The sequence below is a fragment of the Pedobacter aquae genome (assembly GCF_008195825.1).
Taxonomy (GTDB): Bacteria; Bacteroidota; Bacteroidia; order Sphingobacteriales; family Sphingobacteriaceae; genus Pseudopedobacter; species Pseudopedobacter aquae.
The window spans coordinates 1-57,260 of sequence record NZ_CP043329.1; the positions used below are offsets into that span (position 1 = coordinate 1).

Here is a 57,260-nt window from a genome sequence, read left to right on the forward strand (position 1 = left end):
ATGGAAAAAACGTGTACCCATGTTTGGGAAAACTGTCTTCAAATCATAAAGGATAATATCCCGAGCCAGAGTTTTAAGACCTGGTTTGAGCCTATAACCCCACTAAGATTAGAAGGAAGTATTCTTACTATTCAGGTACCTAGTTTGTTCTTTTATGAATGGCTGGAAGAACATTATGTAGGTCTTTTAAGAAAGACAATTAAAAACCAGTTGGGCGACTCTGGCAGATTAGAATACAATATTGTTGTAGAAAAATCTTCGTCTCAGAAGCCTTACACTACAAATATTCCTTCAAGTGGTAACGGGGCAGAAGGTAAAAACCAGTCTATCCCTATGCCTGTTGCTTTAAATAAGGATATCAAAAATCCTTTCGTAATCCCCGGATTAAAAAAGCTTCAGGTAGACCCTCAGTTAAATCCAAATTATACTTTTGAGAATTTCATTGAAGGAGATTGTAACCGTTTGGCTCGCTCTGCAGGTTATGCCGTGGCAGCAAAGCCAGGAGGTACCTCATTTAATCCTTTAATGATTTACGGAGGCGTAGGTTTAGGTAAAACTCACCTTGCACAAGCCATTGGTAATGAAATCAAAAGAAACATGCCAGATAAATTGGTTATTTATGTTTCTTGCGAGAAATTTTGCCAGCAGTTTGTAGACTCATTAAAAAACAATACCATTAATGATTTTGTGAATTTCTATCAAGCAATGGATGTCATCATCATGGATGATATACACAACTTTGCCGGAAAAGATAAAACACAAGATATTTTCTTCCATATCTTCAATCACTTACACCAATCTGGTAAGCAATTAATCATCACTTCAGACAAAGCCCCTAAAGATTTAGCCGGTTTAGAAGAAAGATTGCTTTCAAGATTTAAGTGGGGTTTATCAGCAGATCTTTCTGTTCCTGATATTGAAACCCGTATGGCTATCCTGAAAAAGAAAATGTATCAAGATGGTATAGAGCTTCCAAATGATGTTATCGAGTACGTTGCCCACAACATAGACAATAACGTTCGTGAGTTAGAAGGGGCAATGGTTTCTTTACTGGCGCAATCAACCTTAAATAAGAAAGAGATAGATATTTCGTTAGCTAAACAAATGCTAAAGAATTTTATCAAAAATACCAGCAAAGAAATATCAATGGAGTATATCCAAAAACTGGTTTGCGAATATTTTGAAGTTCCGGTAGAGATGGTGAAATCAAAAACCAGAAAAAGAGAAATCGTTCAAGCTCGTCAAATTTCTATGTACTTGGCAAAAAGCCATACCAAAACATCATTAAAATCAATCGGAGCATTCTTTGGCGGTAGAGACCATTCAACCGTCATTTACGCTTGCCAAACCGTAGAAGACTTAATAGATACCGATAAGAAATTTAAAGCTTACGTTCACGATATTCAGAAAAAGCTTAAAATGAGCTAACTTAAATTTTCTGAAGAAATCCCGTTAGGTACGCACTTAACGGGATTTTTTGTTTCATTTTTCTGAAAAGGTAATGTATTGCAGCTTCGGTAAAAACAGTCGGGTGGTAAAACCATCCCTTCGGGACTGTATGCAATACTCCGTTGCTCCCATCCCGTTTATTTTACGCAGGCTTGTGCTGCTAGGTGTAAATTCTAAACTATAGTTTTTAATTTAACTAATCTTCTAATTTCAGCCCTCAAACTTCCGTTTAACAACTTAACTCAATACCCCCATCTTCAAAAAAGCATACATCAATCCCGTAACATGTAAAGCTTGCGGGATTTCATTATTCAAAAGCATTTGTTTTACTTCATCAATACTATAAAATTCAATATCAATATCTTCATGTTCATCTAAATCCTGTTCCTGTACTTTTTTACCCCCTTTAGCCAAATAGCAATAAGTAACATTGTTAGAAGTAGCTGGGTTTGGGTAAATGGTAGAAACTAGTTCTAAATCTTCAAACAAATAGCCTGTTTCTTCCAAAAGTTCTCTTTTAGCAGCATCAGCAGGGTTCTCATCCCCATCTATAACCCCACCCGGAATTTCTAACGAAATAATATCACCACTATGGCGATATTGCTTCACCATAATAACCTTTTCATCCTCAGTAATAGCCACAACATTAACCCAATTAGGGTATTCTAAAACATAATATTCTTTAGCTATTCTGCCATCAGGTAGTTTGCATTCATCAACCCTTAAAGTTGCCCAAGGGCGCTTAACAATATATTCAGAAGAGCAAGTCTCCCATTTTTCTATACTCATGCTATAAAAATAAAAAATCCCGAATTATTTCAGGATTCTATAAAACAATTTGTGCTAATATGTTTTGGCACCTAACCACCTAACCACCTAACCACCTAACCACCTAACCACCTAACCACCTAACCACCTAACCACCTAACCACCTAACCACCTAACCACCTAACCACTACCAACTACCACTACTTCCGCCTCCACCAAAACTTCCACCACCAAATCCACCGAAGCCGCCGCCTCCGCCACCAAATCCACCTGATGAGCCACCGCCCCAACCGCTATTTCCTCCTCTACCCATACCAGCCAACATAGACCACCAAACTAAATCAGCAGCACCTCTTCCTCCAATCACGCTTCTTCCGCCATTTCCTCCGCCACCTTTACTCACGCCTAAAATAATAATGACTATAATAACCAATATCACCAAGCCTATAGGGAAACCACGTCCTTTACCTTTTATCGGTTTATCATTTTTATACTCACCTTTAGTGTAAGCAATAATAGCATTTGTTGCAGCATCTAAGCCCTCAAAATAGCGTTCTTGCTTAAAATTAGGTTTAATTTCATTTTCAATAATCCTCTTAGTTATAGCATCTGGCAAAGCGCCTTCCATGCCATAACCAGTTTGTATAGTTATTTTTCTATCTCCTAAAGAAGCTAATAAAACAACCCCAGTGTTTTTTTCTTTGCCACCAACACCCCAAGCTCTGCCCAATTGGTAAGCATAATCATTAACCTCATATCCATCTAAAGATTTTATTATAACCACCGTTACCTGTATAGATGTAGAGTCATCAAAGGCAACAAGTTTTTGTTCTAAATGGTTAATTTGTTCTGGTGATAAGGTACCTGTATAGTCATTTACCAAAGTACTAGGCTGCGCTGGAAAATTTTGAGTAAATCCCGAAAAAGTAAAAAGAGTAATCAGAATTAATAAAAGTATTTTTTCATTTTTTACGGGTTATTTCAAGAAAACAATATCATCAGATAGCTCATTTGTGTCATTATCAGCATATGGAAAAAACTTTTTCAGTTGTTTACCTGCTTCAATAATCCCAACACTTAAACCTTCGGCAATATCTCCATTTTTAAATTGTTCAAGCATTAACTCTTTAGTGCTATCCCAAAAATTGTTAGGCACTAAGCTATTAATTCCGCTATCGCCAATAATGGCAAATTTATGATCCTCTATAGCTAAATAAATAAGTACTCCATTTTTAAGTCTAGTCTTATCCATTTCTAGATCAAAAAAACAGGCAATAGCTCTTTCATAAGCATCTATAGCACAATTTTTTTCTAAGCAAACCCTTATTTCTCCAGAGGTTGCTTTCTCTGCCCATTCTATAGAATGCTTAATTTTTTCTTGGTCCTTATCAGATAACTGTGGCATTTTAAACCAATTAGATGTATGTGAATATAAAACGTGAGTTTCTATTTAGAAACTCACGCCAATTTATTTTGAAGCTTAGAACTTTACTTCTGGTGCTTTATCAGCACCAGCTTCTGCTGCAAAGCTTCCTTTTGCTGTAAAACCAAACATACCAGCAAAAATATTATTAGGGAAAGTCCTAATATTGGTGTTGTATTCTTGTACAGCTTGGTTAAAATCTCTTCTGGCAACAGTAATTCTGTTTTCTGTCCCTTCAAGCTGTGCCTGTAACTCTAAAAAGTTTTGGTTAGCTTTTAATTCAGGGTATTGCTCAGAAACAACCATTAATCTTCCTAGTGCTTGAGATAACTGTCCTTGTGAAGCTTGAAACTTCTGTAAAGTTTCTGGTGTTAATTTAGTAGGGTCAATTTGTACAGAAGTAGCTTTTGCTCTAGCTTCAATCACTTGCGTAAGTGTTTCTTTTTCAAAATTAGAAACTCCTTTTACTGTATTTACCAAATTAGGTATTAAGTCTGCTCTTCTTTGGTACTGGTTTTCAACCTCACCCCATTGCGCTTTAACTTTTTCATCTAATTTAACAGAACTATTGTAACCGCAAGAACTTAATGATGTTGCAATAACAACTGCAAGAAATCCATAAAGTAATTTTTTCATTTTTCGTTTTTTTAATTTTTTTTCAATTTAATGTTTAGATTTCAATTTTCATACCTTTGTTACAATTTGGGATAAATACCCGACAAAATAGCATGAAAAAGGAAATAGAAATTGTTGTCCTTCCGGATGATATTGATAATCAAGACAAAATTTTATCTCTGATTTTAAATCAGGCTTCTTTAAAAAAAGCCGATTTAAGCCATTTTAATATCAGAAAGCGCTCTATAGATGCTCGTGGAAAGCAAGTAGTATTTCGTTTAAAAGTAGAGCTATACATTAAAGAAACACCTTCTTTAACCATCCAAAATATAAAGTATCAAAATGTCAGTAACGCTAAACCTGTAATTGTGGTAGGTGCTGGTCCTGCTGGTTTATTCGCTGCATTAAGATTAATCGAACTCGGCTTAAAACCAATTGTTTTAGAAAGAGGAAAAGACGTTAAACAAAGACGTAGAGATCTCGCAGATATCAACAAACAAGGTTTAGTAAACCCCGATTCTAATTATTGTTATGGCGAAGGTGGAGCTGGAACTTATTCTGATGGTAAATTATATACGCGTTCTAACAAAAGAGGCGATGTTAATAAGATGTTGCAAATTTTTGTCGATCATGGCGCAACAAACGATATTTTGATAGATGCAAGACCGCATATCGGGACAAATAAGTTACCTCAAATTATAGTATCTATCAGAGAAACCATACTAAATAATGGAGGCGAAATTCATTTTAATACCAAACTAACAGATTTAGATTATAAAGGCGGGAAAATCAGAAAAGTATCTACCAATCATGGTGAAATCACTACCGATTCCCTTGTTCTAGCAACCGGGCATTCTGCCAGAGATATTTACTACCTACTTAGAGAAAAAGGTATTTTAGTGGAAGCCAAGCCTTTTGCTTTGGGAGTTCGTATAGAGCACCCTCAGCAAATCATAGATAGCTTGCAATACCACTGCGATATCAGACATCCTAATTTACCTCCTTCTTATTATAGTTTAGTAGAACAGATTGAAAATCGTGGTGTATTTTCTTTTTGTATGTGCCCAGGTGGTATTATTGCGCCTTGCGCTACTGATCATGAAGAAATTGTTGTTAACGGTTGGAGCCCTTCTAAAAGGAACAATCCTTTTGCAAATTCAGGCACCGTAGTACAAATCAATATAGAGGATGTAAAAGGTGCCGCTGACGATCCTTTCAAAATGCTTAATTTTCAATCAGAAATAGAAAAACTAGCATTTAAAATAGGAGGAGGAGATCTTAAAGCACCAGCACAAAGAATGGTTGATTTTGTTGAAAGGAAGATTTCTAATACTTTACCAGATAATTCATACCTACCAGGGCTAACGTCTTCAAGTTTAGACGATGTTTTACCACCAATGGTCGCCAATAGATTAAGAAAGGCACTTCCTGTTTTTGGGGGTAAAATGTTCAATAGAGATAAGAACGTAGGATATTATACTAACGAAGCAGTTTTAGTAGGGGTAGAGTCAAGAACATCATCTCCAGTAAGAATTCCAAGAGATAAGGAAACTTTACAGCATCCCCAGGTTAAAGGTCTTTTCCCTTGTGCCGAGGGTGCTGGTTATGCGGGTGGTATAATTTCTGCTGCAATAGATGGTCAGGCTTGCGCCGATGCAGTATTCAATTTCTTAAAATAATCAACATGAAAAAGACTTTAATCGTAGGTGCTACACCTAATCCTTCAAGATATGCCTACTTGGCCGCTAATAAATTGGTTGCTCATGGCCACGAAATTATAAACGTGGGCATCAAAAGTGGCGAAGTAGCCGGTCAGCCCATAGAAAAGCCCGAAAAAATTCATACTGATATCGATACAATTACAATGTATGTAGGTGCTGCAAATCAACCTGATTTATACGATTACATATTAAAAACAAATCCGAAACGTATTATTTTTAATCCTGGTTCAGAAAATCCCGAGCTGGAAGAGCTCGCTTTAGAGAAAGGAATTGCTACAGAAGAAGCTTGTACTTTAGTATTATTAAGTACTAACGCTTATTAATTTCTATAAGGGATATAGCTTTTTTAAACTTTTTCTATAAGATATACAGTGAGTTATGATTAAGGGATAAAAAAGGGTATAAAGTATTTGTGAGAGAAGAAAAAGATATGCACCTTTGCAGCCCGCAAGGGGGGAAAGGTTGACATAAGTTAGAGGGAATAATGAGAGAGAGAAAGAAAAGAAGGGGTTAAAAATTATTTTCAAAAACATTTGGATATTAGGAGTTGGATAATTACCTTTGCAGCCCCGAAAGGGGAAAGAGTTACAGCGATTGTAATTTTAAGACAAGACAAAATAGAAATACTAAGTAGATAAGTAATTATCGAAATAGGAATAAAAGTTGATCCGAGATGGTGAGGCGCAAAAGTTCTTTAAAAAGATATCATATAACGTAGCGACACTGAGAGATCAGTAACCTAGAGACGGAAGAAAACAAATATTAACGAAAGTTAGTATCAAACTACATTATACAATGGAGAGTTTGATCCTGGCTCAGGATGAACGCTAGCGGCAGGCCTAATACATGCAAGTCGAACGGGATTGGGGAGCTTGCTCCTCATGAGAGTGGCGAACGGGTGCGTAACGCGTATGCAACCTACCTTCATCAGGGGGATAGCCCGGAGAAATTCGGATTAACACCGCATAAAAACATAGTACGGCATCGTACAATGTTCAAATATTCATAGGATGAGGATGGGCATGCGTGTCATTAGCTAGTTGGTAAGGTAACGGCTTACCAAGGCGACGATGACTAGGGGATCTGAGAGGATGACCCCCACACTGGTACTGAGACACGGACCAGACTCCTACGGGAGGCAGCAGTAAGGAATATTGGTCAATGGAGGCAACTCTGAACCAGCCATGCCGCGTGCAGGAAGACGGCCCTATGGGTTGTAAACTGCTTTTATACGGGAATAAACCTTGATTCGTGAATCGAGCTGAATGTACCGTAAGAATAAGGATCGGCTAACTCCGTGCCAGCAGCCGCGGTAATACGGAGGATCCAAGCGTTATCCGGATTTATTGGGTTTAAAGGGAGCGTAGGCGGCCATTTAAGTCAGAGGTGAAAACTTGCAGCTCAACTGTAAGCTTGCCTTTGATACTGAGTGGCTTGAATAAACTTGAGGTAGGCGGAATGTGACAAGTAGCGGTGAAATGCATAGATATGTCACAGAACACCAATTGCGAAGGCAGCTTACTAAGGTTTAATTGACGCTGAGGCTCGAAAGCGTGGGGATCAAACAGGATTAGATACCCTGGTAGTCCACGCCCTAAACGATGATAACTCGATGTTGGCGATATACAGTCAGCGTCCAAGCGAAAGCGTTAAGTTATCCACCTGGGGAGTACGCCCGCAAGGGTGAAACTCAAAGGAATTGACGGGGGCCCGCACAAGCGGAGGAGCATGTGGTTTAATTCGATGATACGCGAGGAACCTTACCCGGGCTTGAAAGTTAGTGAATGAATCAGAGATGATTCAGTGGTTTACCACACGAAACTAGGTGCTGCATGGCTGTCGTCAGCTCGTGCCGTGAGGTGTTGGGTTAAGTCCCGCAACGAGCGCAACCCCTATGTTTAGTTGCCAGCACATAATGGTGGGGACTCTAAACAGACTGCCTGTGCAAACAGAGAGGAAGGATGGGACGACGTCAAGTCATCATGGCCCTTACGTCCGGGGCTACACACGTGCTACAATGGATGGTACAGAGGGCAGCTACTTAGCGATAAGATGCCAATCTCAAAAAGCCATTCACAGTTCGGATCGGGGTCTGCAACTCGACCCCGTGAAGTTGGATTCGCTAGTAATCGCGTATCAGCAATGACGCGGTGAATACGTTCCCGGGCCTTGTACACACCGCCCGTCAAGCCATGGAAGTTGGGGGTGCCTAAAGTCCGTAACCGTAAGGAGCGGCCTAGGGTAAAACCGATAACTGGGGCTAAGTCGTAACAAGGTAGCCGTACCGGAAGGTGCGGCTGGAATACCTCCTTTCTAGAGAAGTCGAAAGGTTTTTAAGTTGTTACGTTATATGTATATTTTTTTATAAAAGGAAATGAACCTGAAGAGATGAGAATCGGTGGTTCTACCGATGAGGTAAGGGGATAGAAAGTCTCGTAGCTCAGTTGGTTAGAGCACTACACTGATAATGTAGGGGTCAGCAGTTCAAATCTGCTCGAGACTACAAGAGAGAAGTTAAAGAGTTAAGATAAGAGTCTATGTAATAGACTTTAAATAACTGTAAAGACGATAACTCAAAAAACATCTTTAAAGGGGGATTAGCTCAGCTGGCTAGAGCACCTGCCTTGCACGCAGGGGGTCAACGGTTCGAATCCGTTATTCTCCACGTTTAAGTAAAAGTAGCATACGCAATGTAAACTACAGCTTAAAAAAGTTCTTTGACATATTGGAAGAAGTTATTGAAAGAGAAGACAACAGGTAGAGACATCTACGCTTGTATGTAATCATACAAGAAAAAGAAAGTAAATAAGAGCACACGGGGGATGCCTAGGCTCTCAGAGGCGATGAAGGACGTGATAAGCTGCGATAAGCTTCGGGTATTGGCACATACGAATTAATCCGAAGATTTCCGAATGGGGCAACCTAACTAGTTGAAGACTAGTTGCAATAGCGCAAACCTGCCGAACTGAAACATCTAAGTAAGCAGAGGAAGAGAAAATAATAATGATTTCCTGAGTAGTGGCGAGCGAAAGGGAAAGAGCCCAAACCAGTTATGTTACGGCATAACTGGGGTTGTAGGACCACAACATGAAGATTAGCATGAAGTCGAACAGGATGGGAAGCCTGGCCATAGCGCATGATAGCTGCGTAGACGTAAGTAATAATTAGATAGTGGAATCCTGAGTACCGCGAGGTCGGAGACGCCTTGTGGGAAACTGCCAGCACCATCTGGTAAGGCTAAATACTCCTGAGAGACCGATAGTGAACTAGTACCGTGAGGGAAAGGTGAAAAGAACCGCGAATAGCGGAGTGAAATAGAACCTGAAACCGTGTGCTTACAAGCGGTCGGAGCAGACAAGTTCTGTGACGGCGTGCCTTTTGCATAATGAGCCTACGAGTTACTCCTCTCTGGCAAGGTTAAGTGGTTAAGCCACGGAGCCGAAGCGAAAGCGAGTCTGAATAGGGCGTACAGTCAGAGGGGGTAGACGCGAAACCTTGTGATCTACCCATGGACAGGTTGAAGGTGCCGTAACAGGTACTGGAGGACCGAACCGATAAACGTTGAAAAGTTTCCGGATGATCTGTGGGTAGGGGTGAAAGGCTAATCAAACTGGGAAATAGCTCGTACTCCCCGAAATGTTTTTAGGAACAGCGTGGTGGTAAAGTTTAACAGAGGTAGAGCTACTGATTGGGTGCGGGGGAGTCAAATCCTACCAAATCCAGACAAACTCCGAATGCTGATTAAATATACACTGCAGTGAGGCGCGGGGTGCTAAGGTCACGCGCCGAGAGGGAAAGAACCCAGACCATCAGCTAAGGTCCCCAAGTATATACTAAGTTGAACTAACGAGGTCCGATTGCATAGACAGCTAGGATGTTGGCTTGGAAGCAGCCATTCATTTAAAGAGTGCGTAACAGCTCACTAGTCGAGCGATCGGGCATGGATAATAAACGGGCATTAAGTATATCACCGAAGCTATGGGATTGAAATATATCGGTAGGGGAGCATTCTATATGCAGCGAAGATATCTGGTAATGGGTGTTGGAGCGTATAGAAAAGCAAATGTAGGCATAAGTAACGATAAGGCGGGAGAGAAACCCGCCCACCGAAAGACTAAGGTTTCCTGATCAACGCTAATCGGATCAGGGTTAGTCGGGACCTAAGGCGCATCCGAAGGGAGAAAGCCGATGGACAATGGGTTAATAATCCCATACTTTTTATAACTGCGATGAGGTGACGGAGTAGTGACACTGCCGCGAACTGACGGAATAGTTCGTTGAAAGGCGTAGGTATAGGACTGGTAGGCAAATCCGCCGGTCTTGCTGAACCCCAATAGTACTGAGAGCCTTCGGGCAATTAGATAGAGCAGGTAATCAGACTTCCAAGAAAACCCTCTAAGCATCAGGTTATAAAAACCCGTACCGTAAACCGACACAGGTAGTCGAGAAGAGAATTCTAAGGTGCTCGAGTGAATCATGGCTAAGGAACTCGGCAAAATGGCCCTGTAACTTCGGGAGAAGGGGCGCCTCTAGCAATAGAGGCCGCAGTGAAAAGGCCCAGGCGACTGTTTAACAAAAACACATGGCTTTGCAAAATCGAAAGATGAGGTATAAGGCCTGACACCTGCCCGGTGCTGGAAGGTTAAGAGGGGATGTCATTCAGCAATGGAGAAGCATTGAATCGAAGCCCCAGTAAACGGCGGCCGTAACTATAACGGTCCTAAGGTAGCGAAATTCCTTGTCGGGTAAGTTCCGACCTGCACGAATGGTGTAACGATCTGGGCGCTGTCTCAGCCATGAGCTCGGTGAAATTGTGGTCCCGGTGAAGACGCCGGGTACCCGCAACGGGACGGAAAGACCCCATGAACCTTCACTACAATTTAACATTGACATTGGGTACAGGATGTGTAGGATAGGTGGGAGGCTGTGATCTGGGTTCGCTAGGATTCAGTTAGCCAACGTTGAAATACCACCCTTTCTGTATTCGGTGTCTAATCCGACTGAGTCGGAGACATTGTTTGATGGGTAGTTTGACTGGGGTGGTCGCCTCCAAAAGGGTAACGGAGGCTTTCAAAGGTATGCTCAGTACGCTTGGTAACCGTACGTGGAGTGCAATAGCAAAAGCATGCTTGACTGTGAGGCCAACAAGCCGATCAGGGTCGAAAGACGGATATAGTGATCCGGTGGTTCTGCATGGAAGGGCCATCGCTCAAAGGATAAAAGGTACTCTGGGGATAACAGGCTGATCTCCCCCAAGAGCTCATATCGACGGGGAGGTTTGGCACCTCGATGTCGGCTCGTCACATCCTGGGGCTGGAGAAGGTCCCAAGGGTTCGGCTGTTCGCCGATTAAAGTGGCACGCGAGCTGGGTTCAGAACGTCGCGAGACAGTTCGGTCCCTATCTGTTGTGGGCGTTGGAAATTTGAGTGGGGCTGACCTTAGTACGAGAGGACCGGGTTGGACTGACCTCTAGTGAATCTGTTGTTCCGCCAGGGGCATTGCAGAGTAGCTACGTCGGGAATAGATAAGCGCTGAAAGCATCTAAGTGCGAAACTAGCCACAAGATGAGATTTCCATTGAGGATCGTGGAAGATGACCACGTTGATAGGCTATAGATGTAAAGGTGGTAACATCAAAGTCGAGTAGTACTAATTATCCGATACTTTCCAGAAACAGATAGATAAAAATCAAACTGTTGTTTTCTCGAACAATATCTTCTTTCAATAATATGTCATTGTTGTATGTTTTGAGTTATAAGTAATAGGTTAAAAGTTGATAAACTGATAACTAGCAACTATTAACTGAGAAACGAATCAACATAAAGATATTCAGGTGTCTATATCGATGGTGTCCACCTCTTCCCATTCCGAACAGAGAAGTTAAGCCCATCAGAGCCAATGGTACTGCAGTAAAATGTGGGAGAGTAGGTCGATGCCGACTTTTATTAATCAATAAACTAAAAAGCTCTTGATAGAAATGTCAAGAGCTTTTTGCTTTTATTGAGGATTGTAAATCCTAATATCTTGCTTTAGTAGAGATAGCTATCTAAATGAAAATGATGCCTCCAAACATCTTCGATTGCTAATCCTAATATAATAATGCTTCTTCTTTAAGCTTAGCATAATATATTCTTATAATTTGATATCATAAGATTTATTCCCTATGATGATGCTGGTTAAGTTACTTATAACATCTGTCACTATTTTAGTATAAAACAAAAAAACCAGCACTTTTTAGGATGCTGGTTTTAATTCATAAGTGGATATTAGTATGTTATTTATGGATTATAAAATCCAGGTGAATTTATATTCTAATGATGGAGCTTTCATTCTATCTGCGATTCTTAGAAGTCTATCAGGTAATCTTATTAGGTAATCTCTAGCTTTTTCTCCGGCTTCGTTTAAGTCTGTAGCATCTTCAATTTTCCAGTCAACAATTAGCTCTTTTAAAATATCAACATAATCAAGAGCTGTGTAAACTCCTAATCGTTGTGCAGCATCAGTAAAATGACCAAATGTTTGTCCCATTTTAACACCTATCTCTCTTAAAAAATGTGCAGGCATAACAATTTTCTTTCTCATCATATCTTCAAAAGCAATCATTACTTCACTAGCGTCTACTTCAAATGCTTTGCTGATAAATGCTTTGTAAGCTTTAGCGTGTCTTGCTTCATCCGAGGCTATAACTCCACACATTTTAGATAACAACTTATCTCCAGCTACTTTAGCTAAGCTTGCTACTCTTCTATGGGATACGTTAGTAGCCATCTCTTGAAAAGATGTATAGATAAAGTTTCTATATGGGTCATTTCCGGTTCCTATATCAAAGCCGTCTTGGATTAAGTATTGAGTAGAGGCTTCCATCATTCTCATGTTAACACGACCTGATAAATAGAGGTATTTATTTAGTAGATCTCCGTGTCTATTTTCTTCTGCTGTCCAAGCTCTTACCCATTTCATCCAACCGCCTTGTTCATTTCTAGAGACATCATCAACCATAGTTAACCATGATTCATATGTTGGTAATGCTTCTTCAGTGATTGTATCACCAATTAAAACAGCTAATAAATCGTAAGAAATTTCTTTAGTATTGCGTTGTAGTTCTTTAACTTCTTCAAAAAAAGTCTCTTTGCTAGAGTCTGGTAAAAAGTCTGCAGGTTGCCACATCTCTTCAACAGGCTTCAAATATTCAGACATTTCATTTAGCATGAAAGGTTCTAAATATGTCATTACTTCTTTTCTTGATCCTACTGGTAATTCTAACATAAAAAAATATTGATATTATATTCAAATATAAGCATCTAGCATTAGATAATATGTAAGAAGTTTAATTTATTAAAGTAATGACTTGATTACATGAATAGGTAAAATCTGATTTTAAAAAAAAGGCCACTATTTCTAGCAGCCTTTAAGTATACAAAAAGAGGAAGAATTAAGCTCCCATATTTTTTCTGATGATATTTAATGCACCACCTGCTTTAAACCATTCTATTTGTTGTTCATTATAAGTATGGTTTACTTCAAATGTATCTTTAGTATCATTAGCATGATTTAATACTATTTGAAGAGATTTTCCAGGTGCGAATTCATTTAATCCGATGATATCAATTAAATCATCTTCTTGAACTTTATCATAATCAGCAGGGTTAGCAAACGTTAAAGCTAGCATACCTTGTTTTTTAAGGTTAGTTTCATGAATACGAGCAAAGGATTTCACCAATATAGCTCTCACTCCTAGGTGACGTGGTTCCATAGCTGCGTGTTCTCTTGAAGAACCTTCACCATAGTTTTCATCGCCAACTACTATAGAGCCAATGCCAGCAGCTTTGTAAGCTCTTTGTGTAGCTGGAACAGGACCATATTCACCTGTTAAGTGATTTTTTACTGTATCAGCTTTATCATTAAAGAAGTTGATAGCGCCAATAAGCATATTATTAGAAATATTATCTAAGTGACCACGGAATTTTAACCAAGGACCAGCCATTGAAATATGATCTGTTGTACATTTTCCTTTAGCTTTAATTAAGAGTTTTAAGCCTTTGATATCTGTACCTTCCCATGCTTTGAAAGGATCTAATAATTGTAGTCTTGATGATTTTGGATCTACAAGTACTTCAACTTTACTTCCGTCTTCTGCTGGAGCTTGATAGCCTGCGTCTTCAACTGCAAATCCTTTAGCTGGTAATTCCCATCCTTTAGGTTCATCAAGTTTAACTTGCTCACCTTTTTCGTTTGTTAAAGTATCAGTTAAAGGGTTAAAAGTTAAATCACCAGCAATTGCTAACGCAGTAACCATTTCTGGAGAGGCAACAAAAGCATGGGTATTTGGGTTACCATCAGCTCTTTTTGCAAAGTTACGGTTGAAAGAAGTGATGATAGAGTTCTTTTCTTGTTTTTCTGCGCCATGACGAGCCCATTGACCAATGCATGGACCACAAGCATTTGCTAAAACAACACCACCCATTTTACCGAATGTATCTAAGAAGCCATCACGGTCTACCGTGTATCTTACTTGTTCTGAACCTGGAGTGATTGTATATTCTGATTTAGCAATTAAGTTTTTATCAATAGCTTGTTGAGCAAGAGAGGCTGCTCTTGAAATATCTTCGTAAGAAGAGTTTGTACAAGAGCCAATTAAACCAACGTCTAATTTAGCTGGCCATCCGTTTTCTTTAACGGCTGCTGCGAATTTAGAAATAGGCCAAGCCAAATCAGGAGTGAAAGGACCATTGATATGTGGTTCTAATTCTGATAAATTGATTTCAATTACTTGATCAAAATATTGCTCAGGATTATTATAAACTTCGTCATCACCAGTTAAATGTTCTTTAACTGCATTTGCTAAATCAGCGATATCAGCTCTAGCTGTATTTCTTAAATAAGCTTCTGATTTTTCATCATAACCAAAAATTGAAGTTGTTGCACCAATTTCTGCACCCATGTTACAGATAGTGCCTTTACCAGTTGCAGATAAAGAACGAGCGCCTTCTCCAAAATATTCAACGATATAACCTGTACCACCTTTAACTGTTAAAATGCCCGCTACTTTAAGAATAACGTCTTTAGCAGAAGTCCAGCCTGATAGTTTTCCAGTTAATTTAATGCCAATTAGTTTAGGGAATTTAAGCTCCCAAGCTAAACCAGCCATTACGTCACAAGCATCGGCACCACCAACACCAATAGCAACCATTCCTAAACCACCAGCATTAGGTGTATGAGAATCTGTACCAATCATCATTCCGCCTGGGAAAGCATAGTTTTCTAAAACTACTTGGTGAATGATACCAGCACCTGGTTTCCAAAATCCTAAACCATATTTATTAGAAACAGAAGAAAGGAAATCGTAAACTTCTTTATTTTGGATATTAGCAGTTGCTAAATCTTTATCGGCACCAACTTCTGCTTGTATTAAGTGGTCACAATGAACGGTTGAAGGAACCGCAACTTGTGGTCTGCCTGCTTGCATAAATTGCAATAATGCCATTTGTGCGGTAGCATCTTGCATAGCCACACGGTCAGGTGCAAAATCAACGTAATCTGTACCTCTTTTGAAGGCTTTGCTAGCGTTTCCGTCCCAAAGGTGAGCGTAAAGAATTTTCTCTGTTAAAGTTAAAGGTTTGCCTACAACTTTACGGGCAGCATCAACTTTGCTTCCGTAATTGCTATAAACCTTTTTGATCATGTCTAAATCAAATGCCATGGTATTGAATTGATTATAAGTTTAATATACGTTTCTATGTTGGGCGGCTAATTTACAAAAAAAAGCACTCTAGAATGCCATTTATGTGTACTTTTATTATTTATATAGAGTCTAAATAGGGTAAAAGGTTAATTATTTAGTGGATTTAGTAAAATCCTGAAAAATAGATAGTGAAATCCTGAAAAATTAATGGATTAGATGAAATTCATAACCCTTTGATTGCCAAAATTCCAATGCCTTTGGTAGGGTATATTTAAGACGATCAAAAGCTTTTAAACTATCATGAAAAACCACAATGGAGCCGTTAGTAGCGTGTTTACAAACGTTTTTTAAACATTTTTCTGAAGATAGTTGCGTGTCAAAATCACCGCTTAAGACATCCCACATGATAATTTTTTGATTTTTGATTTTTGATTCTAGATTTTTGATTTGAGATTTTTTAATTCTCCCGTAAGGAGGTCTGAATAAATTTGTTTGAGTTAATTCCTGACATTTTAAAATATTATGGAGATAGATTTCGTTATCTGATTTCCAGCCGTTGAGATGGTTGTAAGTGTGATTTCCGATAGCATGTCCATCAGCTTTAAGCTGAAAAAATATATCCTCGTGTTTAGCTATATTGTCTCCAATACAGAAGAAAGTAGCCTTCGCATTAAACTTTTTTAAAATTTCTAGTACAAATGGTGTAACAATAGGTATAGGTCCGTCGTCAAACGTGAGATAAATGATTTTTTTATCTCTGGATTTATTCCAAATTAGATTTTGAGGATAGAACTTTTTTAATAACCAAGGTGTTTTTACCAGATACATTGCTTAAGATTGTTAAGTAATTGCAAGCAAAGATGAAAATATAAATATGAAATATATCAATCAGATCTCTGTTCATTCGAAAAACTTATTCATGTTAGCTTTAACATTGACTATAGGTTATCATAATTTGAATGCGCAAGAGTCGCCACAGAAAGTAGACTTAAAGGCTGTTTTGGAATCAGCCTTAGCCAATAATCTTCAAATTAAACAAGCACAATTTCAAGAAGCTGTAACAGACGAAAATTTTAAACAAAGTAGGTATCAATTGTTGCCTAATTTAAATGGAAGCATGTCTGGTAATAAACAATATGGTTTGTTTTTTGACCAAACTGCTGGTACGCTAATTAACGGAAGTACAAACGCTGCAAATGCTAGTTTATCATCTAATTTATTAGTTTTCAATGGATTTAGGCTGCAAAATCAAATAAGACAAAATAAAAGTTTGTTAATGGCCGATAAAAGTAATGTAGAAAAGATAAAGAACGATTTAACACTAACCGTAATTAATACCTATTTACAAACGCTTACCAATAAAGATTTAATTACCGCATCACAACAACAAGTGGATTTATCTAGAGCACAGTTGAATGTTGAGCAGCGTAATTTTGATGTTGGTAATAAGACTTTAGCAGACTTGTCTCAGGCCAAGGCACAATTAGCTACTAACGAGCTAAATTTGACCAATGCCCAAAATGCTTATGATTTATCATTATTAGATTTAAAGCAATTGATGGAGATTAATCCGGAAACTCAAATAGAGCTTGTTGTTCCAACGCTTCCTGAGCTTACAAGTGTAACAAAGAATTATACAGGTAAAGAAGTATTTGATATAGCTTTAAATAATTATCCTGATATAAAATTGGCTAAATATAATTCAGAAGCTTTTAAATACGGGGTAAAGGCTGCAAAAGGAGGTTTATATCCTTCTTTAGGAATAGGGGGACAATTATTTAATAGCTATTCTAGTAATGCTATTGATTTTACAACAAGAAGAAAATTGGGTTTTTCTGATCAAATAGACCGAAATTTTTTACAGGTAATTGGTTTGAATCTCCAAATTCCGATTTTTGATAATTACAGAAATAGGTCATCATTAAACATCGCTAAAATTAGATATCAAGATGCTTTAGTAACAGAGCAGTTGGCAAAGAATAACTTAAATAAAATTATCAATCAGGCAGTTTTGGATTTACGTTCTGCCGAGAAAAGGTATGCTTCTACACAATCTAGCTTAACTTCATCTCAGGATGCATTTGAAGTTATTAAGAAAAGATATGATGTTGGTTTAGCAAACGCCATAGAATTAAATACATCTCAAACTAATTACAATAGAGCTCAGTTTGATTTTATACAAGCAAAATACGACTTACTTTTTAGAGCAAAAGTTATCGACTTTTATTTAGGAAATCCTATCAACTTATAATATAAATAGAAATGAATAAAAAATTAATAAATATATTAATTGCTTTAGGCGTAGTAGCTATTGCATTGATTGTAAGTAAGAAAATGGGCTGGATAGGCAAGCCTAAAACAGTACAAGTAGCCGTAGCAAAAGTAGAAGTTAAAGACGTTATTGAGACAGTTTCTGCAAGTGGAAAAATACAGCCAGAGGTAGAAGTAAAGCTTAGTCCGGAAGTTTCAGGCGAAATTGTTGAGTTAAATGTTAAAGAAGGTGATATTGTAAAGAAAGGACAGCTTTTATGTAAGATAAGGCCTGATATTTTAGCTTCTGGATATGAACGTACAGTAGCTTCTTACAATGCACAAAAAGCTACAGTTGCTAGTGCCCAACAGCAAATTGTACAAGCACAGGCTAATTTCAAAAACATAGAAGCCAGATACAAAAGAAATCAAACACTTTATAAAGAAAAAGTAATATCGGCGGCGGAGTATGATGCCGTACAAGCGGAATATTTAACAGCAAAGTCTAATCTTGAAACAGCTAAACAAAATCTTATTGGAGCAAAATTTGGCTTAGAGCAATCAGGCGCTGTTGTAAAAGAAGCTAGTGATAACTTAGCCCGTACCAATATTTATGCGCCTGTAGATGGTGTGGTTTCTAAACTTTCTGTAGAAAGAGGAGAGCGTGTTGTTGGAACTGCACAGATGACAGGTACAGAGATTATGACCATAGCTAACTTAAACAGTATGGAAGTTAATGTTGATGTAAACGAGAACGACATTAATAGACTAAGCTTAGGCGATACAGCTGTTATAGAAGTAGATGCCTTTTTGGATAAAAAATTTAAAGGTATTGTAACAGAAATTGCAAGTTCTGCAAATGTGGTAGGAGAAACAGCAGACCAAGTAACTAATTTCAAAGTTAAGATTAGAATTCTTAAAGAATCTTATCAGAATTTAGATCAACAAAATGCAGATGTTTCGCCGTTTAGGCCAGGCTTGTCTGCAACGGTAGATATCCAAACGGAAAAAACTAGAGGCTTAGTTATTCCTATACAAAGCGTAACCATTAGGCAAGAAGAAAATAAAGAAGAGAAGAAGGAAGATGTACCTAATAATAACGATGAGAAAAAGGAAAAAAATAAAGAAAAGCCAAAGGAATATGTTTTTATAGTAGAGAAGGGTTTGGCTAAACAAGTGGCTGTTAAAACGAGTATTCAGGATGACCAAAACATTATTGTTTTGTCTGGCTTAAAAGCTGGTCAGCAAGTTATTAGCGCACCTTATTCTGCTATTTCTAAGACATTGAAAGATAAGACAGAAGTTGAGGTAGTTGATAAATCTAAGCTTTTTAATGCCGAAAAGAAGTAGTAACAAATAAATGACTTGCTATAAGCGATGATTTGATTATCGAGGAAAATCTGTAATTTGTCCCGTTCTGAATTAAAGAGCGGGACATTTTTTATTTATAAACTATTTATTCAGCCATGCAGGATAAGTTAAACAGAATAGCAGTTATAGGTGGCGGTAGTTGGGCAACAGCAATAGTGAAGATGCTGAGCGACAATTTATTGGAAAAAGAAATCTATTGGTGGATGAGAAGTGAAGATGCTGCCCAGCATATTCGTAAATACAAGCATAATCCTAACTATTTATCATCTGTAGAAATTAAAGTTGATGCAGATCATATCTATACCGATATAAGAAAAGCTATTGCAAATGCACAAATCTTGTTGCTAAATGTGCCTGCTGCATTTCTAAAAGACGCTTTCGCTGATTTAACTCTGGAAGATTTAAAAGGGAAGAAAATTATATCGGCAATAAAAGGTATTGTTCCTGATGAAAATCAGATTATAGCTGAATTTATTCATCACAAATATGAAATTCCTTTTCAGGATATTGTTGTGATTAGCGGCCCTTGCCATGCAGAAGAAGTTGCTTTAGAGAAATTGTCTTACTTAACTATTGCTTCTCCGGATATGCAATTGGCAGAATTGTTTGCTTCACAAATTAGTAATAGATATATTAAAACCATTGTATCTGATGATATTTATGGTACAGAATACGCAGCTGTATTAAAAAATATTTATGCCGTAGCTAGTGGTATTTGCCATGGAATAGGTTACGGAGATAATTTCCAAGCGGTATTAATTTCTAATGCTATAAGGGAAATAGGAAGATTTGTGGCCGCTATTCATCCTATTAATAGAGACATTAAAGAATCTGCCTATTTAGGAGATTTGATGGTAACAGCTTATTCTCAATTTAGTAGAAATAGAACTTTTGGTAATATGATAGGGAAAGGCTATACCGTAAAATCTGCTCAGCTAGAAATGAATATGATAGCGGAAGGTTATTATGCGGTTAACTCTATTCATCAAATTAATAAAATCTATAAAGTAAATATGCCTATTGCAAGAGCTGTTTATGCTATTCTCTATGAAAAACATTCGCCTCAAATAGAAATGAAATTATTAACAGAGGTTTTAACTTGAGTTTAGGAGTTTAAGTTGAAAGTATAAAGTGAAAAGTCGAAAGACTAAAAAAATGGCTTTATAAGTTGTTTTATCTGTGAAATGCCACAAATTATTTTTTTAGAAAGTTATTTGCCAAATCTTTTGTGGTTTTAGCCGATTATCTTAGTTTTGCGATACAAAAAATTGACCATGAGTGTACTTGTAAATAAAGATTCGAAAGTTATTGTTCAAGGTTTTACCGGAAATGAGGGTACTTACCATGCTACCCAAATGATTGAGTACGGAACTAACGTTGTTGGAGGTGTAACACCAGGAAAAGGTGGACAAACTCATTTAGATAAACCAGTATTTAACACTGTTAAAGAAGCGGTAGAAAAAGCTGGTGCAGATGTTTCTATCATTTTCGTACCGCCTGCATTTGCGGCAGATGCTATTATGGAAGCTGCTGAAGCTGGAATTAAAGTTATCGTTTGTATTACTGAAGGTATTCCTACTAAGGATATGATTCAGGTTAAAGAATATATTGCAGATAAAGATTGCCGTTTAATTGGCCCTAACTGTCCGGGTATCATCACTGCTGATGAAGCTAAGATTGGTATTATGCCAGGTTTCATTTTCAGAAAAGGTAATGTTGGCGTGGTTTCTAAATCAGGTACTTTAACTTACGAGGCAGTAGACCAAGTAGTAAAAGCGGGTTTAGGTATTACAACTGCAATAGGTATAGGTGGTGATCCTATTATTGGTACACCAACCAAAGAAGCTGTTGAGTTATTAATGAACGATCCAGATACTCACGGAATCATCATGATTGGTGAAATTGGTGGTGGTATGGAAGCAGAAGCGGCTCGTTGGATTAAAGAATTTGGTACAAAACCAGTAGTTGGTTTTATAGCTGGTCAAACAGCGCCTCCGGGACGTAGAATGGGCCATGCTGGTGCTATTGTTGGTGGTGCAGAAGATACTGCTGCTGCTAAAATGAAAATCATGAGGGAGTGCGGTATCAGAGTAGTAGAGTCTCCTGCTGGTATTGGTGCTGCTATGGCAGAAGAATTAGCAAAACTTGCATAAACAATAATAATCTAAAATAAACTTTAAAGGCTGGAATCTCATTCTGGCCTTTTTTGTTTAGATGTTTTATGTTTTTATGATAAACTTTCGTTAATACCAATTGTTACAATTGATATGAGTTACAATAAATTAACACCCGAAGAAGAATATATTATTTTGCATAAAGGTACCGAGATGCCTTTTACAGGAGCCTATACTAACTTAAAAGATGCCGGAACTTATATTTGCAAAAGATGTAACGCATCTTTATATAAATCTGAGGATAAATTTGAATCTCATTGCGGTTGGCCAAGCTTTGACGATGAAATACCCGGAGCAGTTAAAAGAGTAATAGATAGAGATGGTAGAAGGGTAGAAATTGTTTGTGCAAATTGCGATGGACATTTGGGTCACGTTTTTGAAGGAGAGCGTTTTACAGCAAAAAATACACGCCATTGTGTAAATTCCCTAAGTATGATTTTTGTACCTAAAGAGGGTTAGATTTTTATTTTAGCACTAATTCTTTTATCTTCGGATAATTTCTAATTATCTGTTAATCAATAAGTATGAAAGTTTTACTCCTTTTAAGTGCGTTTTTACTGATAAATTTCAGCAATTCTTTTAGTAATGATAAAGAGAAAAATCTCATACAAAAGCAGGTAAGAGCTACCTATTATGCTAGTAAATTTGTTGGTAGAAAAACCAGTAGCGGGCAAGTTTACACTCATGATAAATTTACTGCGGCACACAAAACCCTACCTTTTGGTACCGAGGTTACAGTTGTAAATCCCAGAAATGGAAAATCTGTTGTAGTTGTTGTAAATGATAGAGGACCTTTTGGTAAAGGCTTAGCTATTGATTTATCACAATCTGCCGCAAGAGAGATTGGAATTATAGGGCAGGGAATAGCTACTGTTGAAATTTCATACTCCTTACCAGAGGCAGAATAGAAATCTATAAAAAATGAGATTATTAAAATTTGTATGCTTTTCTAGTGTACTAGGGTTGTTATATGCCTGTTCTCCAAAAGTTTCACAACAAGGTAAAGCATCATATTATGCTGATAAATTTGATGGAAGAAAAACCGCAAGCGGTGAAATATTTAGAAATCATAAATTAACAGCTGCTCATAAAACACTTCCTTTTGGTACAAAGGTTAAAGTAACCAATCTTAATAATGGTAAAACTGTTAAGGTAAGGGTAAATGATAGAGGGCCATTTGTAGCCGGCCGCATTATCGATTTATCTAAAAAGGCAGCAAAAAAGATAGATATAGATAAAGAAGGAGTTGCCAAAGTGAAAATTACCTACAAGAAATAAAATCGCTTATTTTTCTATTCCACTAGAGTTAAATTGCAAATCGTATAGGTTTTTGTAATAACCATTTAGCCTGAGTAATTCTTGGTGAGTACCCATTTCTTTAATCTCACCATGGTCTAAAACAATAATTCTATCAGCGTTTTGTATGGTTGATAATCGATGCGCAATCACAATAGAAGTTCTTCCTAGCATCAGTTTTTCTATAGCTTGTTGAATTAAAATTTCTGTTTCGGTATCTACAGAAGAAGTGGCTTCGTCTAAAACTAAAATCTTTGGGTCGTAAACTAAGGCTCTAATAAATGAAATTAACTGTGCCTGCCCAGAAGATAAAGTAGCGCCTCTTTCTTGCACCTGATAATCATAACCTCCGGGTAAACGCATAATAAAATCATGAGCACCAACATCTTTTGCTGCTGCTATAATTTTTTGTCTACTGATAGCCGGATTTTTTAGGGTGATGTTATTTGCAATGGTATCAGAAAATAAAAACACATCTTGCAATACTGTAGCTATTTGATTTCTTAAGAATGTAAGCTCAAAATCTTTGATGTTAATGCCATCTATCTTAACACTTCCTTTACTTATTTCATAAAATCTATTTAAGATATTAATGGTAGAAGATTTTCCAGCTCCTGTTGCACCTACTAGCGCTAAAGTTTCTCCTTCTTTAACCCCGAAAGAAATGTTCTTTAATATCCAATCTTCATCCTTAATGGTAGCTTGACTTTGTTGATAAGAAAACCAAACATTTTTAAACTCAATTTCTCCTTTTAAGCTTTGTGGCGATAGTTTACCCTCGTTAACGGTTTGCTCTTGGGTATCTAAAACTTTAAAAATTCTATCGGCACCAACCATACCCATTTGTAAAGTGTTAAACTTATCTGCCAGTTCTCTGATAGGCCTAAACAACATGTTAACATACATGATGAAGGCTACTACAACTCCGGCAGAAATTTCATTATTAAGAATACTTTTAGAGCCATACCAAACCAATAAGCCAATAGAAAGGGCAGAAATAATCTCTACTACCGGAAAAAATATGGAATAATACCAGTTAGAACGGATATGAGCATCGCGGTGAACCGCATTGATTGCTTTAAATTTTTTATATTCTTGGTCTTCTCTAGCAAAATATCTGATGATACTGATACCGCTAATGTGTTCTTGTAAGAAAGTATTGAGTTGTGCTACCTGAGTTCTAACATCCTGAAAAGCAGATTTTATAGCTTCTTTGAAGATATAAGTTGCTAGCATCAATAACGGCATCGGAATTAAAACTATCAAAGTAAGTTTCCAATCGGTATATAACATCACCCCGATAATGGTTACCAGCTGTAAAATGTCTCCAATAATAACAATTAAACCTTCAGAAAAAATATCGGCAATGGTTTCTAAATCAGATACAGTACGGGTTATGAGTTGCCCTAGTGGAGTTTTATCAAAATATTTTAATCTGAGTTGGGTTATATGGTTAAAAACATCTTTCCTTAAATCTTTAATTACCGATTGCCCTAGCGTATTGGTTAAAAAAGTATGGTAATATTGAATAATGGTTTGTATAATTAATAAAGCAACCAAAATCATGGTCATGTTTATCAATCCTGATTTATTATCGAAAAGAATAAAATCGTCAACAGTTTTTTGAATAAGGAGAGGCCTTAACGGAGCAACAATGGCCAAACTAAGTGTTAGAAAAATAGCTAAATAAAAAAGTCTTTTATATGGGTTTGTGTATTTAAAAAGCCTTCTTAATAAGCTCCAGTCGTAAGTTTTTCCGGTTACCTCTGCCATTATTTTTCTTCTTCTACTGCCCTCATGATGTATGGATAATTAACCTCGGTTAAGAAAAGCCCGCAGGCAGGAACAGAAGCACCAGCGGCAGATCTGTTCTTACTCTCTATAACCTCACGCATATAGTCGGGCGAGAATTTCCCTCTTCCAATATCAGTTAAAGTGCCTACAATAGCTCTTACCATGTTTCTTAAAAATCTATTTGCTGTAATATGGAAGATAATCCCATCCGCAGTTACTTCCCATTCTGCTCTTGAAACTAAGCAGTTATTAGTAAAATTATCGGCATTTGACTTGCAAAATGCACCAAAATCTTCATATTCTAAAAGATATGCCGCTGCAATATTCATTGCTTTAATATCTAAACTTTCTTTTACAAGCCAGCTGGTGTGAGTTTTAAAAGGATTTTTATTAAAATGAATATGGTATTGATAAGACCTAAACGTTGCATCAAAACGAGCATGCGCATCTGGCGCTACTGGATAGATATGATGAACGGCAATATCATAAGGTAAAAGAGAATTTATACTTCTTAAGAATTTAAGCTCTTGATTTTCTAAATCTATGATGCTACAATCAAAATGTGCGAAAAATTGAGTGGCATGTACACCAGTATCTGTTCTACCGCAGCCTAAAGTTTCTATTTTGCTTTTAAAATAGATACTTAAAGCTTCATCAATTTTTTGCTGAACAGTAATGGCGTTTGGTTGAGTTTGCCAACCATGATAGTTTCCTCCATGGTAGCTCAACTCTAGAAAATATCTATTAACTTGATGCACCTTGCAAATTTAATCTAATTAAGCGTATCATTTTAGTTGAACTGGCAACATTTATGTAATTTCTTTTATAAACAATTTTAATAAGGCCAGATGTTTTTACATTTGCTTAATTATTTATTTTAAAAAAATATCATGATACAAAGAATACAATCTGTTTATTTTTTCTTGGCTTCTTTAGCTCTTGCTGCTTTATTTATGTTTCCAATAGCTACCGTGTTTGAAACCGGTGGAGCAAAAAAAATAAGTGTTACCGGTGTAAGCCAAACTATTGATGGTAATGTAGTGCAAACAGAAAACTTTTTATTGCTAACCATTATTACCGCTTTATTGGCTTTAAATTCATTGGTGTTGATATTTCTTTACAAAAACAGAAAGCAGCAAATGATATTTACTTATATACATGTAGTTGTTGTTATTGCTTATAGCTTTTGGCTATCGCAAACAGTTAAAAATGCTACAATAGCAATATTAGAAATAGGAGATTACGGTATTGGTGCAGGTTTATCATCTATAGCAGTTTTATTTTTGGTGCTAGCAGTAAAGGGAATTAAGAGGGATGATAAGCTAATAAAATCTGCAGATAGATTAAGATAGTTTTTATAGATTATAAAGATTTAAAAAGCTGGCTCATGAATATTGAACCAGCTTTTTTGTTTAAAGATTTTCTGCAACCAAAACAGGTTCAGGACCTTTTGGCTCATGTTCAAGTTTTTCTGAAATAGCGCAATAGCCAGATACTCCTCTGTTAAGCAAGGTATAACCTAATGTTAATTCTGTAGCCGCAATAAATGGATGAGAAAAGATATTTCTTAAGCCTTTAAGGGCGATATAAGTTCCTCCGGCTATAGAAAGTATTCTTTCTGTTTTACTCAAATTTGTATTGATGTTTTCTTTTAATAAAGAATCTTCTAAAGTATTCTTTAATTGTTCTACGGTGTTTATCATATGAAGATGTGTTTTTGTTTAGAAATACAATTATAATGCCTAAGAAGATTTGATACTTGTTGGTTTTTGTATGAAATATGAGTAGGTGTTTAAGTTTTTAAGTGTGTTTTCTTTGTAATCAGCAGTTTATTTTGTTGAGATTAAATATATAGCTATAAATTGTTGATAATTTCATATAAAATTAATGTTTTCTCTTTATATTTAGCATCAACTACTCAAACTCTCAAATTTTAAACAAATGAAAAAAATTTTACTCTTTTTATTGGGGTTATCAAACTCTGTATTGGCCCAAACAACTATATTTTCACAAGATTTTAGTTCTTCTGCTGTGGTAGCAGATTATGTAAGTGCAACGCCTAATAGCGGGCAGTTTAATGCTATTGGTGCTCCTTCTGGAGCTAATAATAACATTAATATTACCAACTCTAAGTTAAATTTTACTAGAGGATCAGCTAGTGGTGGTGGTGGCACTTTTTCAAGAACTACAGATTTTTCTCCAGTTCCTTCCATTATAATTTATAAATTCGATTTAGAGGTTACTAATAATTTATTAGGTATTACTACAGCTGCTGTATTTCAAGTAGGTTCTGGCTTTGGTACAGCAAATGGTGCAGAGGCAAACGCAAGTGTTCATTCTAGAATTGGGATTGGTATTACGGATACTCCAGGAGAATTTAGAGTTAGAAATATAGGAGACTTAGTAAATGGTTCGGTAATTCACACAGGTAGTAAAACTATCACTTGGGTAGTTAATAATTCCTCATCCACTTATACATATGTAGCTCCTAATGGTAGTTCAGAGACAGTTGCTCCTGATACATGGGATTTATTTGTAGGTACATTAAAAGAATTTAATGATAATTCTGCTCAAACAGCATCACAAGTTTTATCCGATTTAAAATTTTCTTTTGTAGACGGGTTAGCAACAATATCTTTAGATAATATCAGTATAGAATCAGTCACTCCCCTCCCCATCCAACTATCCTCTTTCACCGCACAAGCTATTGATAAAACTATTTTATTAAACTGGGAAACTTTATCAGAAACTAACAATGCATTTTTTGAAATTGAAAGATCAATAGATGGAAAAACGTTCACCAAAATTGGTTCAAAGGATGGTTCTGGAACTACTACAGCCTTAACCAAATACCGTTTTGTAGATGAAAATCCTGTGCCAGGTACTAACTATTATAGGTTAAAGCAAATAGATTTTGATGGAAAAAGTGAAACGTCAGCTGTTAAATCAGCAATATCCAATATACCTTTTGCTACTTTAAGTATTTTACAAGGATCTAATTTAGTGACTGCTCAGGTATTATCTCCCGTAAAGGAAAAAGCGAAATTAAGTTTATTTGATGTAGGAGGTAAGGTTTTGGCTCAGCAAGAAATCTTAATAGAAAAAGGTTTGAATCAGTTTGAGTTCAATCAAAACTTAGTTAGCGGGGTGTATTTCTTTAAGCTAACAAGTGCTTCAAGTCATATCAACACTAAATTTGTAAAGCCATAAACGTATGAATTTGCCTGATATGCAAAAGCTATATCAGGCATGTTTTGCTTTTCAGGTATAAATATTGTACCTTTGCACTTTATTTGGCAATGTTGCCATATTTTATAAATTATCATGAACCCATTCAATGAATTGGGGATACGACATGATATTGTTAATGCGATAACTGAGTTAGGTTTTACCAACCCAACTCCAATCCAGGAAAGTGCCATTCCAGTTTTGTTATCAGGCAGCAACGATTTTGTCGGATTAGCCCAAACAGGAACAGGAAAGACAGCCGCATTTGGCCTTCCTTTATTAGAACTGATCGACTACAGTAAAAATCACCCACAAGCACTTATTCTTTGCCCAACACGTGAACTTTGCTTACAAATCAGTAACGATTTAAAAAATTATTCTAAAAACCTTCCTAATGTTAATATAGTTGCAGTTTACGGTGGTGCAAACATCGTAAACCAATTAAGAGACATTAAAAGAGGCGTACAAATTGTGGTGGCAACACCTGGTCGTATGCTAGACATCCTTAACAGAAAAGCTATTGATTTCTCTCAAGTGAAATATGTAGTTTTAGATGAAGCAGATGAGATGTTAAACATGGGTTTTCAGGATGATATTAACGATATCCTTTCTACAACCCCAGACACCAAGAAAACGTGGTTGTTTTCTGCTACTATGCCTAAAGAGGTTAGAGCAATTGCTAATAATTACATGACCAACCCACATGAGTTAACCATGGGGACAAAAAACACTGGTAATGTTAATATTGAGCATGAGTATTACATTGTTAAAGCTAGAGATAAATACGCAGCTTTTAAACGTATTGTAGATTTTAACCCAGAGATTTTTGGTATTGTATTTTGTCGTACTAAAATAGAAACTCAAGAAATTGCAGAATCTTTAGTAAAAGATGGTTACAATGCAGATTCTTTACACGGAGATTTATCTCAACAACAGCGTGATAAAGTAATGAAGCGTTACCGCGATAGAAGTTTGCAATTATTAATTGCTACTGATGTTGCTGCCCGTGGTATTGATGTTAGCGATGTTACACACGTTATCAACTATTCTTTACCTGATGAGATAGAAAACTATACACACAGAAGTGGTAGAACAGGAAGAGCTGGTAAAACAGGTATTTCTATTGCCATTATCAATTCAAAAGAATTATATAAAATACGCCAAATAGAAAAAGTAATTGGTAAGCAATTTACAAAAGCAGAAATTCCAACTGGTTTTGATGTTGTTGAGAAACAATTATTTGGTTTGGTACATAAAGTTCATAATGTAGAAGTTAATGATTCTCAAATAGAACAATACCTTCCTAGGATTATGGACGAGTTTAAGGATTTAACTAAAGAAGACGTTATTAAACGTTTCGCATCTTTAGAGTTTAACAGATTCTTAGATTATTACAAAAATGCTCCAGATTTAAATACTGCTTCAGATGAGCGTGGCGGTAGAGAAAGAGATGGCGGCAGAGCAGGACAAAGTGGATTTACACGTTTGTTTATCAACCTTGGCTCTGTTGATGATTTTACAAGAGGAGATCTTTTAGGTTATATCTGTAATAATGCAGGTATAAGCGGCAAATCTGTTGGTAAAATAGATATGAAAGGTGTTTTCTCTTTCTTTGAAGTAGAAAATGAAATTGCAGAGAAAGTAATTGAAGGCTTCAAAAAAGTAGATTTCCACGGTAGAGATGTACGAATTGAAGTTTCTGGAGAAGGAAAAAGTGAGAGAAGAGGCGGCGGCGGCGGTGGTAGTCGTGGTGGAGACAGAGAGAGAAAAAGCTATGGCGGTGGCGGTAGCAGAAGTGGTGGCGGCGAGCGAAGAGAAAGAAGTGATAGAGGAGGAGAAAGAAGCAGCGGCGGCGGCGGATTTAGAGATTTTTCTGGCAAAAGAAAAGAAGGTGGAAGCGGTAGTGGCGGAGAAAGAAGACCTTCTAGCGGAGAAAGAAAAAGAAGATATTAAGATTAATATTATCACATAAATTTTAAAATTTAATAGTAAAAGGTATTCTTCAACAAGAATGCCTTTTGCTTTTTATAAGGTTTGTATGCTTATCAAAAAAAAAATGATAATTTCACGCCTTTATCTTAATCAAATAAAATGAAGTTATTACAAGGAAAAACCGCATTAATTACCGGTGCGTCTAAAGGAATAGGAAAAAGAATTGCAGAGAAATTTGCAGAGCAAGGTGCAAATGTTGCTTTTACATATTTATCATCAGTAGAAAAAGGCGAAGCTTTAGAAAAAGAATTGCAGCAATATGGTACCCAAATAAAAGGTTACCGTTCTGATGCTTCAAAGTTTGCCGAGGCAGAGCAATTGATTAATGCTATTGTTGCTGATTTTGGTACTATAGATATTGTTGTAAACAATGCGGGTATCACTAAAGATGGTTTATTAATGCGTATGTCTGAAGAAAATTGGGATGATGTATTAGAAGTTAACCTAAAATCAATTTTTAATACCACAAAAGCAGCATCAAAAATTATGATGAAAAACCGTCATGGTGTTTTTATTAATATGAGTTCTGTAGTTGGTGTACAAGGAAATGCTGGTCAGTCTAATTATGCAGCATCTAAAGCTGGTATTATAGGTTTTTCTAAATCAATAGCTAAAGAATTAGGTTCAAGAAATATCAGAACCAATGTTGTGGCTCCGGGTTTTATCAGAACAGAAATGACAGCTGTTTTAGATCCAAAAGTTGTAGAAGGATGGGAAAAAGATATTCCTTTGAAGAGGGCAGGTGAAACAGATGACGTAGCTAATGTTTGTGTTTTCTTAGCTTCAGATATGAGTGCTTACGTAAACGGCCAGGTAATTTCTGTTTGTGGTGGTATGCTGTAGGAAGTTATAAGTATAATGTAAAAAGTTATAAGTTTAAAGTTATAAGTAGAAAATATTAAGCTGTTATAAGCTTTCAGAAAAATCTCTAGCAAGTAGTTAGGGATTTTTTTATTTTAAAATTTGGGCTAAAGTGACTTATGTCACCTAAATCCAAGTGCTATTATTTCATATTTGTTATAAGATTAAAGAAACAGGTTTATGAGAAGTTTATTGCTAAATAATTGGAATGTTATGCGAATCATAAAAATCCTAGCGGGTATTTATATCGCTTATGAAGCTATTACTCGTGAAGAAGTGTTGATAGGTGTTTTAGCAGCAATTTTACTTTATCAAGGACTTTTTAATGTTTCTGCTTGTGGTATTGGCGGGTGTAATGTATCAAATAGAAATAACCATTAAAATTTAGAAATATGAGAAACAATATGGGAGGCTTAGATAGAAGCCTAAGAGTAATTATAGCCTTATTAATTACGTTATTGTACTTTAATGAAATGATAGGCGGAACTTTAGGTATTGTATTATTGGTGTTAGCTATTGTATTTGTTCTGACAAGTTTAGTGAGTTTTTGCCCCTTATACGTACTTTTTAAACTGAATACTTGTAAGCGGGATTAAATTAGATGATGATGGTAGAGAAAGAGAAAAATGATAAAAAGTTATTAAGTTGGTCTAATATTTCAACTACTTTATTGCTTCTTTTTGCTTTAGCGATGGTATTTAGTCCGCAAGTTAAAGGAAAAGTAATAGAAGGCTTAATGAAAGTGGGTTTGTTTCAGCCTGATTTACCTAAGGACAAAGAAATTAAAACTCCTCTAGTTTTAGAAAATGAGGTTGTTTTTATTGATAAAACAGGTAAGGAAGTAAGATTATCTAGTTTAAGAGGTAAAGTAGTGTTCATTAACTTTTGGGCTACTTGGTGTCCGCCTTGTATTGCAGAAATGCCGTCTATCCATCAAATGGCAAAGCAGTTTAAGGAAAATGATAAGCTTGTTGTTTTAACTGTTGATGTTGATCAAGATTTTCCGAAATCGTTAAAGTTTATGCAAAAAAGGAATTTCGATTTACCTGTTTACGCCCTCGCTAGTGCAGTGCCAAGTGCTTATTTAGGAAATAGTATTCCAACAACTATTGTTTTAAGTAAGCAAGGTAAATTGGTGTTCAAGCATGAAGGCGGTGCAGATTATACCAATCAAGAATTTATAGGATTTTTGAATAAGCTAATTAGAGAATAGTGCAAATAAAAAAGCGGAGTAGAAGATTATTTTTACTTCTACTCCGCTTAAAATATTTTATCTCAGCTTATCTTAAAAAGTCTACTTCTGTTTTAATCTTAGCTCTGGTTGATGAGCTAACAGGAACTAGAGGTAAGCGTAAATAATCTTCACAAATGCCTAATTCTTTCATAGCTGCTTTTACGCCACCCGGATTACCTTCTGCAAAACATAATCTGGTAAACTCTAGCAAATCAGAATGACTTTTTCTAGCACCTTTAAAATCATTTTTTAAGCAAGTGCGCACCATTTCAGAGAACTTCAATGGGAAAGCATTCCCAACAACAGAAATAACACCCACGGCACCCAAAGCAATCATAGGGAGCGTTACTGGGTCGTCTCCAGAAATCAAATCAAAACCTTCTGGTTTATGAGCAGCTATTTCATTAAACTGGTCAAAATTACCTGAAGCTTCTTTAATCCCGATTATGTTTTTAACTTCTTTAGCCAATCTTAATGAAGTTTCTGCACTCATATTAGAGCCTGTTCTACCCGGTACGTTATATAATATAATAGGTAATTTAGAAGCTTCTGCAACAGCTTTATAATGCTGAAAGAAACCTTCTTGTATAGGTTTGTTATAATAAGGTGCTACAGAAAGTATAGCTTCATATCCTTTTATAGAAAAATTACTTACCTCGGCTACTACTTCAGCTGTATTATTACCACCAATGCCAGCAACTAAAGGGATTCTTCCGTTTACTTTCTCAGATACAAATTCAAAAACCTGTTTCTTTTCTTCTTTTGTTAATGTAGCAGATTCAGCGGTTGTGCCTAAAACCACTATATACTCAATTTTACCATCTATTAAATGGTTAATGGTTTTTTCTAAGGCGTTAAAATCAATTGTGTAATCAGCATGAAAAGGTGTAATCATGGCTACACCAGTCCCTAAAAATCTACTCATTTTATTTTCTCTAAATAATATCTCAACTCTGTAGAAAAGCCTGCAATGCTTTCCTGTTGTGTTTCTATCATGAAATCAAAAAAAGGTGCTTGCTTAGGGTTATAAGCAGCAACTTTAAAAACCGATTTTGAAACCGCAGCCACATAAACTAGCGGGAAGCATAAATCAGTACAAAGGTTTATTAAAATATCAAATTCATGATTAATGAAATTGCCTATTTTTTCTTTCTTAGGAATATAATTCCAATCAATATCCTCAACAGAAATAAGCTCTATATTGGTTCTTGATTTTAGTTTTAAGCCTTTGTCTAACACAAAACCGAGCAATTTTACCTTTTTATTATCAGTTTGCAAAGTTTTTGCAAAATGTTCTGCTTCAACAATCTGTTCAGCATCTTTTATAGGCACTAAAATACCAATATTTTGTGCATCTTTTAATGATATAGAATGATTGTTACGCTTAAGTTTTTTAAGTTCATGCTTTAATTTTGCAAAACCAGACCTAAGCCTTAAACTATTGAAGAATTGCTTCATCTCTTTCCCTTTTTTTATTCCTCCAACATCTTTAAAAGAGCCGCATCAGTAATGATAGGAATGTTTAATTTATTGGCTTTTTCTAATTTAGAAGGCCCCATATTATCGCCGGCTACCAAGTAATTTAACTTGCCAGAGATACCGCTCAATATTTTACCTCCATTACTTTCAATGATGTCTTTAAGCTCATCTCGACTGTATTGTTCAAACACACCCGATATAACGAAAGTTTGGCCAGCTAATTTTGAACTCTGTAAAATTACTTCCTTTTCTTCAATTTCAAACTGTAAACCTATTTCTTTTAAGCGATTTATTTCTTGTTGATGTTTTTCATCAGCAAAATATTCTAAAATACTTTGTGCTATGCGTTCTCCAATTTCATCTGCTGTAATGAGCTCTTCAAAAGAAGCATTTTGTAAAGCTTGGATATTTTTAAAATGAAAAGCTAATTTTTTAGCAACAGTTTCACCAATATATCTGATTCCTAAGCCGAAAAGCACTTTTTCAAAGGGCACTTGCTTAGAGCGCTCTATACCATCTAGCATGTTATTGACAGATTTTTCTCCAAACCTATCCATACTTTTTAAGGTAGTTTCGTGGTTTTTTAATAAGTATATATCGCTAATATGCCTAATTAAGCCTTTCTGATAAAGCGCTTCTATAGTTTCAGAACCTATTCCATCAATATTCATTGCCTTACGGCTGATGAAATGCTGCATTTTACCTACAATTTGTGGTGGACAACCCTCGTCATTAGGGCAATAATGAACAGCTTCTCCCTCTTTCCTGATGAGCTGTGTGCCGCACTCTGGACAATTTTCTAAATAATTGATTTTTGCAGCATCGGCTTTTCTTTTTTCTAGATTTACGCGTATAACCTTCGGGATAATTTCTCCGCCTTTTTCTACTAAAACAGTATCGTTTTCATGTAAATCAAGTCTTGAAATTTCGTTAGCGTTGTGTAAAGTTGCTCTTTTTACTGTTGTACCCGCCAATAAAACAGGTTTTAAATTAGCTACAGGCGTTACAGCCCCGGTTCTACCAACTTGGTAAGTTACTTTTTCTAAAGTGGTTTCTACTTCTTGAGCTTTATATTTATAACTGATTGCCCAACGTGGAGATTTCGCTGTAAAGCCTAATTCTTGTTGTTGGGCATAGCTATTTACCTTAATAACGATACCATCAATGTCGTAGCTTAAGTGAAATCTTTTAGTCTCCCAGCTTTCTATAAATAGCAAAACATCTTCAATGGTATTGCATAGTTTACTTTCCTCAGAAACATGAAAACCCCAATTTTTTACAGCTTGCAAACTTTCCCAATGCGTTTTAAACGGATTTTGGTCTGCATAAAGGAAATACAAAAAGCAGTCTAGCGGGCGTTTAGCAACTTCGGCAGAATCTTGCATTTTTACAGTTCCAGATGCAAAGTTTCTTGGATTTGCATAAGCTTGTTCGCCCTGTTCTATACGTTCTTGGTTAAGTTTTTCAAAAGCAGCTTTATGCATGAAAACCTCACCACGTATCTCAAAATGTTCTGGAACATTTTGATGAGGGACACTCAGCGGGATACTTCTTAATGTTTTGATATTTGCGGTTACATCATCGCCCTTGGTGCCATCTCCACGGGTAACGGCTTTTAGTAATTTTCCGTTTTCATAAGTTAAACTGATAGATAAACCATCAAATTTTAACTCGCAAACGTATTGAAAATTATCGCCTATGGCTTTTTTAATTCTTTGATCAAAATCTATTAAATCTTGTGCATTATAGGTATTGCCTAAGGAAAGCATGGGCCATTTATGAACAACGGTTTTGAAGCTTTTAGTAATTTCTCCGCCAACTTTTAAAGTAGGAGAATCAGGGTGTACAAGTTCTGGATACTGTTTTTCAAGAGCTTCTAATTCTTTTAGCTTGATGTCGAAATCGTAATCAGAAATGCTTGGCATAGCTAACACATAATAATTGTAATTATGCTGTTTTAGCTCTTTTACTAATGCTGCTATTTGCTCTTTTATTTGTACCGTTGACATATTGCGAAGATACTATTTTAGAGAAATATTAGAACAGGCTTCTTTAACAGAAAAGAAGGAGTTTTCTATGATTACATCCCTAATGCAGCTCTTAATTTTGGATAACCATTTTTGCTTACGGGGAGTTTTTGGCCATTTCTAAGTAACACGATATGACTATCTTTTTCGTAGTTTTCTATTTTAGTAATTTGATCTAGCTTTACGATATAGGAGCGATGAATCCTAATAAATTCTTTTTCAGATAGGTTTTTCTCAAAAAAGCTCATGGTTTTATTTTTTAGAAAAGCGCCTTCTGGAGTATGTATGTTCACATAATCATCATCGGCTTCTAAATAGATAATATCATAAACAGGGAGGATTTTAATTTTACTACCTGTTTTAACTACAACACGTTCATTTTGTGCCGGGGTTAAAGAAGCTTCTTCTAAAACAGTTTTAAAATTTTGTGTTAGCTGTTCTGACAAGCATTTTGTTATGGCTTTATTAAAACGCTGTTGATCAAAAGGTTTTAGTAAATAATCTATGGCATTTGCCTCAAAAGCTTTGATGGCATATTCTTCAAAAGCAGTGGTGAAAATAACTTGAGGTTTTTGATCTAGCAGTTCAAGCATCTCAAAGCCAGTAATTTTAGGCATTTGTATGTCTAAGAAAATCAAATCAGGTTCATGTTCTTTGATGGCTTTTAAGCCCTCAAAACCATTATTGCATTCTTCTAAAACAGTAATGTTTGGATCCATTTGTTTAGCTAATAATGCCGAGCCTATAACGAGGAAGGCACCTCCAACAACTTGTTTGTTGTATCTTTTTTTATTGTTTTTTATTTCTTGATTTTCCATGTCTTTAATGATTATGGTTCAAAGATGTGATAGAAACCCTTAAGCACTCATATCTAAATGGGGAAACAGGGTGTTTTCTCGGTAAAAGGCAGTAAAAAATCGGTGAAAATTTTAGGCGTGATATTTCTTTGCTTGCCTTTGGCCAATATAAACCAAAGAAAAACTACAAATAATACAGAAGGCCATTACCCCTATCATAGGAAAGGCTGTACCATCATGTAAAAAACTTACAGCAAAGGATGCTAAAGCACTAAAAAGCATCTGGAAACACCCTAATAAAGCAGATGCTATACCCGCTTTTTTATCAAATGGCGCCATAGATAATGCTGAGGTATTGGGAGAAAAGAAACCTAAAGCCGACATGAATATCCATATCAAAATTAAAGTGCTGTAAACATTTAACAATTGTGCTGCTGATAATATAGCGAGTAATAAAACTGTAGTAAGTTGTACCCTACTTGAGTTTTTTATAATCATCCCTATAGGATATTTCTTAAGTAATTTACTGTTTAATTGGCTGGCACTTATTAAACCAATAGCATTTAATGCAAATAACCAGCCATATTGTTTTTCTGTAAAACCAAAAAGTTCAATAAAAACAAAGGTAGAACCCGCTATATAAGCAAACATAGCTGCTGATGCTATACCGCCAGCAAGAGCGTAGTAAATAAAGCGTGGTTCAGAAAAAGCAAACCAAAAATCTTCTAATACTGCTTTGGGTTTTAAAGACATGGTTTTATCTGCAGGTTTACTTTCTGGCAAATATTTATAGCACATGTAAATGGTGAAGACAGCTAATAGAATTAAAAAAATAAATATAGAGCGCCAGCCTAAACCGCTACTCATATAACCACCTAATGTAGGAGCAAGTATAGGCGATACGCCAATAACCAACATCAATAAAGAAAAAATTCTTGCGTTTTCACTTACCGGGAAAATATCCCTTACCATGGCTCTGGAAATAACCATGCCTGCACAACTTCCTAAAGCCTGAAAAAATCGCATCACAATTAAAGTATCGGCAGTGTTTGCAAAGGCACAAGCAATACAGGTAAGTAGGTATATAAATAGGCCTGTAAAAAGAGGAATTAATCTGCCAAACCTATCTATTAGAGGACCGTAAATAAGTTGGCCTAAAGAAATTCCAATAAAATAGCTGCTTAAAGATAGTTGTATATGCGGTACTGTAGTATTTAAATTATCTGCCATTACCGGGAAAGCCGGTAAATACATATCAATGCTAAACGGACCCACGGCAGATAAAATTCCAAGTGATAAAATGATATAGAACCTGTTTTTTTCTGCCATGGCTGCAAAAATAAAAGAATCAGGCTTAAGCCCGAGTATTATTTCTGCTATAAATATAGTGTCATTTAGATGATTTTAATATTGTGATAAAACCAAGGTTGCTTGGTAAAGGCTGTTAGTAGACCTTCGTTTTGAATGTTTTCTTTAAGTATTTTTTTGAAAGTGATTTTTATCTCAAAAGGCTTTTCAAACAAATTGCTATTAAACTTAATGATGTTTTTATCCTGATAATTAGCAATAATCCTTTGCTCTCCATTATCATGAAAAAATTCGGAGTTATTAAAGCCATCTTTAAAAAGCGGATGCTCGTTTTTCTTATCTACACCAGGGTTATTCATGCAGGCGTATAAAGATAAGTCATCACAAAGCTGTAATACCTTTAACTGGTAATTTAAATAAGTAGATGTTTGTATTTTTAAGCGTTGTATTAAATGTTTTTGCCTTAAAGTTTCTCTTTCATAAAAAGATATACCATACTCGGTTTCAGAATTTGCAAAAAAGCTACTGTAGTGCATGCTGCAAATTAAAGCGGCATAAGAATTTGCTTGGTCTACTTGCTCAATTCCAAGTTTGTAAAAGTGTAGTTTTATGTTCTCAGGATACGCTATAAAATCAAAAGGTTTTTGAAGCTTATCGTTCCAAATTGGCTCAGAGTCTGGAATAATCCAAGCCCTATCATGTTGGTAAATAGCAAATTTTAACGATTCAAAATGTTCTGTAGGTATAAACTCTTTCTTTAAGTTTACAAAAATTCTCCTGAGATAGTAGCATGTTCATGCTGCGTTATAAAAATAAATGAATCTTTCGTTTCCCTCGTAATCATAGATATAATAAAATCCAAAATTACACTTTCTTTAAAATTTAAAAAATTATAATTTGAACAATATTCATGCATTTTAAAAAAATTACAATCAAATAAAAATAAGTTCAAATAAATAGCTATTTTGTTAATGATTTTTTATTTATTTGTTTAAAACTTTGACAAAATGATTATAGGAGTGCCTCGCGAAATTAAAAATAATGAAAATAGAGTAGGTATTACGCCCGCTGGTGTGCATGAATTAGTGAAAAGAGGGCATGAAGTTTTAATAGAAACTCATTCTGGCGCAGCAAGTGGCTTTAGAAATGACGACTATGAAGAAGCTGGCGCTCAAATTATTTTAACAGGAGATGAGGTTTGGGGTAGGGCAGATATGATTGTTAAAGTTAAAGAACCTGAAGAACGCGAGTATAAACTTGCCAGAAAAGATCAATTGATTTTTTGTTTCTTTCATTTTTCTTCACATAGAAAGCTTACATATGCCATGATGGATAGTGGGGCTGTATGTTTAGCTTACGAAACGGTAGAATGTACAGATAAATCTTTACCTATTTTGGTGCCTATGTCTGAAGTTGCTGGCAGAATGGCTATTCAACAAGGTGCAAGATATTTAGAGAAACCAGTAATGGGCAGAGGAGTACTTTTAGGTGGCGTACCGGGTGTAACACCAGGGAAAGTTTTAATTATTGGTGCCGGTGTGGTTGGTGTGCAAGCTGCTAAAATGGCTTCCGGTTTAGGCGCTCATGTAACCATAGTTGATACCAATATAGAGCGATTAAGATATGTGAATGATATTCTACCGCCTCATGTAGTTACCATGTTTAGTAGCGAATATAACATCAGAAAGTTAATCACAAATCATGATTTAATAGTTGGTGCAGTTTTAGTTGCCGGAGCAAAATGCCCTACCGTTATTACCAGAGATATGCTAAAGCTCATGAGGCCAGGAACTGTTATCGTAGATGTGTCTGTAGACCAAGGTGGATGTATTGAGACTTGTAAGCCTACTACTCATGAAAATCCAACATATATTGTTGATGGTATTTTACATTATTGCGTAACCAATATGCCGGGCGCTGTACCTTATACTTCAACCATAGCACTCACTAATAGTACATTCCCTTATATTTTGCAACTTGCAGATAAAGGTTGGAAAAAAGCTTGTTTAGATAATTATGAACTGCTTAAAGGATTAAATATCATTAGCGGAGAAGTAGTTTATCGTGAAGTTGCAGCCACTTTTGATTTACATTATAAACCTGTACATCAATTTCTAGATACCAAAGAAGAGTATTGATAAATCTAGATCAATAACAAATTTCAATATCAGCTGTTAAATATTTAGCTTCGTAAGTTTAGTTAAATATAATATGAGCGTTAAAGTATTTGGTATACCTAACTGTGGGTCTGTAAAAAAAGCAAGAACATGGTTAGAAGAAAATAAGGTTGAAGTAAATTTCCATGATTTTAAAAAGCTTGGTATAGATGAAGAACATCTAACTAAATGGTGTAATGCCTTAGGCTGGGAAAAAGTAGTCAATAAAAAAGGTTTAACTTGGCGTGGATTAGACGAAAAAGTTAAAGAAGCTGTAAAAGACCAACACACTGCCGTACAGCTGATGTTGAATCATACCAGTGTAATCAAAAGACCAGTTATAGAAACTTCCAAAGCCATAATTATTGGTTACGACGAAGCAGAACTTAATAAATTGTTTTCTTAAGGAAGCGTTAAATAATGTTAATAAGTTGTTTTCTAAGGTTTATTAACAGATTTTTGACATTGTAGGATACAAAATGGTTGTTAATTTGTTAATACAATTAAACATAATTTATGAAAGGCTTCTGGTTAATTTTGTTTCTTATAGCACCTGGGTTTTTATGCGCACAAAGCATATTAACCGGTACCGCTTATGATGCCGATACAAGAAGTAAGTTAAAATTGGTTTTTGTTAATAATCTTACCCAAAGAGAAGTAGACCACAGCGGACAAAAAGGTGATTTTAAAGTTAAAGCCGAGATTGGAGATTTAGTTGTTTTCTCTTGCCCAGGCTACCAAAGTGATACCTTAATTGTTGAAAATTTAGAACCTCGTATTGTTTTGTTAAGAACTAGGATGATTGTTTTAAATGAAGTTATTGTATCTGCTCAAGCTAATAAAACCGATGCTCAAATTAGAGCCGCTTATTCTGCTGCTTATTCTGCCGCCAATACTACTATTTTAACCAAAGATGGCGGTTTGAGTTTATATAATGCTTTTAGTAAGCAATCTCAACAAAAAAGAGAATTTCAAAAGTTTATGGATACCGAACTTAATGAACGTTTAATAGATAGACGTTTTAACAGAGAATTGGTAACAGAACTTACTAAAGTGCGGGGGCAACTTCTAGAAGATTTTATGTCTTATTTTAGGCCAACTTATTCAGAGATAAAAGAAATGAGCGATGTAGAATTAAGAACTTATATCATTAAATCTTACAATGAATACATCAAATTACCAGCAGAAATGAGAATATATCCTCCTTTACCAAAAACATCATTTGGGGATTTTTAAACTCTTATTAAAGTTCTTTATGTTGGATGTAAATACTGTGTTACTTGAAAGATAGCTCTTTAATTTCATGCATATTTGATAAACACAAAAAATAGCATGATGAAAAAATTAGTTCTATTTTCCTTCTTTTTAACTTTTAACTTTATATCTGGTACTGTTCTGGCTCAAGATGATATTAGTTATCAAGTACCAGTAAAAGAAATTGCTGATTTACTACTAGCAAAGCCTACACCTTCAGTAAGTATAGATGACCAAGCAAGCTGGTTACTTTTAAGTGATCGTAATTCTTATCCTTCTGTAGAAGAATTAGCTCTTCCTGAGTATAGGATTGCAGGTTTAAGGATTAATCCTAAAAATTATGCTCCAAGTAGGCAAGTTTTTATAAATAATTTCAGTTTAAAAAGCTTAAAATCTCAGCAAATTTTTCAAGTAAAGGGTCTTCCAACTCCAATGTTTGCTTCCAATATTAATTGGAACCCATCAGAAAATAAAATTGCTTTTACCAATACATCTAGTTCTGGTGTAGATCTTTACGTTATTGATATTGCTACTCAAACTGCAAAAAAAATTAATAAGTCTTATCTTAATACAGTTCTTGGGGCAGGTATTATTTGGCTTAATGATCAAACCTTAGTTTACAGAGTAATAACAAAACCAGCTTTGGCTGCACCAGTAAAACCTTTAAAGCCAAAAGGACCTACAATTCAAATTAATTTGGGTAAAACAGCACCTAGTGCAACCTTTCAAGATTTAATAAAATCTCCTTACGATGAAAGTTTATTTGAGTTTTTCGCAACTTCTCAATTGGTTAAAAATACTAATGGTTTAGAAACTAAAATTGGTAAGCCCGCAATTTATAGTAGTGTTTCTTTATCTCCTGACAGAAAATACTTCCTAACCAGTACAATAGAAAAACCCTTTTCTTATTTAGTATCTGCTTATGGTTTTCCTTCAACTGTTAGTATTACAGATTTAGCAGGTAAAACAGTAAAAGTGTTAGCAAATTTACCATCAAGAGAAGGAACTCCATCTGGTTATGATAATTTGCAGGATGTTCCTAGGGGTTTTGATTGGCGTGATGATGAGGCGGCTACAATAATATGGGCTAAGCCTTTAGATGGAGGATTAATTAAAGCTGATGTGCCCTTTCATGATGCAGTTTATTCATTAAGTTCCCCTTTTATCGGTACAGAAAAAGAATTATTTAAAACTGAAACGCGTTTCCGTGGAGTGCAATGGGGAAATTCAGATTTGGCATTGGTTTATGAAGGTTTAAGAAGTAAACAAACTACAAAAGTGAGTTTATATAATCCTACTACAAAAAAAGTTGAATTGTTGTACTCTCGTAATCAAACAGATGCTTATAACGATCCCGGAAATCCAATAACAGCTAAAAATAAATATGGAAGAAATGTTATTATTACTGTAGATAATGGCAAAAAATTATTACTTAACAATACTACAGGGGCTTCGCCAAAAGGCGATATGCCTTTTCTAGCTAAGTTTGATTTAACGACGAAGAAAAATGAGATTATTTGGAGAAGTGCAGAAGGTACTTTTGAATATGTGACTAGTGTGATAAATCCAGAGAAATTAATAATAGTAACTCGTAAAGAGAGTCAGAAGATGGCCCCAAACTATTATCTTAAAAACTTTAGTTCTCCAGAGAATGATATTGTATTAACAGATTTTAAGAATCCATATCCATCTTTAGAAGGTGTTAAAAAGGAAAAAATATCTTACAAAAGAGCAGATGGGATAGATTTAACTGGAGATTTGTATCTGCCTAAAGGATATGATAAAGTTAAGGATGGACCTCTACCTACTATAATTTGGGCATATCCACGCGAATTTAATTCTGCTGCAGATGCAGCTCAGATTAGAGGTTCTGAAAATAGGTTTACTACCATTAGTTGGGCTTCACCCATATTTTGGGCTACAAGAGGTTACGCAGTTTTAGATAATGCAGAAATGCCAATTGTTGCCAAAGGCGATCAAAAACCTAACGATACTTTTGTCCAACAACTTACATTAAATGCAGAGGCTGCAATTAATAAATTAGTTGATTTAGGTGTGGGCGATAGAAATAGAATGGCAGTTGGAGGGCATAGCTATGGCGCTTTTATGACAGCAAATTTATTGGCTCATACTAAATTATTTGCAGCTGGTATCGCTAGGAGTGGAGCATATAATCGTACTTTAACACCTTTTGGCTTCCAAAATGAAGAGCGTACCTATTGGCAAGTTCCTAAATTGTATTATGAGATGAGTCCGTTTAGTTATGCCGATAAGATTAAAACACCAATACTTTTGATACACGGAGATAGTGATGATAACCCAGGGACTTTTCCAATAAATAGCGAGCGTTTATTTAACGCTATTAAAGGTGCCGGCGGAACAGTGAAATTTGTTTTCTTACCTTATGAAGCACACAGCTACAGAGGTCGGGAAAATATTTTGCATATGCTTTATGAGCAAGATCAATGGTTAGAAAATTATGTGAAAAATAAAGCTAAATAAGATTGTAATGCTTTAATTGCTAAAGTATAAAAATTAGATTTACACAATAGATTGGGGCTGGTTTTAGAAAAATCAGCCCCTGTTTTTTTTACTGAATTACAGGAAACCCTTTATTATTTTATCTTTGCGTCTTTAATTTAATTGATGAGCAATAACAATAACTGTCCACAATGTGGGTCTGAATTTACCTATCCAGAACAAGATCATATGGTTTGTTCTCAGTGTTTCAACGAATGGATACCAAAGGAGGAGGAAGAAATGGAAACTAACGTTACAGATAAAGTATTAGATGCAAATGGGAATGAGTTAATTGATGGAGATACGGTTATTTTAATAAAAGACCTCCCTGTAAAAGGTTCTCCTAAACCTATGAAAATTGGCACTAAAGTGAAGAATATTCGCCTTACCGCTGGCGATCATAACATTTCTTGTAAGGTAGATGGTTTTGGAGCTATGTATTTAAAATCAGAGTTTGTAAAGAAGGCTTAGGTAATTTCAACAAGGTTTGGCTTTTTATGAGCCAAACCTTGTTATAAATGGTGTTATTTTTTCTTTTTAGAGCTGCCCAATTCTTTAGCAGCTTCACTTTTTTGTTCTTTACTAGTTTTTGGGTCTTTTAACTCTTTAGAAGCCTTGCTCTTTGAGTTGTTTTTTGATGTAGGCATATTTTTCAGTTTTAAATAAATGTAAATAAGACTTTACAACAAGTTTGCCAAAAGAATAGGATTTTATAGTGTTAGCCTTTAATGATTATAGAGCACTCCAATAAAAACCGATCCCTATCCTTTATTAATACGAACTGGTTTAAATATCTTAAGTACATCTTTTTATTTAGGGTTTATCCAAACAATTTTTAAACATTTTTAATTGTCATTTTGATAATCAATTTCTTTAATGATGTTAGATTTAAATAAGTTTAGACAAGTAGGGGACCCACTTGCAGATGATTTTATTGCAGGCTATTTTTCTAATACAGACAATAAAAAGAAATTAGATTTAGCATTAGCCAAATTAAAAACCAATGTCAATTGGCCTAAATTTTTAACTGAAATACCCGAAGCTGCATTTTTTGATGAAGAATTAAAAAGAATTGGATTTGTAAACTTGAAAGTAAGAAAAGATGCTTTAGCGTTTTACAGGAGTAAATCAACCTACATTCTCCAGCTTTTAGGCTTATTATCTTTACCTTACTGTTACGCTGCTGCTGATGGCGCCATGGTTCTTTACCAAACAGAAAGAATGTATAAGGATGTAGCCAAGAGATTAGAAGAAACAGGAATGTTTGTAGCTTCTATGATGAACCCAAAAGGCTTTGATGAAGCTGGTGATGCTAAAGTTCAGCTCTTTAAGGTAAGGATTATGCATGCTGCTGGTAGATATTATATTTTAAAAGGGAATTGGGATGATAATTTAGGCTTGCCAGTGAATCAAGAAGATTTAGCTGGAACCAACCTTTCTTTTTCTTTGATTATAATTAGAGGATTAAGAAAAATGGGTTTTACTATTTCTTATCAGGAACAAATGGCTTATATTAATTATTGGAGTTGGATTGGAGCTGTTTTAGGGCTCACACCAGAGCTATTACCCCAAAATGGAAAACAAGCTTTAGATTTAGAAAAGGCAATTAGTAGCAGGCATTTTAAACCATCAATTGCTGGAAAACAATTGACTAAATCTTTACTCGACTGTTTTTACAGTTTAAATGATGAGAAACAAATCAAAAATATAGAAATAGCTGGTTTTATGCGGTTTTTATTAGGAGATGAGGTTTCGGATATATTGGATATTCCTAAACAGAAATTCCCGGTTTCTAAACAGTTATTGTTAAAATTGAAAGCAACGGTTTCTTAAATAAAACTATTTTAATTATAAGGCCGGGAAAGAGGAAACTCTGTTTTATGTATCAATTGTGGCCACCTAAACCCGATTGAAGCATTTGTTTGAGCTCTTTAGCAATTGATAAATTGCTAAAAGCGAGTGCGGAAAGCGGGACTACCTTTAATAGTAATACTAAATAAGCTTTTCTAATTGTTAATACATCCTCGGCGTTTAAATCAGACTTCCGACATCGGTCATGGGACATTTAAACTTTTTTCACTCAAACTATTGAATATCAAAAAATAAAAACCTACTTTTGCAGTCCTTTTAAATGGGTGTGTTATGTCATGTTCAAATTTAAGGGTAGTTAAAAGAAATTTTTAAACATAAATTCATTAAATGCCAACCATTCAACAATTAGTTAGGAAAGGTAGAGTAGCTCTGGAGGATAAGAGTAAATCCCCAGCGTTGGACAGCTGTCCACAGCGAAGAGGAGTATGTACCCGTGTATATACAACTACCCCTAAAAAACCAAACTCTGCAATGCGTAAAGTTGCCCGTGTACGTTTAACCAATGGTAAAGAGGTTAATGCTTACATCCCGGGTGAAGGCCATAACTTACAAGAGCACTCAATTGTGTTAGTAAGAGGTGGAAGAGTAAAAGATTTACCAGGTGTTCGTTATCACATCGTTCGTGGTGCTTTAGATACTGCAGGTGTTGCAGGTCGTAATCAGCGTCGTTCTAAATATGGTACTAAGAGACCAAAACCAGGACAAGCAGCAGCAGCTCCAGCAAAAGGTAAAAAGAAATAATTAAACGGAGGAAAAGAACATGAGAAAGTCGAAACCAAAAAAGAGAATTATTCTTCCTGATCCAAAGTTTAACGACGTTATGGTTACCAGGTTTGTGAATAATATGATGTACGATGGAAAAAAATCTATCGCTTACGATATATTTTATAAAGCTATTGATTTAGTTGAGTCTAAAACTAGTGAAAACGGTTTAGAGCAATGGAAAAAAGCTTTAAATAATGTAATGCCAGGAGTAGAGGTTAAATCACGCCGTGTGGGTGGTGCTAACTTCCAGGTACCTACAGAAGTTCGTCCTGAGCGTAAAATTGCTTTAGGTATGAAATGGTTAATTAGCTATTCAAGAAAACGTGGTGAAAAAACCATGATGGAAAAATTAGCTGGTGAAATTATTTCTGCTGCTAAAGGTGAAGGTGCTGCAGTGAAGAAAAAAGAAGATACACATAAAATGGCAGAAGCTAACAAGGCCTTCTCTCATTTCAGATTCTAAATTTTAAATGATAGAATGAGGGATTGATTGACTGGAGGAATATATTATTCAATCATTCATTCAATCCTTCAATCATTAATAACATAAGATGTCAAGAGATTTAAAATTCACAAGAAACATTGGAATTGCTGCTCACATTGATGCTGGTAAAACTACCACAACAGAGCGTATTCTATATTATGCAGGTGTGAACCACAAGATTGGTGAGGTACACGACGGTGCATCTACTATGGACTGGATGGTTCAAGAGGCTGAAAGAGGTATAACAATCACTTCTGCTGCAACAACTGTAAACTGGAAATACAGAGGAGATAACTACCATATCAATATTATTGATACCCCGGGTCACGTTGACTTTACCGTAGAGGTAAACCGTTCTTTACGTGTTTTGGATGGTTTAGTTTTCTTGTTTTCTGCTGTTGATGGCGTTGAGCCTCAATCTGAAACTAACTGGCGTTTAGCTAACAACTATAGCGTATCACGTATCGGTTTTGTTAACAAAATGGATAGAGCTGGTGCCGATTTCTTAAAAGTTGTTAAGCAAGTAAAGGATATGTTAGGTTCTAACGCTATTCCTTTGCAAATTCCTATTGGCGCAGAAGATTCTTTCAAAGGTGTGGTAGATTTAATTAACTGGAGAGGTATTGTTTGGAATGAAGCTGATAAAGGTATGACTTTTACAGAAGTTCCAATTCCTGATGATTTAGTTGAGGAAGCAACCGAGTGGAGAGAGAAATTATTAGAAGCTGTTGCTGAATATGATGAGTCTTTAATGGAGAAATTCTTTGATGACCCGTCTAGCATTACAGAGCGTGAAATTTTAGACGCTTTACGTAAGGCAGTATTAGATGCGAGAATTGTACCTATGGTTTGTGGTTCATCTTTCAAAAACAAAGGTGTACAAACCATGCTTGATTACGTGATGGAATTATTGCCTTCACCACTAGATCAAGAAGGTATTAATGGAACTAACCCTAACACTGGCGAAGAAGTAATTCGTAAACCAGATATTAAAGAGCCTTTTTCTGCCCTAGCATTTAAAATTGCAACCGATCCTTTTGTGGGTCGCTTATGCTTTATCCGTGTTTATTCGGGTAATCTTGAGGCTGGTTCTTACGTTTACAATGCTCGTTCAGAAAATAAAGAGCGTATTTCTCGTATTTTCCAAATGCATGCAAACAAGCAAAACCCTATTCCTAATGTTGGAGCTGGTGATATTGCTGCTGTTGTTGGTTTTAAAGATATTAAAACCGGAGACACGCTTTGTGACGAGAAAAACCCTATCGTTTTAGAGTCAATGAATTTCCCTGATCCAGTTATCGGATTAGCCATTGAGCCAAAAACTCAAGCTGATGTTGATAAATTAGGTATGGCTTTAGGTAAATTAGCTGAGGAAGATCCTACTTTCCGCGTTCATACTGATGAAGATTCAGGACAAACCATTATCCAAGGTATGGGTGAGCTTCACTTAGATATCTTAATGGACCGTTTAAAACGTGAGTTTAAAGTAGAGGTTAACCAAGGTGCGCCACAAGTAGCTTACAAAGAAGCTATTACTGGTACTGTTCAACACCGTGAAACTTACAAAAAACAAACTGGTGGTCGTGGTAAATTTGCTGATATCCAGATTGTTATTTCTCCTGCTGATGATGAAACTAAAATAGGTCTTCAGTTTGAGAACGAGATATCTGGTGGTTCTATTCCTCGTGAATTTATCCCATCTGTACAAAAAGGATTTGAAGCTTCTTTACCAAATGGTGTGCTAGCAGGTTTCCCTGTAACTTCAATGAAAGTTCGTTTAATTGATGGATCTTTCCACCCAGTGGATTCAGATGCATTATCATTCGAATTAGCAGCTCGTAACGCTTTCCGCGAGGCACTTCCAAAATGTAAACCAGTATTAATGGAGCCAATCATGAAAATTGAGGTATTAACTCCAGAAGAGAACATGGGTGACGTAATGGGAGACTTAAACCGTCGTCGTGGTCAGTTACAAGGTATGGATACAAGAGCTGGTGCTCAAGTTATCAAAGCCTTAGTGCCACTTTCTGAGATGTTTGGTTATGTTACGCAATTACGTACAATTACTTCTGGTAGAGCAACTTCTACGATGGAATTTGATCATTATGAGCCAGCTCCAAGAAACGTACAAGAAGAAGTAGTAGCTAAAGCTAAAGGTGCTAAATCAAACGCATAAATGTAAGATTACACAGATTATATAGATTGCACCCATTAATAATATCTGTGTAATCATTTAAATCTGTGTAATTACTTAAAATAAACCCGTTTCTCGTTACAAATAGCTCTAACGAAGAAGCAAAAAACAAACAAAATGAGCCAAAGAATTAGAATTAAATTAAAATCTTACGATTACAATTTGGTAGATAAGTCTGCTGAGAAAATCGTTAAAACTGTTAAGCCTACGGGTGCAGTAGTTAGTGGTCCAATTCCTCTTCCAACTGAGAAGAAAATTTACACTGTATTACGTTCTCCACACGTTAACAAAAAAGCAAGAGAGCAATTTCAATTATGCTCTTACAAAAGATTATTAGATATCTATAGCGCTTCGGCAAAAACTGTAGATGCTTTAATGAAACTGGAATTACCTTCAGGTGTTGAAGTAGAAATTAAAGTCTGATAGTCCAAATACATTGATTTTAAAGCCCTTTCCTTTCATTAGGAATGGGCTTTTTTTTATCTTAAAATAATGCCTATATTTGTCATGACTAATTTTGTCATCATATGAATATTCTTATTAAAACAGCTAGAATTAATAAAGGCCTAAAAGTTAGAGAACTTGCTCAGTTACTCAAGATAGACTCTTCTTTAGTAAGTAAATTTGAGTCTGGAATAAGAAAACCTACCAGAGATCAAGTTATTCAAATAGCACAAATACTAGATTTAGATGCACATGAATTACTCATAGATTGGTTAAGCGAGCAAGTTGTTGACCAAGTAGGCTATGGTAATTTTGCATTGGAAGTTCTTTCTCTTGCTGAGGAGAAGATAAGATATTATAAAAAAAGCGAATTAATAGTCTTAAATAAGCTAACTGATATTTTAGCGGAAATTGATGAGTTAAAGCAAAAGTTGTCACATCATAGGGCTTTAGAAAGTTTTAAAATTATTGAAGCCTTAGAGTTAGAATATACTTTTGAAAGTAATAGGATAGAAGGAAATACGCTTACGCTTAAAGAAACAGATTTGGTAATTAATGAGGGGATTACTATTTCTGGAAAAAGTATGCGAGAACATTTAGAAGCTATAAATCATCAAGAGGCTTTAGATTATCTTAAAGATTTAGTAAATAAGAATAATGATTTTTCAGAAAGGGATTTATTATTATTGCATTCGCTTATCCTTAAAGGTATAGATTCTAAGTATGCAGGTATATATAGGGATGTACAAGTTATGATAAGCGGGAGTAGACATTTGCCTCCACAACCATATTTAATAAAGAAGCAAATGGAGGATTTATTTTTTTGGTATCAGGCTAATAAAAAAGAACTCCATCCTGTTGTTTTGGCTGCAGAATTATCTGAAAGATTAGTCACCATTCATCCTTTTTTGGATGGTAATGGCAGAACTTCAAGGCTTATCATGAATCTTATTTTATTAAAGAATGGCTATATAATTGCCAATATTAAAGGCGATGCAGAAACCCGTATGAAATATTATGAAGCTTTAGAAAATGCTCAAGTAGATAATCAAAAGGAAGGTTTCCATCTTTTTATAGCCCAAGTAGAGTTAGAGGCTATGAAAAGATATTGCTCAATTTTAGGGGTCTAAAATCTATATCTTTTAATATCTTAGCAACGATGAATATAGGATTAATAGGTCTTGGCGATATGGGTAAGCTATATGCAAAGAAATTTGCAGCAGCAGGGCTTTCTGTTTTTGGGTGTGATTTACCTGACCGTACTCTAGAACTGCAAGAAGAATTAGATCCTTTGGGTATCATAGTTCTGAATAATGGTTTAGAAGTATCAGCAAAATGCGATTTTATTTTTTACGCTGTTGAAGCAGAGAAGATTAAAGAAGTTGTAGCTGCTTGTGCTTTTTCTACAAAAAAAGGAGCTATCGTAACAGGTATGACATCGGTTAAAACTCCTGAAGTTGAAGCCTTTGAGTGTTATTTATCTAAAGATATTGAATTAATTATCACCCATTCTTTACATGGCCCAGGGTTTAGTACTAAAGGTCAAAAATTAATTGTTGCGCCACATCGCATATCTGCAGAGTCTTATGCCAAGGCTATGCAAGTTTTACAACTTCTAGAGTCTGAAATTATTGAGCTTGATGATTATCATCAACATGACCAAATCATGGCTGATACACAAGCGGTAACGCACATGGGGTTTGAAAGTATGGGGACGGCATGGAAAAATGCTGGTACTTATCCGTGGGAAAGTGGTGCTTATGTTTCTGGGATAGATAATGTTAAAATCTTAACTACCTTAAGAATCTTTAGTTATAAGGCACATATATACGCTGGTTTGGCCATATTAAATCCTTATGCAACGGCTCAAATTATTGCTTACGCTCAATCGGAATCAATTTTATTTAAAATGATGATTCAAGAGGATGAGGCTAATTTTAGAGAAAGAATTTATAAGGCAAGGGATTTTGTTTTTCATGAACAAGCAAATCTTATTTTGTTTGATGATGATATTATGCAAGAATTTAGTATAGGCGATAATCAGGAACTAGCTAAACATAATTCTCATCTTAGCTTACTTGCTATGGTTGATGCTTGGCATCAATTAGGAATTAATCCTTATGATAACATGATATGCCAAACACCTCCTTTTAAGCTCAGACTAGGAATTGTAGAGTATCTTTTCAAGAATGAGACTTTATTAGAAGACACTATTAAAACAGCTTTATACGATAAGAGTATAAGAGGAGATGATTTAGAATTTCATACCGCAGTTAGAGAATGGGCCTCTCTTATTAGATATAAAGACATGGAAGGTTATAAAACTCACTTTAAAGAAGCTAAAGACTTTTTTGAGCCCCTTCTAGAAAAGGGTCGTATACAAAGTGCAGAATTAATTAAGCGTTTATCAACGTCTAAATAACTCGTCTAATTTGTTCCTTTCGTCTTGTAAAGCTCTGGCAAGTTTTTTCTCGTTATCATTGGCTTTTGCTTTGTAGTTTTTAAACTCTTCGTTTAAATCGTTAAAAAGCTTTGTTCTATAGAGTGCCTCATTTCTGAAGCTTTTTGTTCTAAATATCAAGAAAGCAGATAAGCTTGCTAAAAGGATAATTAAGCCCCACATAGTAGATTGATAGCTAGCTTTAGAAAGTGGTATAAAACCTAAAAGTAATATTTCATCTTTAGTATTTAACGCTGTAGACAAGCTATTGTCTTTTTCAGATAAAAGCTTTTGAAGTTGATTTATTTCTGATTGTTGTTTCTTAAGCTGGCTTTGAGCTTGGTTTAGCTTAGCCTGTTTAGACTGTAAAGAGTCGGTTGTATTTTTCCATAAATTTTTAATCTGATTTTGATTAATAACCTTGTATTCTTGATAATTATTGGCTTTTTCTACAACATTTTGGTATTGGGTATTTAGGCTGGTTTGCGCTTTCGATGAATTTATTGTTCCAATCGTCAGAAGCGTAATACTTGTAAATAGATAGGGTTTAATTTTCATTTGTATTAGGAATTTGTTCCCAATAAAACAGTGAAAATGTTAGATTATTATAATTTTTACCGACTAAAATCTTATGAAATGAAGTAATTTGCGCTTAATAAGCTGATTTTCTTTTTATAAAATAATAATTTGCTCCCCATTAATTTTAACTTTTCTTTCATCAAAAGTATATGTCCCTTCTTTGGTTTTAAGGAGTAGATGGTTTACTTTCAAGCCTGTTTGATAGAAAGTGTCTTGGGTAATTTTATCCAGATAAAATTCAACAGGCATACTGCTTGAGCTGTCTACAGCCAAACCAGTTAAAGAATCAGCAATAACTTTTATTTTTTCGCCCGAGTTTAAATTATAGTAGTTGCCGCTTTTAACAATAGGTTTTTCAAATGAAGTACCTGTTGGTGTGATATCTACATTCTTGTTTTCCTCTTTGGAAGATGTTTGATAACAAGCGGTTAAGATTGTTGTAGAAAAAGTAATGAGAACTTTAAGCGATAATGATTTCATATTAAAGTGATAGGTTCTGTATTTATGACAACAATTAGTCCGCTTTTCTTAAGGCTCTTAAATCTTTAAAACAGAGATTAAATTTTGGGCTATTACAGTCAGAAGAAAAATATGAAAAATAAACTTATAACTGTTTGATTATTAATAACTGTTTCTTATCTTTGCCGTCCCTTTTGGGAATATTGTATCCACCTTGAACGAAGCCCTACTGCTTCGATGGGTGTTAATTTAATTATAGAAATGTCAGGAATTATTGGAAAAAAAGTAGGAATGACCAGCATTTTCGACGCAGAAGGTAAGAATATACCTTGTACTGTTATCGAAGCTGGACCTTGTGTGGTAACACAAGTGAGAACCGTCGAGAAAGATGGCTATGCTGCTGTTCAGTTAGCTTACGACGAGAAGAAAGAAAAAAACACCACTGCTTCATTGAAAGGTCATTTTGAGAAAGCTGGAACTACTCCTAAGCGTAAGCTTGTTGAGTTTAAGTATTTCGTAGAAGAGAAATCTTTAGGTGATGTTGTTGATGTTAATCTTTTCTTAGAAGGTGATTACGTAGATGTAGTTGGTACTTCTAAAGGTAAAGGTTTTCAAGGTGTTGTAAAACGCCACGGTTTTAGCGGTGTGGGTATGCAAACTCACGGTCAGCATAATCGTTTAAGAGCTCCAGGTTCATTAGGTGCGTCTTCATTTCCTTCAAGAGTATTTAAAGGAATGAGAATGGCAGGAAGAACAGGTGGTTCTAGGGTTAAAATTCAAAACCTTCAGATCGTTAAAGTTTTTGCTGAGCAAAATTTATTAGTTGTTAGTGGTTCTATACCAGGAGCAAAGGGTTCGTACGTATTAATCGAGAAGTAAGATGGAAGTTAAAGTATTAAACATCTCAGGTAAAGAAACAGGTGCCAAGGTGCAACTTTCTGAGGAAATCTTCGGTATTGAGCCTAATGACCATGCGATTTATTTAGACGTAAAACAGTATTTGGCAAATCAACGTCAAGGTACTCACAAGTCTAAACAACGTAATGAAATTGCTGGATCAACTAGAAAATTGTACAAGCAAAAAGGTACAGGTGGCGCTAGAGCAGGAAGTATTAAATCTCCATTATTTAATGGTGGTGGTAGAATCTTCGGTCCTCAACCACGTGATTACAGCTTTAAATTGAACAAAAAGTTAAAAGAAGTTGCTCGTAGATCTGCGCTTTCTTACAAAGCTCAAGATAACAGCGTTTTAGTATTAGAAGACTTCACTTTTGATTCTCCAAAAACTAAAAACTTTATCAGCTTATTAAACGCTTTAAATTTTGCTAATGAGAAAACATTAGTTGTGTTAGCAGAAGCAAACCAAAACGTTTATTTAGCAAGCAGAAATCTTCAGAAGGCTAAAGTTATTACAGCAGATCAGTTAAATACATATGATGTATTAAACGCAGGAAAATTAGTATTAACTACCGGTTCGGTAAAAACATTGGAGGAGGCATTAGCTAAGTAATATGGAAATTTTAAAAAGACCCGTTCTTACAGAAAAAGCCGCTGTGTTAACTGAAAAATTGAACCGTTATATTTTCCAGTGTGATCACAGAGCTAATAAATTGCAAATTAAATCTGCAATTGAGGCCATGTATGGTGTTACTGTAGATGCAGTAAATACTATGGTTGTGGTAGGTAAAAACAAAACCAGATCTACTAAGACTGGTGTAGTACAAGGTAGAATAGCTAAATATAAAAAAGCTATTATTACTTTAAAAGAAGGTGAAACTATTGACTTTTATAGCAATATATAATTAAAAAATGGGCTTAAGAAAATTTAAACCAGTAACCCCAGGAACACGTTTCAGAGTTGGCGCTGATTTCACTGAAATCACTACAAGAACTCCTGAAAAGACTCTTGTTGTAAAAAGCAAGAAATCTGGTGGTCGTAACAATACTGGTAAAATGACTATGCGTTATCTCGGTGGGGGTCACAAGCAATTGTACCGATTGATAGATTTTAAACGCGATAAAAAAGATATCCCCGCAACTGTAGCAACAATCGAGTACGATCCAAATCGTACTGCCCGTATCGCCCTGTTACATTACGCTGATGGAGAGAAGAGATATATCATCGCTCCAGAAGGCTTACAGGTTGGACAGAAAGTTGTTTCTGGTGACAATGTAGCTCCTGAAGTAGGAAATACAACAACATTAGCTGGTATTCCATTGGGTTCTATTATTCATAACATTGAATTGAATCCAGGAAGAGGAGCTCAAATTGCAAGAAGTGCTGGTTCTTACGCTCAGTTAGCGGCAAGAGATGGTAAATATGCAACTATTAAAATGCCTTCTGGTGAAACTCGTCTGATTTTAGTTACTTGTACAGCAACTATTGGTACTGTATCTAATTCAGAACATTCAAATGAAGTTTTAGGTAAAGCCGGCAGAAAACGTTGGTTAGGCCGTCGTCCAAGAGTTAGAGGTGTTGCAATGAACCCTGTTGATCACCCTATGGGTGGTGGTGAAGGTAGATCTTCTGGAGGTCACCCACGTTCAAGAAAAGGTTTATTGGCGAAAGGCTATAAAACTCGCGACAAAAAGAAATATTCAGATCGTTTCATCATTGAGAGGAGGAAAAAATAATGGCTCGTTCAATTAAAAAAGGACCATATATAGATCATAATGTAGAGAGAAAAGTTTCTACAATGAATGATTCAGGTAAGAAAACTGTAATCAAAACTTGGTCAAGAAGATCAATGATATCTCCGGATTTCGTAGGTCACACATTCGCAGTACACAACGGAAATAAATTTATTCCGGTTTATGTAACCGAGAACATGGTTGGTCATAAGCTTGGAGAGTTTGCTCCAACCAGAACATTTAGAGGTCACTCTGAAAAGAAAAGATAATAAGAAATGGAAGCAATAGCAAAATTAAATAATTGCCCTACTTCTCCTCGTAAAATGAGACTGGTTGTTGATTTAATCAGAGGTGAACGCGTAGAAAAGGCACTTTATATCCTAAAATATACCAATAAAGAAGCAGCTATAAGAGTTGAGAAACTATTATTATCTGCCATTAAAAATTGGGAGTTAAAAAATGAGGGTCAACGTCCTGAAGATGCTCAACTATTTGTGAAAACAATTATGGTTGATGGTGGTCGTCAGTTGAAACGTTTAAGACCTGCACCTCAGGGTCGTGGTTATAGAATACGTAAGCGTTCTAACCATGTAACTTTGGTAGTAGATAGCAAAAATGTAGAACCTCAAAACTAATTAAGAAGAAATGGGACAAAAGGCTAATCCAATAGGGAACAGATTAGGAATCATCAGAGGATGGGATTCTAACTGGTATGGTGGTAATAACTATTCTGATAAATTAGTTGAGGATGAAAAGATTCGTAAATACCTTTCAGTGCGTATAGCAAAAGGTGGCGTATCTAAAGTTGTTATCGAGAGAACATTAAAACGTATAACTGTTACTATTCACACTGCTCGCCCGGGTATTGTAATCGGTAAAGGTGGTTCAGAAGTTGATAAAATCAAGGAAGAGTTAAAGAAATTAACTAAGAAAGATGTTCAAATCAACATTTTTGAAATCAAGAGACCTGAACTTGATGCAAAATTGGTTGCAGACGGTGTTGCGAAACAATTAGAAGCTCGTATCTCTTTCAGAAGAGCTATGAAAACTTCTATCGCATCAACTATGAGAATGGGCGCAGAAGGAATTAAAATTATGTGCTCTGGCCGTTTAGGTGGCGCAGAGATGGCTCGTTCTGAACAATATAAAGACGGTAGAATTCCTCTACACACTTTCAGAGCTGATATTGATTATGCTTTAGGTGAAGCATTAACTACTTATGGTAAAATCGGTATCAAAGTATGGATTTGTAAAGGTGAAGTTTACGGTAAGAGAGATTTATCTCCAAATATCGGAGCTAGCGCAGGTAAAGGTGGAAAAACTGAAGGTTCTTCAAACTTTGCTCCAAGAGGTGGTGATCGTGGTGATAGAAAAGGTGGTAACAACCGTGGTGGAAACCGTGGTGGAGCCGGAGGAGCCAATAGAGGTAAAAGATAATTCAGTTAGAAACTATCGTTTAACGATTAAAGAATAAAGTAATGTTACAGCCAAAAAGAACGAAGTTCAGAAAAATGCAGAAGGGCAGAATGAAAGGCCTAGCCACTCGTGGTGCTGAGCTTGCATTCGGTTCATTCGGAATAAAATCACTGGAAGAGTGCTGGATTACCAGCCGCCAGATAGAAGCAGCCCGTATCGCGGTAACACGTTTTATGAAACGTGAAGGCCAAGTATGGATTCGTATTTTCCCAGACAAACCAGTTACCAAAAAACCTGCAGAAGTACGTATGGGTAAAGGTAAAGGTGCGCCTGAGTATTGGGTTGCAGTTGTAAGACCAGGTAGAATCCTTTTCGAAGCAGAAGGTGTACCTTTTGAAGTTGCAAAAGAAGCTATGCGTCTTGCAGCTCAGAAATTACCGGTTCAAACTAAGTTTGTAGTACGTAGAGATTACGTAGAAGCATAAAACCAGTTTTTAGTTTTTTTTGTTGGCCGTTACCTAACAAAGACAGCTTAAACTAAACTAATTACTAATAGTAAAATGAAATACGCAGAAATT

At 35.7% G+C, this 57,260-nt stretch carries 57 protein-coding genes, 2 tRNA genes and 3 rRNA genes (1 of these 62 running past the window's edge); 43 read left to right on the forward strand and 19 right to left on the reverse strand.

Annotation, left to right across the window (positions count from 1 at the left end; translation table 11 throughout):
• On the forward strand, positions 1-1,428 hold the full coding sequence (gene dnaA / locus FYC62_RS00005; RefSeq protein WP_039454531.1) for a chromosomal replication initiator protein DnaA: 1,428 nt from the start codon (positions 1-3) through the stop codon (positions 1,426-1,428).
• Positions 1,429-1,686: 258 nt separating this feature from the next.
• Here the strand turns inward: dnaA and FYC62_RS00010 are convergent, their stop codons facing one another.
• The 4 genes from FYC62_RS00010 to FYC62_RS00025 all read right to left on the reverse strand — a co-directional run bounded on the left by FYC62_RS00010 (position 1,687) and on the right by FYC62_RS00025 (position 4,276).
• Positions 1,687-2,238, reverse strand: coding sequence for an NUDIX hydrolase (locus FYC62_RS00010; protein ID WP_205943743.1), 552 nt, complete (start codon positions 2,236-2,238; stop codon positions 1,687-1,689).
• A gap of 166 nt (positions 2,239-2,404) precedes the next feature.
• Complete coding sequence (locus tag FYC62_RS00015; RefSeq protein WP_205943826.1) at positions 2,405-3,175, reverse strand: TPM domain-containing protein; 771 nt, start codon at positions 3,173-3,175, stop codon at positions 2,405-2,407.
• A gap of 18 nt (positions 3,176-3,193) precedes the next feature.
• Positions 3,194-3,622, reverse strand: a complete 429-nt coding sequence (locus FYC62_RS00020) for a TPM domain-containing protein (RefSeq protein WP_039455135.1) — start codon at positions 3,620-3,622, stop codon at positions 3,194-3,196.
• Between the two features lie 75 nt (positions 3,623-3,697).
• Positions 3,698-4,276, reverse strand: coding sequence for a LemA family protein (locus tag FYC62_RS00025; RefSeq protein ID WP_149073477.1), 579 nt, complete (start codon positions 4,274-4,276; stop codon positions 3,698-3,700).
• Positions 4,277-4,368: 92 nt separating this feature from the next.
• On the opposite strand from FYC62_RS00025, the gene FYC62_RS00030 reads away from it, so the two are divergent.
• The 7 genes from FYC62_RS00030 to rrf all read left to right on the forward strand — a co-directional run bounded on the left by FYC62_RS00030 (position 4,369) and on the right by rrf (position 11,916).
• Positions 4,369-5,934 (forward strand): NAD(P)/FAD-dependent oxidoreductase, encoded by a 1,566-nt coding sequence (locus FYC62_RS00030; RefSeq protein ID WP_149073478.1) that lies wholly within the window; start codon positions 4,369-4,371, stop codon positions 5,932-5,934.
• A 5-nt stretch (positions 5,935-5,939) separates the two neighbouring features.
• A complete protein-coding gene (locus tag FYC62_RS00035) occupies positions 5,940-6,299 on the forward strand; it encodes a CoA-binding protein (RefSeq protein WP_149073479.1) in 360 nt (119 codons plus the stop codon).
• A 469-nt stretch (positions 6,300-6,768) separates the two neighbouring features.
• Positions 6,769-8,289: ribosomal RNA gene (locus tag FYC62_RS00040) — 16S ribosomal RNA — on the forward strand.
• A 116-nt stretch (positions 8,290-8,405) separates the two neighbouring features.
• Positions 8,406-8,479 (forward strand) — tRNA-Ile (locus tag FYC62_RS00045).
• A gap of 88 nt (positions 8,480-8,567) precedes the next feature.
• Positions 8,568-8,641: transfer RNA gene (locus FYC62_RS00050), tRNA-Ala, on the forward strand.
• 130 nt (positions 8,642-8,771) lie between these two features.
• Positions 8,772-11,647: ribosomal RNA gene (locus tag FYC62_RS00055) — 23S ribosomal RNA — on the forward strand.
• A 157-nt stretch (positions 11,648-11,804) separates the two neighbouring features.
• A 5S ribosomal RNA gene (gene rrf, locus FYC62_RS00060) occupies positions 11,805-11,916 on the forward strand.
• Together the 16S, 23S and 5S rRNA genes with 2 tRNA genes alongside form the textbook arrangement of a ribosomal RNA operon.
• A 344-nt stretch (positions 11,917-12,260) precedes the next feature.
• Here rrf and FYC62_RS00065 read toward each other — a convergent pair.
• From FYC62_RS00065 to FYC62_RS00075, 3 genes are all read right to left on the reverse strand, one after another.
• Positions 12,261-13,241 (reverse strand): acyl-ACP desaturase, encoded by a 981-nt coding sequence (locus FYC62_RS00065; protein WP_039454287.1) that lies wholly within the window; start codon positions 13,239-13,241, stop codon positions 12,261-12,263.
• Positions 13,242-13,407: 166 nt separating this feature from the next.
• Entirely contained in the window at positions 13,408-15,675 is a 2,268-nt protein-coding gene (locus FYC62_RS00070) for an aconitate hydratase (protein ID WP_149073480.1), read from the reverse strand.
• A 186-nt stretch (positions 15,676-15,861) separates the two neighbouring features.
• Positions 15,862-16,485 carry a polysaccharide deacetylase family protein gene (locus tag FYC62_RS00075; RefSeq protein ID WP_149073481.1) on the reverse strand — a complete coding sequence of 208 codons (624 nt, stop codon included), beginning with the start codon at positions 16,483-16,485 and terminating at the stop codon, positions 15,862-15,864.
• Positions 16,486-16,576: 91 nt separating this feature from the next.
• On the opposite strand from FYC62_RS00075, the gene FYC62_RS00080 reads away from it, so the two are divergent.
• From FYC62_RS00080 to FYC62_RS00110, 7 genes are all read left to right on the forward strand, one after another.
• Positions 16,577-17,908, forward strand: a complete 1,332-nt coding sequence (locus FYC62_RS00080) for a TolC family protein (RefSeq protein ID WP_149073482.1) — start codon at positions 16,577-16,579, stop codon at positions 17,906-17,908.
• An 11-nt stretch (positions 17,909-17,919) separates the two neighbouring features.
• Entirely contained in the window at positions 17,920-19,257 is a 1,338-nt protein-coding gene (locus FYC62_RS00085) for an efflux RND transporter periplasmic adaptor subunit (protein WP_149073483.1), read from the forward strand.
• A gap of 116 nt (positions 19,258-19,373) precedes the next feature.
• The gene (locus FYC62_RS00090) at positions 19,374-20,381 is read left to right on the forward strand and encodes an NAD(P)H-dependent glycerol-3-phosphate dehydrogenase (RefSeq protein WP_149073484.1); all 1,008 of its coding nucleotides are present in this window, start codon (positions 19,374-19,376) and stop codon (positions 20,379-20,381) included.
• 171 nt (positions 20,382-20,552) lie between these two features.
• The gene (sucD, locus tag FYC62_RS00095; RefSeq protein ID WP_039454293.1) at positions 20,553-21,431 is read left to right on the forward strand and encodes a succinate--CoA ligase subunit alpha; all 879 of its coding nucleotides are present in this window, start codon (positions 20,553-20,555) and stop codon (positions 21,429-21,431) included.
• Between the two features lie 114 nt (positions 21,432-21,545).
• A complete protein-coding gene (locus FYC62_RS00100) occupies positions 21,546-21,911 on the forward strand; it encodes a methionine-R-sulfoxide reductase (protein ID WP_039454294.1) in 366 nt (121 codons plus the stop codon).
• Between the two features lie 65 nt (positions 21,912-21,976).
• Entirely contained in the window at positions 21,977-22,360 is a 384-nt protein-coding gene (locus FYC62_RS00105; protein ID WP_149073485.1) for a septal ring lytic transglycosylase RlpA family protein, read from the forward strand.
• 13 nt (positions 22,361-22,373) lie between these two features.
• Positions 22,374-22,730 carry a septal ring lytic transglycosylase RlpA family protein gene (locus FYC62_RS00110; RefSeq protein ID WP_039454296.1) on the forward strand — a complete coding sequence of 119 codons (357 nt, stop codon included), beginning with the start codon at positions 22,374-22,376 and terminating at the stop codon, positions 22,728-22,730.
• Positions 22,731-22,736: 6 nt separating this feature from the next.
• Here the strand turns inward: FYC62_RS00110 and FYC62_RS00115 are convergent, their stop codons facing one another.
• Together FYC62_RS00115 and truA are read right to left on the reverse strand one after the other, a co-directional pair.
• Complete coding sequence (locus FYC62_RS00115) at positions 22,737-24,521, reverse strand: ABC transporter ATP-binding protein (RefSeq protein ID WP_149073486.1); 1,785 nt, start codon at positions 24,519-24,521, stop codon at positions 22,737-22,739.
• Positions 24,521-25,300, reverse strand: coding sequence for a tRNA pseudouridine(38-40) synthase TruA (gene truA / locus FYC62_RS00120; RefSeq protein ID WP_149073487.1), 780 nt, complete (start codon positions 25,298-25,300; stop codon positions 24,521-24,523). Before truA ends, FYC62_RS00115 begins: the two co-directional genes overlap by 1 nt.
• Before the next feature lie 132 nt (positions 25,301-25,432).
• On the opposite strand from truA, the gene FYC62_RS00125 reads away from it, so the two are divergent.
• The gene (locus tag FYC62_RS00125; protein ID WP_149073488.1) at positions 25,433-25,894 is read left to right on the forward strand and encodes a DUF4293 domain-containing protein; all 462 of its coding nucleotides are present in this window, start codon (positions 25,433-25,435) and stop codon (positions 25,892-25,894) included.
• Positions 25,895-25,954: 60 nt separating this feature from the next.
• Here FYC62_RS00125 and FYC62_RS00130 read toward each other — a convergent pair whose 3' ends face one another.
• Positions 25,955-26,245: a hypothetical protein gene (locus FYC62_RS00130; protein WP_039454300.1), complete on the reverse strand. Its 291-nt coding sequence runs from the start codon at positions 26,243-26,245 to the stop codon at positions 25,955-25,957.
• 238 nt (positions 26,246-26,483) lie between these two features.
• Between FYC62_RS00130 and FYC62_RS00135 the strand changes: the two genes are divergently transcribed.
• The 6 genes from FYC62_RS00135 (at position 26,484) to FYC62_RS00160 (ending at position 31,836) form a co-directional block, all read left to right on the forward strand.
• Positions 26,484-27,752 carry a T9SS type A sorting domain-containing protein gene (locus tag FYC62_RS00135; RefSeq protein WP_149073489.1) on the forward strand — a complete coding sequence of 423 codons (1,269 nt, stop codon included), beginning with the start codon at positions 26,484-26,486 and terminating at the stop codon, positions 27,750-27,752.
• Positions 27,753-27,866: 114 nt separating this feature from the next.
• On the forward strand, positions 27,867-29,723 hold the full coding sequence (locus tag FYC62_RS00140) for a DEAD/DEAH box helicase (RefSeq protein ID WP_149073490.1): 1,857 nt from the start codon (positions 27,867-27,869) through the stop codon (positions 29,721-29,723).
• A gap of 138 nt (positions 29,724-29,861) precedes the next feature.
• On the forward strand, positions 29,862-30,605 hold the full coding sequence (gene fabG / locus FYC62_RS00145) for a 3-oxoacyl-[acyl-carrier-protein] reductase (protein ID WP_039454302.1): 744 nt from the start codon (positions 29,862-29,864) through the stop codon (positions 30,603-30,605).
• Positions 30,606-30,836: 231 nt separating this feature from the next.
• Positions 30,837-31,004 carry a hypothetical protein gene (locus FYC62_RS00150; RefSeq protein WP_205943744.1) on the forward strand — a complete coding sequence of 56 codons (168 nt, stop codon included), beginning with the start codon at positions 30,837-30,839 and terminating at the stop codon, positions 31,002-31,004.
• An 11-nt stretch (positions 31,005-31,015) separates the two neighbouring features.
• The gene (locus FYC62_RS00155; protein ID WP_081987684.1) at positions 31,016-31,219 is read left to right on the forward strand and encodes a YgaP family membrane protein; all 204 of its coding nucleotides are present in this window, start codon (positions 31,016-31,018) and stop codon (positions 31,217-31,219) included.
• 5 nt (positions 31,220-31,224) lie between these two features.
• Positions 31,225-31,836, forward strand: a complete 612-nt coding sequence (locus FYC62_RS00160) for a TlpA family protein disulfide reductase (RefSeq protein WP_149073491.1) — start codon at positions 31,225-31,227, stop codon at positions 31,834-31,836.
• A 67-nt stretch (positions 31,837-31,903) separates the two neighbouring features.
• Here FYC62_RS00160 and dapA read toward each other — a convergent pair whose 3' ends face one another.
• The 6 genes from dapA to FYC62_RS00190 form a co-directional block, all read right to left on the reverse strand.
• Positions 31,904-32,782, reverse strand: a complete 879-nt coding sequence (dapA, locus tag FYC62_RS00165; protein ID WP_149073492.1) for a 4-hydroxy-tetrahydrodipicolinate synthase — start codon at positions 32,780-32,782, stop codon at positions 31,904-31,906.
• A complete protein-coding gene (locus tag FYC62_RS00170; RefSeq protein WP_149073493.1) occupies positions 32,779-33,315 on the reverse strand; it encodes a DUF6913 domain-containing protein in 537 nt (178 codons plus the stop codon). The genes dapA and FYC62_RS00170 overlap by 4 nt, the downstream gene beginning before the upstream one ends.
• Positions 33,316-33,329: 14 nt before the next feature.
• Positions 33,330-35,345 carry an NAD-dependent DNA ligase LigA gene (gene ligA, locus FYC62_RS00175; protein WP_149073494.1) on the reverse strand — a complete coding sequence of 672 codons (2,016 nt, stop codon included), beginning with the start codon at positions 35,343-35,345 and terminating at the stop codon, positions 33,330-33,332.
• Positions 35,346-35,416: 71 nt separating this feature from the next.
• Positions 35,417-36,181, reverse strand: a complete 765-nt coding sequence (locus tag FYC62_RS00180) for a LytR/AlgR family response regulator transcription factor (RefSeq protein ID WP_394348892.1) — start codon at positions 36,179-36,181, stop codon at positions 35,417-35,419.
• 111 nt (positions 36,182-36,292) lie between these two features.
• The gene (locus tag FYC62_RS00185) at positions 36,293-37,489 is read right to left on the reverse strand and encodes a multidrug effflux MFS transporter (protein ID WP_149073495.1); all 1,197 of its coding nucleotides are present in this window, start codon (positions 37,487-37,489) and stop codon (positions 36,293-36,295) included.
• Positions 37,490-37,554: 65 nt separating this feature from the next.
• Positions 37,555-38,241, reverse strand: a complete 687-nt coding sequence (locus FYC62_RS00190) for a DUF3891 family protein (RefSeq protein ID WP_317131533.1) — start codon at positions 38,239-38,241, stop codon at positions 37,555-37,557.
• A gap of 234 nt (positions 38,242-38,475) precedes the next feature.
• Between FYC62_RS00190 and ald the strand changes: the two genes are divergently transcribed.
• The 5 genes from ald to FYC62_RS00215 all read left to right on the forward strand — a co-directional run bounded on the left by ald (position 38,476) and on the right by FYC62_RS00215 (position 43,869).
• Positions 38,476-39,606 carry an alanine dehydrogenase gene (gene ald / locus FYC62_RS00195; protein WP_039454311.1) on the forward strand — a complete coding sequence of 377 codons (1,131 nt, stop codon included), beginning with the start codon at positions 38,476-38,478 and terminating at the stop codon, positions 39,604-39,606.
• Positions 39,607-39,679: 73 nt separating this feature from the next.
• Entirely contained in the window at positions 39,680-40,030 is a 351-nt protein-coding gene (locus FYC62_RS00200; RefSeq protein ID WP_039454312.1) for an arsenate reductase, read from the forward strand.
• A gap of 110 nt (positions 40,031-40,140) precedes the next feature.
• Positions 40,141-40,860 (forward strand): hypothetical protein, encoded by a 720-nt coding sequence (locus FYC62_RS00205; RefSeq protein WP_149073496.1) that lies wholly within the window; start codon positions 40,141-40,143, stop codon positions 40,858-40,860.
• Between the two features lie 99 nt (positions 40,861-40,959).
• On the forward strand, positions 40,960-43,380 hold the full coding sequence (locus FYC62_RS00210; protein WP_240534771.1) for an alpha/beta hydrolase family protein: 2,421 nt from the start codon (positions 40,960-40,962) through the stop codon (positions 43,378-43,380).
• Positions 43,381-43,524: 144 nt separating this feature from the next.
• A complete protein-coding gene (locus FYC62_RS00215; RefSeq protein ID WP_149073498.1) occupies positions 43,525-43,869 on the forward strand; it encodes a zinc ribbon domain-containing protein YjdM in 345 nt (114 codons plus the stop codon).
• A 53-nt stretch (positions 43,870-43,922) separates the two neighbouring features.
• Here FYC62_RS00215 and FYC62_RS17740 read toward each other — a convergent pair whose 3' ends face one another.
• A complete protein-coding gene (locus FYC62_RS17740; RefSeq protein ID WP_262713575.1) occupies positions 43,923-44,045 on the reverse strand; it encodes a hypothetical protein in 123 nt (40 codons plus the stop codon).
• Positions 44,046-44,274: 229 nt separating this feature from the next.
• Here FYC62_RS17740 and FYC62_RS00220 point away from each other — a divergent pair, with 229 nt between their 5' ends.
• From FYC62_RS00220 to FYC62_RS00250, 7 genes are all read left to right on the forward strand, one after another.
• A complete protein-coding gene (locus tag FYC62_RS00220) occupies positions 44,275-45,231 on the forward strand; it encodes an oxygenase MpaB family protein (RefSeq protein ID WP_149073499.1) in 957 nt (318 codons plus the stop codon).
• A 366-nt stretch (positions 45,232-45,597) separates the two neighbouring features.
• Complete coding sequence (rpsL, locus tag FYC62_RS00225) at positions 45,598-46,011, forward strand: 30S ribosomal protein S12 (RefSeq protein ID WP_026904284.1); 414 nt, start codon at positions 45,598-45,600, stop codon at positions 46,009-46,011.
• 19 nt (positions 46,012-46,030) lie between these two features.
• Entirely contained in the window at positions 46,031-46,498 is a 468-nt protein-coding gene (gene rpsG / locus FYC62_RS00230) for a 30S ribosomal protein S7 (protein WP_026904285.1), read from the forward strand.
• An 88-nt stretch (positions 46,499-46,586) separates the two neighbouring features.
• Complete coding sequence (gene fusA / locus FYC62_RS00235) at positions 46,587-48,695, forward strand: elongation factor G (protein ID WP_149073500.1); 2,109 nt, start codon at positions 46,587-46,589, stop codon at positions 48,693-48,695.
• Positions 48,696-48,830: 135 nt separating this feature from the next.
• Positions 48,831-49,136, forward strand: a complete 306-nt coding sequence (rpsJ, locus tag FYC62_RS00240) for a 30S ribosomal protein S10 (RefSeq protein ID WP_013633190.1) — start codon at positions 48,831-48,833, stop codon at positions 49,134-49,136.
• A 104-nt stretch (positions 49,137-49,240) separates the two neighbouring features.
• The gene (locus FYC62_RS00245) at positions 49,241-50,287 is read left to right on the forward strand and encodes a Fic family protein (protein ID WP_149073501.1); all 1,047 of its coding nucleotides are present in this window, start codon (positions 49,241-49,243) and stop codon (positions 50,285-50,287) included.
• A gap of 29 nt (positions 50,288-50,316) precedes the next feature.
• Positions 50,317-51,579 (forward strand): prephenate dehydrogenase, encoded by a 1,263-nt coding sequence (locus FYC62_RS00250; protein ID WP_149073502.1) that lies wholly within the window; start codon positions 50,317-50,319, stop codon positions 51,577-51,579.
• Here the strand turns inward: FYC62_RS00250 and FYC62_RS00255 are convergent.
• Together FYC62_RS00255 and FYC62_RS00260 are read right to left on the reverse strand one after the other, a co-directional pair.
• A complete protein-coding gene (locus FYC62_RS00255; protein ID WP_149073503.1) occupies positions 51,565-52,155 on the reverse strand; it encodes a coiled-coil domain-containing protein in 591 nt (196 codons plus the stop codon). The genes FYC62_RS00250 and FYC62_RS00255 overlap by 15 nt on opposite strands.
• Positions 52,156-52,269: 114 nt before the next feature.
• On the reverse strand, positions 52,270-52,656 hold the full coding sequence (locus FYC62_RS00260) for a hypothetical protein (protein WP_039453597.1): 387 nt from the start codon (positions 52,654-52,656) through the stop codon (positions 52,270-52,272).
• A 240-nt stretch (positions 52,657-52,896) separates the two neighbouring features.
• Between FYC62_RS00260 and rplC the strand changes: the two genes are divergently transcribed.
• The 9 genes from rplC to rpmC form a co-directional block, all read left to right on the forward strand.
• Positions 52,897-53,514: a 50S ribosomal protein L3 gene (gene rplC, locus FYC62_RS00265; RefSeq protein ID WP_039453679.1), complete on the forward strand. Its 618-nt coding sequence runs from the start codon at positions 52,897-52,899 to the stop codon at positions 53,512-53,514.
• Position 53,515: 1 nt separating this feature from the next.
• Complete coding sequence (rplD, locus tag FYC62_RS00270) at positions 53,516-54,145, forward strand: 50S ribosomal protein L4 (protein WP_039453599.1); 630 nt, start codon at positions 53,516-53,518, stop codon at positions 54,143-54,145.
• Position 54,146: 1 nt separating this feature from the next.
• Complete coding sequence (gene rplW / locus FYC62_RS00275) at positions 54,147-54,437, forward strand: 50S ribosomal protein L23 (protein ID WP_039453601.1); 291 nt, start codon at positions 54,147-54,149, stop codon at positions 54,435-54,437.
• A 7-nt stretch (positions 54,438-54,444) separates the two neighbouring features.
• Positions 54,445-55,269 carry a 50S ribosomal protein L2 gene (gene rplB / locus FYC62_RS00280; protein ID WP_039453603.1) on the forward strand — a complete coding sequence of 275 codons (825 nt, stop codon included), beginning with the start codon at positions 54,445-54,447 and terminating at the stop codon, positions 55,267-55,269.
• Positions 55,269-55,535: a 30S ribosomal protein S19 gene (rpsS, locus tag FYC62_RS00285; protein WP_026904294.1), complete on the forward strand. Its 267-nt coding sequence runs from the start codon at positions 55,269-55,271 to the stop codon at positions 55,533-55,535. Before rplB ends, rpsS begins: the two co-directional genes overlap by 1 nt.
• A gap of 6 nt (positions 55,536-55,541) precedes the next feature.
• Complete coding sequence (gene rplV / locus FYC62_RS00290) at positions 55,542-55,901, forward strand: 50S ribosomal protein L22 (RefSeq protein ID WP_026904295.1); 360 nt, start codon at positions 55,542-55,544, stop codon at positions 55,899-55,901.
• Between the two features lie 10 nt (positions 55,902-55,911).
• Positions 55,912-56,703 (forward strand): 30S ribosomal protein S3, encoded by a 792-nt coding sequence (gene rpsC, locus FYC62_RS00295; protein WP_039453606.1) that lies wholly within the window; start codon positions 55,912-55,914, stop codon positions 56,701-56,703.
• A 41-nt stretch (positions 56,704-56,744) separates the two neighbouring features.
• Positions 56,745-57,167, forward strand: coding sequence for a 50S ribosomal protein L16 (rplP, locus tag FYC62_RS00300; RefSeq protein ID WP_026904297.1), 423 nt, complete (start codon positions 56,745-56,747; stop codon positions 57,165-57,167).
• 75 nt (positions 57,168-57,242) lie between these two features.
• Positions 57,243-57,260: the beginning of a 50S ribosomal protein L29 gene (rpmC, locus tag FYC62_RS00305; protein ID WP_039453609.1), read on the forward strand. Its footprint extends 201 nt past the window's final position; 18 of the gene's 219 nt are visible here — the first part of the coding sequence; the start codon lies at positions 57,243-57,245; the stop codon falls past the right edge of the window.

Excerpts from the sequence above, each read along its gene's own strand:
- FYC62_RS00090 (WP_149073484.1), top strand. The coding sequence starts at position 19,374 with ATGCAGGATAAGTTAAACAGAATAGCAGTTATAGGTGGCGGTAGTTGG.
- ligA (WP_149073494.1), bottom strand. The coding sequence starts at position 35,345 with ATGTCAACGGTACAAATAAAAGAGCAAATAGCAGCATTAGTAAAAGAG.
- ald (WP_039454311.1), top strand. The coding sequence starts at position 38,476 with ATGATTATAGGAGTGCCTCGCGAAATTAAAAATAATGAAAATAGAGTA.
- FYC62_RS00065 (WP_039454287.1), bottom strand. The coding sequence starts at position 13,241 with ATGTTAGAATTACCAGTAGGATCAAGAAAAGAAGTAATGACATATTTA.
- FYC62_RS00075 (WP_149073481.1), bottom strand. The coding sequence starts at position 16,485 with ATGTATCTGGTAAAAACACCTTGGTTATTAAAAAAGTTCTATCCTCAA.
- FYC62_RS00035 (WP_149073479.1), top strand. The coding sequence starts at position 5,940 with ATGAAAAAGACTTTAATCGTAGGTGCTACACCTAATCCTTCAAGATAT.
- FYC62_RS00135 (WP_149073489.1), top strand. The coding sequence starts at position 26,484 with ATGAAAAAAATTTTACTCTTTTTATTGGGGTTATCAAACTCTGTATTG.
- FYC62_RS00255 (WP_149073503.1), bottom strand. The coding sequence starts at position 52,155 with ATGAAAATTAAACCCTATCTATTTACAAGTATTACGCTTCTGACGATT.
- FYC62_RS00010 (WP_205943743.1), bottom strand. The coding sequence starts at position 2,238 with ATGAGTATAGAAAAATGGGAGACTTGCTCTTCTGAATATATTGTTAAG.
- rplP (WP_026904297.1), top strand. The coding sequence starts at position 56,745 with ATGTTACAGCCAAAAAGAACGAAGTTCAGAAAAATGCAGAAGGGCAGA.
- fusA (WP_149073500.1), top strand. The coding sequence starts at position 46,587 with ATGTCAAGAGATTTAAAATTCACAAGAAACATTGGAATTGCTGCTCAC.
- FYC62_RS00125 (WP_149073488.1), top strand. The coding sequence starts at position 25,433 with ATGATACAAAGAATACAATCTGTTTATTTTTTCTTGGCTTCTTTAGCT.
- rpsS (WP_026904294.1), top strand. The coding sequence starts at position 55,269 with ATGGCTCGTTCAATTAAAAAAGGACCATATATAGATCATAATGTAGAG.
- FYC62_RS00140 (WP_149073490.1), top strand. The coding sequence starts at position 27,867 with ATGAACCCATTCAATGAATTGGGGATACGACATGATATTGTTAATGCG.
- FYC62_RS00110 (WP_039454296.1), top strand. The coding sequence starts at position 22,374 with ATGAGATTATTAAAATTTGTATGCTTTTCTAGTGTACTAGGGTTGTTA.
- FYC62_RS00070 (WP_149073480.1), bottom strand. The coding sequence starts at position 15,675 with ATGGCATTTGATTTAGACATGATCAAAAAGGTTTATAGCAATTACGGA.
- rplD (WP_039453599.1), top strand. The coding sequence starts at position 53,516 with ATGGAAGTTAAAGTATTAAACATCTCAGGTAAAGAAACAGGTGCCAAG.
- dapA (WP_149073492.1), bottom strand. The coding sequence starts at position 32,782 with ATGAGTAGATTTTTAGGGACTGGTGTAGCCATGATTACACCTTTTCAT.
- FYC62_RS00030 (WP_149073478.1), top strand. The coding sequence starts at position 4,369 with ATGAAAAAGGAAATAGAAATTGTTGTCCTTCCGGATGATATTGATAAT.
- FYC62_RS00115 (WP_149073486.1), bottom strand. The coding sequence starts at position 24,521 with ATGGCAGAGGTAACCGGAAAAACTTACGACTGGAGCTTATTAAGAAGG.
- FYC62_RS00250 (WP_149073502.1), top strand. The coding sequence starts at position 50,317 with ATGAATATAGGATTAATAGGTCTTGGCGATATGGGTAAGCTATATGCA.
- rpsC (WP_039453606.1), top strand. The coding sequence starts at position 55,912 with ATGGGACAAAAGGCTAATCCAATAGGGAACAGATTAGGAATCATCAGA.
- FYC62_RS00150 (WP_205943744.1), top strand. The coding sequence starts at position 30,837 with ATGCGAATCATAAAAATCCTAGCGGGTATTTATATCGCTTATGAAGCT.
- FYC62_RS00180 (WP_394348892.1), bottom strand. The coding sequence starts at position 36,181 with ATGGAAAATCAAGAAATAAAAAACAATAAAAAAAGATACAACAAACAA.
- dnaA (WP_039454531.1), top strand. The coding sequence starts at position 1 with ATGGAAAAAACGTGTACCCATGTTTGGGAAAACTGTCTTCAAATCATA.
- FYC62_RS00130 (WP_039454300.1), bottom strand. The coding sequence starts at position 26,245 with ATGATAAACACCGTAGAACAATTAAAGAATACTTTAGAAGATTCTTTA.
- FYC62_RS00200 (WP_039454312.1), top strand. The coding sequence starts at position 39,680 with ATGAGCGTTAAAGTATTTGGTATACCTAACTGTGGGTCTGTAAAAAAA.
- sucD (WP_039454293.1), top strand. The coding sequence starts at position 20,553 with ATGAGTGTACTTGTAAATAAAGATTCGAAAGTTATTGTTCAAGGTTTT.
- FYC62_RS00080 (WP_149073482.1), top strand. The coding sequence starts at position 16,577 with ATGTTAGCTTTAACATTGACTATAGGTTATCATAATTTGAATGCGCAA.
- FYC62_RS00100 (WP_039454294.1), top strand. The coding sequence starts at position 21,546 with ATGAGTTACAATAAATTAACACCCGAAGAAGAATATATTATTTTGCAT.
- FYC62_RS00105 (WP_149073485.1), top strand. The coding sequence starts at position 21,977 with ATGAAAGTTTTACTCCTTTTAAGTGCGTTTTTACTGATAAATTTCAGC.
- FYC62_RS00210 (WP_240534771.1), top strand. The coding sequence starts at position 40,960 with ATGAAAAAATTAGTTCTATTTTCCTTCTTTTTAACTTTTAACTTTATA.
- FYC62_RS00170 (WP_149073493.1), bottom strand. The coding sequence starts at position 33,315 with ATGAAGCAATTCTTCAATAGTTTAAGGCTTAGGTCTGGTTTTGCAAAA.
- FYC62_RS00020 (WP_039455135.1), bottom strand. The coding sequence starts at position 3,622 with ATGCCACAGTTATCTGATAAGGACCAAGAAAAAATTAAGCATTCTATA.
- FYC62_RS00245 (WP_149073501.1), top strand. The coding sequence starts at position 49,241 with ATGAATATTCTTATTAAAACAGCTAGAATTAATAAAGGCCTAAAAGTT.
- FYC62_RS00205 (WP_149073496.1), top strand. The coding sequence starts at position 40,141 with ATGAAAGGCTTCTGGTTAATTTTGTTTCTTATAGCACCTGGGTTTTTA.
- FYC62_RS00155 (WP_081987684.1), top strand. The coding sequence starts at position 31,016 with ATGAGAAACAATATGGGAGGCTTAGATAGAAGCCTAAGAGTAATTATA.
- FYC62_RS00260 (WP_039453597.1), bottom strand. The coding sequence starts at position 52,656 with ATGAAATCATTATCGCTTAAAGTTCTCATTACTTTTTCTACAACAATC.
- rpsJ (WP_013633190.1), top strand. The coding sequence starts at position 48,831 with ATGAGCCAAAGAATTAGAATTAAATTAAAATCTTACGATTACAATTTG.
- FYC62_RS00025 (WP_149073477.1), bottom strand. The coding sequence starts at position 4,276 with ATGAAAAAATTACTTTATGGATTTCTTGCAGTTGTTATTGCAACATCA.
- rplW (WP_039453601.1), top strand. The coding sequence starts at position 54,147 with ATGGAAATTTTAAAAAGACCCGTTCTTACAGAAAAAGCCGCTGTGTTA.
- FYC62_RS00215 (WP_149073498.1), top strand. The coding sequence starts at position 43,525 with ATGAGCAATAACAATAACTGTCCACAATGTGGGTCTGAATTTACCTAT.
- rplB (WP_039453603.1), top strand. The coding sequence starts at position 54,445 with ATGGGCTTAAGAAAATTTAAACCAGTAACCCCAGGAACACGTTTCAGA.
- FYC62_RS00220 (WP_149073499.1), top strand. The coding sequence starts at position 44,275 with ATGATGTTAGATTTAAATAAGTTTAGACAAGTAGGGGACCCACTTGCA.
- rpsL (WP_026904284.1), top strand. The coding sequence starts at position 45,598 with ATGCCAACCATTCAACAATTAGTTAGGAAAGGTAGAGTAGCTCTGGAG.
- FYC62_RS17740 (WP_262713575.1), bottom strand. The coding sequence starts at position 44,045 with ATGCCTACATCAAAAAACAACTCAAAGAGCAAGGCTTCTAAAGAGTTA.
- fabG (WP_039454302.1), top strand. The coding sequence starts at position 29,862 with ATGAAGTTATTACAAGGAAAAACCGCATTAATTACCGGTGCGTCTAAA.
- FYC62_RS00185 (WP_149073495.1), bottom strand. The coding sequence starts at position 37,489 with ATGGCAGAAAAAAACAGGTTCTATATCATTTTATCACTTGGAATTTTA.
- rpsG (WP_026904285.1), top strand. The coding sequence starts at position 46,031 with ATGAGAAAGTCGAAACCAAAAAAGAGAATTATTCTTCCTGATCCAAAG.
- FYC62_RS00085 (WP_149073483.1), top strand. The coding sequence starts at position 17,920 with ATGAATAAAAAATTAATAAATATATTAATTGCTTTAGGCGTAGTAGCT.
- rplC (WP_039453679.1), top strand. The coding sequence starts at position 52,897 with ATGTCAGGAATTATTGGAAAAAAAGTAGGAATGACCAGCATTTTCGAC.
- FYC62_RS00160 (WP_149073491.1), top strand. The coding sequence starts at position 31,225 with ATGATGATGGTAGAGAAAGAGAAAAATGATAAAAAGTTATTAAGTTGG.
- rplV (WP_026904295.1), top strand. The coding sequence starts at position 55,542 with ATGGAAGCAATAGCAAAATTAAATAATTGCCCTACTTCTCCTCGTAAA.